The sequence below is a fragment of the Bradyrhizobium sp. CCGUVB4N genome, assembly GCF_024199945.1.
Lineage (GTDB): Bacteria > Pseudomonadota > Alphaproteobacteria > Rhizobiales > Xanthobacteraceae > Bradyrhizobium.
Genome location: NZ_JANADP010000001.1, coordinates 9,140,346 through 9,197,577 on the forward strand (window position 1 = coordinate 9,140,346; position 57,232 = coordinate 9,197,577).

Consider the following 57,232-nt stretch of genomic DNA (forward strand, 5'->3'; position numbering starts at 1 on the left):
GAGCGCGCGAGATCGGCGATGGTGGCAAAGACCCTCGACGGGGGCGGCACCAGACGGCCGTTGGACCAGCCGAACCAGACGATGAGTTCCCAGCCGACCGCCAGGATCAGCGGCAACAGCAGCCCCAGCATCGGCCGCGCATAACGCGATAGCCGCGAGGGCGCGGCGGCGCTGTCGGCCGTATCCGAGGATTGCTGCAATACTGGCGCGTCGGAGATCATGGCCGGTAGGAAGCGCGTCTGGGGCGGGAATGCAACAGTGTCGCTACATCCACAGCCGTCGTCCCGGCGAAGGCCGGGACCCATAACCACAGGGAGATGTGGTTAAGGGGGCTCGGAGTGACCGTCTTCGCGCCAAACCACGCCCTGGGATTATGGGTCCCGGCCTTCGCCGGGACGACACCTGAATTTGCCGCTCACGCCTGCCGCCCGTCAATTCGTCGGCAGCGGGACCTGGTCGTCGATCAAAGCATCCAGCGTCGCCTTCACATCGACCTTGGCGTCGACGACGCCGGCCTGTTGCAGGGCAAGACCGGCGGCGAGGATCGACTCGCGCTGGGGCGCGCCGATACGGCTGTGGGTGAGCTCGGTGCGCTCCTTGAGCTGCTTGTCGACGACGGCGTCGGGCAGCTTGGTCACAGCGATGAAGGTCTTCTTGAGGTCGTCGTAATTGGCGAGCGAATATTTGCGCGCCTCCTCGTACACCGCGAGCACGCGGCGGGCAGCGTCCGGATAGTCCTTCAGGAACTGCTCGCGCACATTGAGGATGCCCCAGGTGTTGGCGTCAGCCTTGCGGTAGAACAGCTTTGCGCCCTCCTCGACCTCGGCCTGCGCCATCATCGGATCGAGACCGGCCCAGGCGTCGACGTCGCCGCGGATCAGCGCGGTCTTGCCGTCGGCGTGCTGCAGCAGCACCGGGGTGATGTCCTTCTCGGTGAGGCCGGCACCCAGCAGCGCGCGCACCAGGAAGATGTGCGGATCGGTGCCGCGCGTCACCGCGACGCGCTTGCCCTTCAGGTCGGCAACGCTTGCGATCTTGGAATCCTTGCCCGTGACCAGTGCGGTCCATTCGGGACGCGAATAGACATAGATCGACTTGATCGGATTGCCGTTGATGCGCGCGACCAGCGCGGCCGAGCCCGCGGTCGAGCCGAAATCGATCGAGCCGGCATTGAGGAATTCGAGCGCCTTGTTCGAGCCGGCCGACTGCACCCAGGTGATGGTGATGCCGTCCTTGGCGAACTCCTTCTCGAGCAGGCCCTTCTGCTTGAGAACCAGCGACACCGGATTGTAGGTCGCCCAATCGATGCGGATTTCCTTGAGCGGATCAGCAGCCTTGGCCGCGGGGGTCACGGCGAGCGCAACGGCTCCCGCCAGCAGAATGCGTCGTGTAATCTTGGTCATACCCAGCCTCCTCAGGAATTTCATTGTTTTTCAATGAGTTATATCTAGAGGTCAACGAGAAAATCCCACCCTTGAAAGCGCAGGGCCTGAGAACAATTTTGCTCGATGCCGGCCTTTTCCAGCATGGAACGACTATTGCCAGAGAATGGCGGGTGACAGCGCCTGTCACCTCTTATATCCGGTGAGACATGGACAGCGTTGCGACCGAGCACAAGCCACAGGTGGATGATCGCTTCGACACCGCGCGGATCACCGCGGCGGTCGATGCGCTTGCGGAAAAGCATCAGGGCCGCGAGGACGCGTTCCGCACCGCGACCGCGCAACTGCTCAAGGCCGAGCTGCTCGCCGCGCGCTCCGCAGCACAAGCGATCCTGCTGAAGGACCGCCACGGTCGTCGCTGCGCCGAGCGGCTGTGTCACGTGCAGGATGAGATCATCCGCATCCTCTATTCGGCTGCGACCCGTCATCTCTACCGCTCGCCAATCCCGAGCGGCGCGGAGCGCATGGCGGTGGTCGCGACCGGCGGCTACGGCCGCGGCCTGATGGCCCCCGAGTCCGACATCGATCTGCTGTTCATCCTGCCCTACAAGCAGACCGCCTGGGGCGAGCAGGTCGCCGAAGCCATTCTCTATTGCCTCTGGGACATGGGGCTGAAGGTCGGTCATGCCACGCGCTCGGTCGATGAATCGATCCGGCAGGCGCGCGGCGACATGACCATCCGCACCGCGATCCTGGAGACGCGCTTCCTTACCGGCGACAAGCCGCTGTATGAGGAACTGGTCGCCCGCTTCGACAAGGAAGTGGTGCAGGGCACTGCATCCGAATTCGTCACCGCAAAGCTCGCCGAGCGTGAGGAGCGGCATCGCCGCGGCGGCCAGTCGCGCTATCTGGTCGAGCCCAACGTCAAGGACGGCAAGGGCGCGCTGCGCGACCTGCACACGCTGTTCTGGATCGCGAAATACGTCTACCGCGTTCGCGATACCGACGAGCTGGTCGAGCGCGGCGTGTTCGACGCGCAGGAATATCGCAGCTTCCGCCGCTGCGCCGACTTCCTCTGGTCGGTGCGCTGCAATCTGCATTTCTACTCCGGCCGTGCCGAGGAGCGCTTGTCCTTCGATCTCCAGCGTGAGATCGCGATCCGGCTCGGCTACACCTCGCATCCCGGCATGCAGGACGTCGAACGCTTCATGAAGCACTACTTCCTGGTCGCCAAGGAAGTCGGCAACCTCACCGCCATCCTCTGCGCCAAGCTCGAGGACCAGCAGGCGAAGCCCGCGCCGGTGCTGAGCCGGATGATGGCACGCTTGCGCCCCACGGCCGTGAAGCGGCGTGTACCTGACAGCGACGACTTCATCGTCGACAACAACCGCATCAACGTCGCCGCGCCCGACGTCTTCAAGCACGATCCGGTCAATCTGATCCGCATCTTCCGTCTGGCGCAGAAGAACAACCTCGCCTTCCATCCGGACGCGATGCGCGACGTGACGCGTTCGCTCGGCCTGATCAACGCGCAAATGCGCGAGAATCCCGAGGCCAACCGCCTCTTCATGGAGATCCTGACCTCCGACAACGCAGAGATCGTGCTGCGCCGGATGAACGAGACCGGCGTGCTCGGCCACTTCATCCGCGCCTTCGGCAAGATCGTCTCGATGATGCAGTTCAACATGTATCATCACTATACCGTCGACGAGCATCTGATCCGCTGCGTCGGCTTCCTGCAGGACATCGAGCGCGGCGGCTTCGAGGAGTTCACGCTCGCCAGCGACCTGATGCGCAAGATCCGGCCCGAGCATCGTTCGGTGATCTACATCACGACGCTGCTGCACGACATCGCCAAGGGACGGCCCGAAGATCATTCGATCGCAGGCGCCAAGGTCGCGCGCCGGCTCTGCCCGCGGCTCGGCTTCAGCGCAGCCGACACCGAGCTGGTGGCCTGGCTGATCGAGGAGCATCTGACGATGTCCACGGTCGCGCAGTCGCGCGATCTCTCCGACCGCAAGACCATCGAGAACTTCGCCGCCGTGGTGCAGTCGGTCGAGCAGATGAAGCTGCTCACGATCCTGACCACCGCCGACATCCGCGGCGTCGGCCCGGGCGTATGGAACGGCTGGAAGGCGCAGCTGCTGCGGTCGCTCTATTACGAGACCGAACCGGTGCTGACCGGCGGCTTCTCGGAGGTCGACCGGGGAAAACGCCTCACGGCCGCCTACGCCGAATTCCGCCACGCCTTCGCCGAATGGCCGGCGGACGAGCTCGACGCCTATGTCGGCCGGCACTATCCGGCCTATTGGCTCAAGGTCGAGCTGCCGCGCAAGATTCGCCATGCCCGCTTCGTGCGGTCGAGCGAACAGGCGGGCCACAAGCTCGCGATCAATGTCGGCTTCGACGAGGTGCGCGGCGTCACCGAGCTTACCATCTTCGCCGCCGACCATCCCTGGCTGCTGTCGATCATCGCGGGCGCCTGCGCGTCGGCCGGTGCCAACATCGTCGACGCCCAGATCTACACCACGACCGACGGCCGCGCGCTCGACACCATCTCGATCTCCCGGGAATACGACCGCGATGAGGACGAGGGCCGGCGCGCCACCCGCATCGGCGAGATGATCGAGGACGTGCTCGAAGGCAAGCTGCGCCTGCCCGAAGTGGTGGCGCGGCGCACCGTGCGCAGCAAGGCGCGGCCCTTCGTGATCGAGCCGGAAGTGACCATCAACAATCAATGGTCCGACCGCTACACCGTGATCGAGGTCTCCGGCCTCGACCGCCCCGGCCTGCTCTACGAGCTGACCACCGCGATCTCGAAGCTCAACCTCAACATCGCCTCGGCCCATGTCGCGACCTTCGGCGAGCGCGCCCGCGACGTGTTCTACGTCACCGACCTGCTCGGCGCCCAGATCAACGCCCCGACCCGCCAGGCCGCGATCAAGAGCGCGCTGACCCATGTGATGGCCGGCGACAAGGCGGTTGCGGCACCGGCGGCGTGAGCTGAGCCTCAGACCTCCACGCCCTCGTGCCGCAGCAGCCAGCGCTTGCGCTCGAGACCGCCGCCGTATTTCACCAGCGAACCATCCGCGCCGATCAACCTATGGCACGGCAGCACCACGCTGATCGGGTTCGAGCCGTTGGCGTGGCCGACGGCGCGAATTGCCTTCGGCATCTCGATCTTTGCGGCGAGTGCGCCATAGCTCATCGTGGTGCCTGCCGGGATTTTTGCCAGCGCGGACCAGACCTTTTGCTGGAACGGCGTGCCGGCGATGCGCCATTCGACGCGTAAGAGCTGACCGAGATCGCCCTCGAAGTAGGCCGACAGCGAGGTCTTCATCCCGGTCGGTGCGGGCTGATCGACCAGATCCACTGCGCCGTGATGCAGGCGCAGGAGCTCGCGCATGCGATGCTCGTAGTCGTCCCAGTCGAGCGCGCGCAGCGCGCCGTCGGCATCGGTGACGAGCAACGCGATCCCGATGGGCGTCGCCAGCCGATCGAGGCCGAAGCGTTGTGGAATCCTGGTTGATCGAGCGGCCATTGCGACACCATTGCATCGAAACACGGCATCGCACTTTCCATGCCGGCCATGCTACCGTCCACCCGAAAGCTGACGCTTTTGGGGGAGCTCAACTTGATTCTGATCGCCAATATCCTGGTGGCGCTGGTCGCCGCACTGCACGCCTACTTCCTGATCCTGGAGATGTTCCTCTGGGACAAGCCGCAGGGCTTGAAGGTTTTCCGCAATACGCCCGAGAAGGCCGAGATCACGAAAGTGCTGGCCGCCAATCAGGGGCTCTATAACGGCTTCCTCGTCGCCGGCCTGATCTGGGGGCTCGTCCACGGCAACCCGGCCTTCGCGTTCCAGATCAAGGTGTTCTTCCTGCTCTGCGTGATCGTGGCCGGCGCCTATGGCGCGGCGACCGTGAGCACGCGCATCCTGATCGTGCAGGCGCTGCCGGCGGCAATCGCACTGGTCACTTTGTTCCTGGCCTGAGACCATTGAACTTAAGGCTCCGGGCCTGAGACGCTACGGCGCAGCGCCGCGATCCTTGCGCGGCGCCTGCCCTTCCTCCAAACTCTTCGGCAGCGATGGCGACCGTTGCAACCAGCGGGAAAAGACCGTCGACCGGAAAATTCCGTCAGGAGGAACAACCCAACATGAAGACTCGCAGAGCCTATCTAGCTGCCACGGCGGCGCTCGCCTTCGCGTTCTCCGCCAACCAAGCCCTCGCCCAGAAGAAATACGACACCGGCGCGAGCGACACCGAGATCAAGATCGGCCAGACCGTGCCGTTCTCCGGCGCCTATTCCGTCTACGCCAATATCGGCAAGACGCAGGCCGCCTACTTCAAGATGATCAACGATCAGGGCGGCATCAACGGCCGCAAGATCAATCTGATCCAGTATGACGACGCCTATTCGCCGCCGAAGACCGTCGAGCAGGTGCGCAAGCTCGTCGAAGGCGACGAAGTGCTGTTCACCTTCCAGATCATCGGCACCGCCGCCAACGCCGCCGTGCAGAAATATCTCAACGGCAAGAAGGTGCCACAACTGCTCGCCTCGACCGGCGCCGCACGATTCAACGATCCGCAGAACTATCCCTGGACCATCGCGTACAATCCGAACTACATCTCCGAAGGTCGCATCTACGCCAAGTACATTCTCAAGGAGCATCCGAACGCCAAAATCGGGGTGCTCTACCAGAACGACGACATGGGCCGCGACTATCTCGCGGGGCTCAAGAGCGGCCTCGGCGACAAGGCGGCCAGCATGATTATCGGCGAGGTCTCCTACGAGGTCACCGATCCCACAGTGGACTCGCAGGTGGTCAAGCTGAAGTCGATGGGCGCTGATCTCTTCTACGATGCCTCGACACCGAAGTTCGCGGCGCAGGCCATCAAGAAGGTCGCGGAGCTTGGCTGGAACCCGGTGCACATCCTCGACATCAACGCGAGCCCGATCTCGGCGACGCTGAAGCCCGCCGGTCTCGACATCTCCAAGGGCATCATCTCGACGCAGTACGGCAAGGAGCCCGGCGATCCCCAGTGGAAGGACGATCCCGGCGTAAAGGCCTTCTTCGCCTTCATGGACAAGTATTTCCCGGAAGGGGACAAGCTCAACACCGTCAACACCTACGCCTATTCGGTGGCGGAGCTGCTGACGCAGGTGCTGAAGCAATGCGGCGACGACCTGTCGCGTGAGAACGTGATGAAACAGGTCGCCAACATCAAGGACTTCACTCCGAGCTTCGCGCTGCCCGGCATCAAGATCAACACCGGGCCGAACGACTACCGTGTCAACAAGCAGATGCAGATGATGAAGTTCAACGGCGAACGCTGGGAGCTGTTCGGACCGATCATCGAGGATTCCGGCCCGGCGGGTTAGTTCGATCTTGTAGGGTGGGTTAGACCTGCGGCTGCACGAAGCGCAGTCCGCGGGGCGTAACCCACCTCTTCTACGTCCGCGAAGATAAACAGTGGTGGGTTACGCTTCGCTAACCCACCCTGCGAACCAATGCCCCCTACGAACGGCCAGCGCGCCCCGCCTTGCGTTGCAGCAACCACTCCTCCACACTCGCCCTCAGCGATGGCACCGGACGCGTCGTGCGCCCGGTAGACCATCTGCAATAACAGACTGAGGAAATTGCGAATGAGGAATGGAATTCTGCATCTGGCCACGGCAACGGCGCTGACCCTGGCGCTGTCGGTCTCTGCGGCCAATGCCCAGAAGAAATATGATCCGGGCGCCAGCGACACCGAAATCAAGATCGGACAGACCATGCCGTTCTCGGGACCGGCGTCGGCCTATTCGTCGATCGGCAAGACCCAGGCCGCCTATTTCAAGATGATCAACGACCAGGGCGGCATCAATGGCCGCAAGATCAATCTGATCCAGTATGACGACGCCTATTCGCCGCCGAAAGCCGTGGAGCAGATCCGCAAGCTCGTCGAGAGCGACGAGGTGCTGCTGACCTTCCAGATCATCGGCACGCCCGTGAACGCCGCCGTGCAGAAATATCTCAACTCCAAGAAGGTGCCGCAGCTGTTCGCGGCGACCGGTGCCTCGCGGTTCACCGATCCGAAGAACTTCCCGTGGACCATGGGCTTCAATCCCAACTACTTCGTCGAGGGCCGCATCTACGGCCAGTACATTCTGAAGGAGCATCCGAACGCCAAGATCGGCGTGCTCTATCAGAACGACGACCTCGGCAAGGATTATCTGAACGGCCTCAAGGCCGGTCTCGGCGACAAGGCCGCCAAGATGATCGTGACCGAAGCCTCTTACGAGGTCTCCGATCCCACCGTCGATTCGCAGATCCTCAAGATCAAGGACGCCGGCACCGATCTGTTCTTCAGCGCGACGACGCCGAAGCAGGCCGCTCAGGCGATCAAGAAGATCGCCGAGTTGGACTGGCATCCGGTGCAGATCGTCGACATCAATGCCACGTCGGTCGGCGCGGTGCTGAAGCCCGCAGGCTTCGAGGCCGCCAAGGGCCTGATCAGCGTGAACTACGGCAAGGAACCACTTGATCCGACCTGGAAGGACGACGCCGGCCTGAAGAAGTATTTCGACTTCATGGCCAAGTACTATCCTGACGGCGACAAGGACTCGAACTTCAACACCTATGGCTACAGCACCGCGCAGATGCTGGCGCATGTGCTGAAGCAGTGCGGTGACGATCTCACCCGCGAGAATGTCATGAAGCAGGCCACTTCGCTGAAGGACTTTGCGACCGACACCGCGCTGCCCGGCATCAAGGCCAATACCTCGCCGACCGACTACCGCGTCAACAAGCAGCTTCAGATGATGAAGTTCAACGGCGAACGCTGGGAGCTGTTCGGCCCGATCCTGGAGGACGCAGGTCCGGCGGGTTAGCCACCGGGCTCTGAAATCCAATCGGCGGCCTCCGGGCCGCCGATTTTCTTGAGCTATCACCGTCACCCCCGCGCAACGGCACAGCCGTTGTCGCTGGAGGTGGCCGCTCCTTCCGCGGCCCTCGAAGGGCGACGGCCCACTGGTGGCCGTACATCCTTCGAGGCTCGCAAGAGCTCGCACCTCAGGATGACGGAGAGAGAGGCGCCTCAGCGACGGTTACTCGGGTATCTCTCCAAAATTCTTCCCGACCGGCAACACCGCATGGCGGATCAAACGGGAGTCCTCCACGGCGGCCTGGCGATGCTTCACCGCCTCGCGATAGACGGGGTCGCGGATCATCTCGACGAAGGCCGAGACGCTTGGGTATTCGGCGATGAAGCAATGGTCCCAGCGCTCCTCTTGCGGACCGATCAGCATCAGCTCGAACCTGCCTTGCCAGACGATGCGGCCGCCGAGGCGTTCGAACACCGGGCCGCTTTCGCGACCATAGGCCGCATAGGCCTCCGCACCGGAGGCTTTGCGTCCGTCGGGATACGCCGCCTCTTTGCGCAAGCGCACCAGGTTGAGCATGTGGATCGGGCCGGGACGGTCGTTGTCCCGGAATTGCGCGAAGATCTCCTTGGTCGGATCGATGTGGCCCATGCGTGGGGTTCCTTCTTCTTTATAGCGACGATCCTAGCTCCGGCGCCCCGCGAGCGGAACTGTGGCCGACGAATGCCGCACCTCCTAATCACGCGTTAACGTCGGGGTAACCGGGCCTTAAACCCGGACCGCTAGCGTGCAGCGGGCGGGATGACTGGGCGTTTCAAGTATGGGGTCGGGAAAGAAAAAGAGTGGGCGGAAGGAGCCGCTGTTCGGCTTGCCCGCGGCGCTCGCCGATCTGCGCCTGACGGCGGCCGATCGCATTCCCGGTGGCGGCGACGACAAGCCGAAGAAATCCGCCGGCAAGCGCAAGGCCGAACCGTCCGACGACGACGAGCCGCCGCGCGAACGCAAGGCGCAGCCCAAAAGCAGTGGTGCCAAGCGCCGGTCGAAATCATCGTTCAGCGCCGGCCTCGGCCGCCTCGTCTATTGGGGCGCCGTGCTGAGCCTGTGGGGCGTGATCGCCGTGATCGGCGTCGTGATCTGGGTTGGCGCCCATCTGCCGCCGATCCAGTCGCTGGAGATTCCAAAGCGCCCACCGACGATTCAGATCGTCGGCATGGACGGCAGCCTGCTGGCGCAGCGCGGCGAGATGGCCGGCGCCAATGTCGCGCTGAAGGACCTGCCGCCCTATCTGCCAAAGGCCTTCATCGCGATCGAAGACCGCCGCTTCTATTCGCATTTCGGCATCGACCCCGTCGGCATCCTGCGGGCGCTCGTCACCAACGTGCTCCATCGCGGCGTGTCGCAGGGCGGCTCGACGCTGACGCAACAGCTCGCCAAAAACCTGTTCCTGACCCAGGAACGCACCATGGCGCGCAAGCTGCAGGAGGCGGAGCTTGCGATCTGGCTCGAGCGCAAGCACTCCAAGAACGAGATTCTGGAGCTCTATCTCAACCGCGTCTATTTCGGCTCCGGCGCCTACGGCGTCGAAGCCGCCGCGCAGAAATATTTCGGCAAGCCGGCCAGGAATGTGACCATCGCCGAAGCCGCGATGCTGGCGGGCCTGGTCAAATCGCCCTCGCGGCTGGCGCCGAACCGCAATCCGGAAGGCGCGGAGGCGCGCGCGCAGATCGTGCTCGCGGCGATGGCGGACGCCAAGTTCATCACCGAGGCGCAGGCCCAGGCTTCGATCGGCCACCCCTCCTACAATGTGAAGCCGGTCGGCGCCGGCACCGTGAACTATGTCGCCGACTGGATCGGCGAGGTGCTGGACGACCTCGTCGGCCAGATCGACGACAGCATCAAGGTCGAGACCACGATCGATCCGAAACTCCAGGCCGTGGCGGAGGCCGCCATCATCGACGAGCTCGCGGCCAAGAGCGTGAAGTTCAATGTCAGCCAGGGCGCGCTGGTGGCGATGACACCCGACGGCGCCGTGCGCGCCATGGTCGGCGGCCGGAACTATTCCGAGAGCCAGTACAACCGCGCGGTCACTGCAAAACGCCAGCCGGGCTCCTCGTTCAAGCCGTTCGTCTATCTGACCGCGATGGAACAGGGCCTGACGCCCGATACCGTCCGCCAGGACGCGCCGATCGAGGTCAAGGGCTGGAAGCCCGAGAACTACACCCATGAATATTTCGGCGCGGTAACGCTGACGCAGGCGCTGGCGATGTCGCTCAACACCGTCGCCATCCGCCTCGGCCTCGAGGTCGGGCCGAAGAACGTGGTGCGCACCGCGCACCGGCTCGGCATCTCCTCGAAACTCGAGCCCAACGCCTCGATCGCGCTCGGCACCTCGGAAGTCTCGGTGGTCGAGCTGGTCGGCGCCTATGCGCCGTTCGCCAATGGCGGCTTCGCGGCCACGCCGCATGTGGTGACGCGGATCAGGACGCTCGACGGCAAGCTGCTCTACATGCGCCAGCCCGACGAGCATAACCAGGTGATCGAGCCGCGCTATGTCGGCATGATGAACACGATGATGAAGGAGACGCTGATCTCCGGCACCGCGAAGAAGGCCGAGATCCCCGGCTGGCAGGCGGCCGGCAAGACCGGCACCAGCCAGGATTACCGCGACGCCTGGTTCATCGGCTACACGTCGAACCTCGTCACCGGCGTCTGGCTCGGCAACGACGACAACTCGCCGACCAAGAAGGCGACCGGCGGCGGCCTGCCGGTGGAGGTCTGGACCCGCTTCATGCGCGCCGCGCACGAAGGCGTCCAGGTGGCGGCCCTCCCGAACTCGCCAGGCAATTGGGGGCCGGCGAACCTCGTGCAGATCTCATCGCAGGTGTCACCGCCGACACAGGCGGCAGCGCCTGGACCTGCACCGGCGCCGGTCAGCAATGGCGGCTATCGCGCACCGCCACCGACCCGCACCAATGTCAACGCGCGGCCGGAAGCCGCCGCAGGACTTGATGGCTGGCTCATGGACCGGCTGTTTGGCGGAAACCGGTAGCTTCGGCGTGAGGTCCTGGTGACCTCAAAACAAAAACGCGAAAACAACCCCATGCACAGTAGGCGGCGTGATGCGCGGTGGATTGGCTGAAGGCCTTGATGCGATGGAGTAAAACGCACATCGCCCGCATTCGCGGGCGATGACACCTTCCAAGACGCTAGCTGCGCACCCTAATCGTCGACCCCGTACCGGTGCAGATCGTTGCCGTAGGTGTCGAGCCACTTCTTGGCGCGCTCCATGGACGGACAGATCTTGCCGCAGACGCGCCAGAAGCGGGCCGAGTGGTTCATCTCGACGAGATGGGCCACCTCATGCGCGGCGAGGTAGTCGAGCACGTAGGGCGGCGCGAGGATCAGGCGCCAGGAGAACGACAACGAGCCCGCCGAGGTGCAGGAGCCCCAACGGCTGGACTGATCGCGGATCGAGAGCCGCTTCACCTTGACGCCGAGCTCGGCGGCATGGGTCTCCGACGAACGCTGCAGATCGCGGCGCGCCTCGCGCTTGAGAAAGTCGCTGACACGGCGATCGACGTGCTCGAGGCCGCCGGCGACGCAGAGAATGCGTTCACCGCTGTCGCGAATTTCGGTCCACACCGTGCCGCGCGCGCCTGCACGATGCACGATGCGATGGGAAACGCCACGGAGCGGTATCACTGTGCCAGGCTGGAACGGTGCAGCCTTCGGCAAACGACCGAGACGTGCCGCGATCCACGCGCCGTGACGCTGCGCGAAGTCCTTGGCTTCGGCGAGCGTGCCGCGCGGCGGGATCGTGAGGATCGCTTCGCGGTCACTCGGATGGATTCTGAGCGTGTAACGGCGCGCACGACGGTGTCTGCGCAGCCGAATCGCAAAGAATTGCGATCCATGACTGATGACGAGGGTCTTCGGTTCGTGGGGCCGACGGTAGAGGAGCGCGCGAGTGGCCATGTCTGTCAGTCCGGGGAGCAAGAGTTCGCCCGGATTCTGCCATAACCGCCGCCAGGGAAAGCGCTCGGCGCAAAAACAAATCATTTGCCCAATATACAGGGGTCTGGCGTCCGGGAGACCCTACAGACTGGGGTTGGAACCCGCTTTTTTCGCCCCCGCTGGACGCATGTGGCACCCCCAAGGGGTGAGGGATGACTCACTCCTATAAGACTACCTAAATACCTCGAATCTGACGGGAACCAGGCCCTCCCGGAGCGTCCGGCAGGGCCCGAATTTTCGACGGGAAAGCCGAAAAACGCAGTTATTCAGCCGCAAGCGCCTGCAACGAACTCGGATTCGCAGCGGAGACCATGAAATCATGGATGCGCGGCACGATCTCCGACTTGAAGCGTGAGCCGTTGAACACACCGTAATGTCCAACGCCCTTCTGAACGTAATGAACGCGGCGATGATCGGGGATCGCACGACATAATGTGTGCGTTGCTTCGGTCTGACCGAGACCCGAGATGTCGTCGTTCTCGCCTTCGACCGTCATCAATGCGACGCGCGTCACCTTGGAAGGATCGACGCGAGTTCCACGATGCATCATCTCGCCTTTCGGCAGCGAATGCTTCACGAACACGGTGTCGACGGTCTGCAGATAATACTCGGCCGACAGGTCCATGACCGCGAGATATTCGTCATAGAAGTCGCGATGCTTGTCGACGAGGTCGCCGTCGCCCTTCACAAGGTTGGCGAACAGGCGCTTGTGAGCGTCCATGTGGCGGTCGAGGTTCATGCTGATGAACCCGTTCAGCTGCAGGAAGCCCGGATAAACGTCGCGCATCATGCCCGGATGCGGGAACGGCACCTTGGTGATGACGGTGTTGCGGAACCAGTCGATGCCGCGCTCCTGCGCGAGTTGGTTCACCGCGGTCGGATTGCGGCGGGTGTCGATCGGGCCACCCATCAGCGTCATCGAGGTCGGTACGAAGGGATCGCGGCGCGCTTCCATGATCGAGACGGCGGCGACGACGGGCACGGAGGGCTGGCACACCGCCAGCACATGGGTGTTGCCGCCCAGCACGTGCAGCATCTCGATGACGTAATCGATGTAGTCGTCGAGATCGAAACGGCCATCGCTCAAGGGCACCATGCGGGCGTCGGCCCAATCGGTGATGTAGACCTCATGCGCCGGCAGAAAGGCCTCGACCGTGCCACGGAGCAGCGTCGCGTAATGGCCCGACATCGGCGCGACGATCAGCACGCGCGGCTGCGGGCTGCGCAGCGGACGGGCGAACTTGCGATCGAAATAGAGCAGCTTGCAGAACGGCTTTTCCCAGACCGGGCGAACCTCGACGGGGACGCGGATGCCGTTGACCTCGGTGTCGTTGAGACCCCATTCCGGCTTGCCGTAGCGGCGCGTGGTGCGCTCGAACAATTCGCAGGCCGCGGCGACGGACTTGCCGACTTCGGTGCGCGCCCAGGGATTCAGCGGGTTCTGAAACAGCAGCTTGGTCGCATCGGTAACGGCGCGTGCCGGATTAAGAGAGGCCTGCGCCATCTCGTACATCCAGTACATCGGCGTCGTCAGGACCGGGCTGCCTTCATTAGCCTGGAGCGGTACGCCGCCAAACTCACCAATCGGCATGATCAAATTCCTCTTCGCATCGCAGCATACTGCCGAATGCGTAATATTGCGTCAATGCATGGTTCCGTACATCTACGTGGCGCAGACGGTTAAATCGGCGTGAATCCACGGGAAAGTGACGTTATTCGCCGCCCGAGAGCAGCGAGCCGTGCTTCTTGGCGCTGCGCAAAAGGGCAAGGAATGCCCAAAAGGAAGCAACCAGAATCACCGCGTTGATGGCTAACGCACCCAGCATCAGATCGGTCCGGAAGGTGTTTTCGATCAGCAGCGCGCGCATCCCCTCGAACACGTAGGTCGGCGGCAGCGACCAGGCGACGGTTTGCAGCCAGGGCGGCAGGACGCTGACCGGATAATAGATGCAGGCGAGCGGCATAATGCCGAACATCAGGGTCCAGACGATGCTCTCGGCACCAAGGCCGTTCCGCAGCACCAGACCCGAGACGAAGATGCCGACCGCCCAGCTGGTGAAGATCAGGTTGCAGAAGAAGGCGATCAGCGGCAGGCCGAGGCTATAGACATTGAAGTGAAAGAACGCGATCGCGAGCAGCGTCATCGGAATCACGCCGATCGCCAGCCGGATCAGGCTCATCGCCATCAGCGACAGCAGAAACTCGATCGGCTTCAGCGGGCTCATCATGAGGTTGCCGAGGTTGCGCGCCCACATCTCCTCCAGGAAGGAGATGGAGAAGCCGAGCTGACCGCGGAACAGGATGTCCCAGAGGATGACAGCGCCGATCAGCGTGCCGCCCGCCCGCGCGAAGAAATTGGCGTTCTGCGCGATGTAGAGCTGAAGGAAGCCCCAGGTGATGATCTGCAGCGCCGGCCAGTACAACAGCTCCAGCAGCCGCGGCCAGGACGACATCAACAGATACCAGTAGCGCAGGATCATCGCGCCGATGCGTTGGACGGAGATGCCGCGATGGAGGGACATTTCGCTCATCGTTGCGTCCCGTAGCCCGGGTTGAGCCAGTAGCCCGGATGGAGCGAAGCGCAATCCGGGGTGCAGTGCCAGCCACGCCCACCGACGTCATCCTGAGGTGCGCGCCCTTCGCGCGCCTCGAAGGATGGGCCGCAGGCGTGCGCTGCCCATCCTTCGAGGCAAACCTTGCGATGCAAGGTTTGCACCTCAGGATGACGGCTGTGCGCGCGGATAGAACAATCGTGGAGAGGTCCCCTCATTGCGCTCCCTCCTTCGCCCCGTTCGCCCGCCCGCGTGCGACGTCCAGAAACACCTCCTCCAGCGTGGTGCGGTTGTAGCGGGCCATGATGGCGTCGGGCGTGTCGTCGTCCTCGACGCGGCCGCGCTTCATGATGATGACGCGGTCGCAGAGTCGCTCGACCTCGAGCATGTTGTGCGAGGCCAAGAGGATGGTGGCATTATTGTCCTTGCGATAGCGCTCCAGATGCGCACGGACCCAGTCCGCCGTATCAGGGTCGAGCGAGGCGGTCGGCTCGTCCAGCAGCAACAGCTCGGGCTCGTTGATCAGCGCCTTCGCCAGCGCGACGCGGGTCTTCTGCCCGGCGGACAGCTTGCCGTTGGCGCGGTCGATGAAGTCGCTGAGATCGAGATCATGGGCGAGTTTGGCGATGCGGTCCGCGAGGTTCCTGACCGCATAGAGCTTGCCGAAAATGGTGAGGTTCTGCCGCACCGTGAGCCGCATCGGCATGTCGACATAGGGGCTTTCGAAGTTCATCCGCCCGAGCACGGCCGCGCTCTCCTCGGGCATCCGATGCCCGAGCACCTGCACACGGCCCGAGGTGGGCAGCACCAGGCCCATGATCATCGCGATGGTGGTGGTCTTGCCGGCGCCGTTGCCGCCGAGCAGCCCGGTAATGCTGCCGCGGGACAGCGAAAAGGAGATGCCGTCCACCGCACGGGTCTGCTTGTAGAGCTTGACCAGGCGATCGACCTCGATGGCCGCGGACAATGTGCTGTCCGCGACAGTCGGCCGACTTGAAGCCTTGGAGTTCTCAGTCATGCTAAGGGCGTTCTTCCGCCATTGCGCGGTGGAGCGCAAGACTTGTAGCTCAAAGACTTGTAGCTCAAAGACTTGTACCTCAAGGGCTTGTAACTCGTTGGAATCAGTGGGCCAGCGTGTTTGTGATAGGACACGCGCACCGCTAGATTGGCCTGCAATGACCGAGACCACCGCTTCCGACTTCCGCCCGTCGCAACGACACATCCGCCTGGACACCATCCTGCGGCTGCGCTGGCTCGCGGTGCTGGGCCAGCTCGCCGCGATCTTCATCGTGGCGCAGGGGCTGGAGTTCGATGTCGCGATTGTCCCCTGTGTCAGCATCATCGGCCTGTCGGCGGCGCTCAACCTGGCTCTGCAGACCGTGGCCAACCCGATGCAGCGGCTGGCGCCGCTTCACGCGGCCGGATTGCTGGCGCTGAACATCGTGGAACTGGCCGGGCTGCTGTTCTTTACCGGTGGATTGCAGAACCCGTTCTCGTTCCTGTTTCTCGCGCCTGTCCTGATTTCCGCCACCGCGCTGCCGGCCCGGTTGACGTTCGCACTCGGCCTTCTGGCCGTGGCGTGCGCCTCGATCCTGTTCTTCTTTCATTTCCCGCTGCCATGGGATTCCGAAGATCCCGTGGTGTTGCCGCCGATCTATCTGGTCGGCGTCTGGCTATCGATCGTGCTGGCGATCGGCGTCACCAGCCTCTACTCGTTCCAGGTGACCGAGGAGGCGCGCAAGCTCGCCGACGCGTTGGCCGCGACCGAGCTGGTGCTGACGCGCGAGCAGCATCTGACCCAGCTCGACGGCCTGGCCGCGGCCGCCGCGCACGAGCTCGGCACGCCGCTTGCGACCATCTTCCTGATTTCGCGCGAGCTGGAAAAGACCGTGACGGACCCGGTCTTCGCGGCCGACCTGAAGACGTTGCGCGAGCAGACGCAACGCTGCCGCGACATTTTGAGCAAGATCACGCAGCTCTCCTCCAGCGGCGCGCCGTTCGACCGCATGAAGCTGTCGGAGCTGATCGAGGAGGTGGTGGCACCGCACCGCGACTTCGGCGTCGACATCAAGGTGCGGATTGCGGTGGCCGCAACGGCCGAGCCGGTCGGGTCACGCAATCCGGCGGTGCTCTATGGCGTCGGCAACATCATCGAGAACGCCGTCGATTTCGCCAACTCCACGGTCGAGGTCAACGCGTGGTGGAACAATGAGACGATCGAGATCGTGATCTCCGACGACGGCCCCGGCATTCCGCCCGATCTCATGAACCGGATCGGCGAGCCCTATCTGTCGCGGCGGCGCACCCAGGATGCCGGCGGCGGCCTCGGGCTCGGCGTGTTCATCGCCCGCACGCTGCTCGAACGCACCGGCGCCAAGGTCTCGTTTACCAATCGGACGTTTCCGGAACACGGTGCAGTGGTGCAGATCGCGTGGCCCAGGGAGCGTTTTGAGACTATCGAGAGCCTCGAAGAAACAATAGGATAGGGCGCGACCTTGCGTCGCACATGAGGCTTGATCGACTATTGGCGGCCTTGGCACCGCCTGATTGCGACGCCATATGTAGATGTGCAGGAGAGAGGACAAAACCTTGAACGCCATCGCCGAACTGAACGAACAGACCGACCGCTCGCTTCTCATCGTGGAGGACGACAAGCCGTTTCTGGAGCGCCTGTCGCGCGCCATGGAGACACGCGGCTTTGCGGTGACGTCATGTGACACGGTCTCCGATGGTCTCGCGCAGATCGGCAAGTCCGCACCGGCCTTCGCCGTGGTCGATCTTCGCCTCGGTGACGGCAACGGCCTCGACGTCGTCTCCGCGCTGAAGAAGAAGCGTCCCGAAGCCCGCGCCATCGTGCTGACCGGCTATGGCAACATCGCCACCGCCGTCACCGCGGTGAAGATGGGCGCGATCGATTATCTCTCGAAGCCCGCGGATGCCGACGACGTCGTCGCCGCGCTGCTCTCGACCAGCGCTGAAAAGTCCGAGCTGCCGGCGAACCCGATGTCGGCCGACCGCGTCCGCTGGGAACACATCCAGCGCATCTACGAAATGTGCAACCGCAACGTCTCGGAAACGGCGCGGAGGCTGAACATGCACCGCCGTACGCTGCAGCGCATTTTGGCCAAGCGCGCGCCGCGGTAACGGTCTCCGCGGTCACGGTCTCGTAGGGTGGGTAGAGCGAAGCGAAACCCACCGTCTTCGCGGCTTGCATTGAAAGTGATGGGTTTCGCTTCGCTCTACCCATCCTACGAATTCATTCCCAAAAATCCGCGTGCCCCTGCGGATCGACCAGGCGGTTGATCCGCAACGCCGCCGCCATGCCGAAGCGCACCGTCATCTGCTTGCGCGTGGCGGCTGCGATCTTGTGCTCGGGCGCCTCGCACTGCATGTGCGCGCCATAGGCATCCGCGATGATCAGGCCGGTGCCTTCGGGGAAAATCTCGCAGGGCAGATCCTGCGTGAAGGCGAAGAACAGCCGGTCGCAATGGGCACGGTATTCGTGCCATTTCTGATCTGCGCGCAAATCCTCCACCGACGATTTGATCTCGACGATCCAGATCTCACCGCGCTCGTTCAGCGCGACGAGATCAGCGCGCCGACCCGACGGCAGCGGCATTTCGCTGATGCAGGAGAAGCCGAGCGAGCGTAACAGCCGCGCCGTGCCGCGCGCGATCGCGAGCGCCGTCTCGGATTGACGACGGTCCGGCGGCGGCACGAGGGCGATGCGGGCGGGGCTGTCCATGGGGAGAGAGTAGCCGATTCCGTCATCGGTGTCGTCCCCGCGAACGCGGGGACCCATAACCACAGGGCGGAGTTTGGCGAAGATTCGCCGTTCGGTACTTCTACCAACCGCATCGATGGATCACGCGGTATGGGTCCCGGCCTTCGCCGGGACGACGAAGATGCGGAACCTCCCCTCCCGCACGCGCTTATCACGCAGCCGCCGCTCCTCGGCGGAACCACCGAGGCCGCGCGCGCATGATCGACGATCTCTGGTACAAGAACGCCATCATCTATTGCCTCTCCGTCGGCACCTATATGGACGCCGATGGCGACGGTGTCGGCGATTTCAAGGGACTGTTGCGCCGGCTTGATTATCTGCACGGCCTCGGCATCACCACGATCTGGCTGATGCCGTTCCAGACCTCGCCGGGCCGCGATGACGGCTACGACATCGCCGATTATTACAGCGTCGATTCCCGCTACGGCACGCTCGGCGATTTCGTCGCGTTCACCCATGGCTGCAAGCAGCGCGGCATCCGCGTCATCATCGACCTCGTCGTCAACCACACCTCTGACCAGCATCACTGGTTCAAGGAAGCGCGCCGCGACAGGAACTCGCCCTATCGCGACTGGTATGTGTGGTCCGACAAGAAGCCGGCCAACGCCAACAAGGGCATGGTGTTTCCCGGCGTGCAGAAATCGACCTGGACGCGCGACAAGGACGCCGGCGCCTGGTTCTTCCACCGCTTCTACGATTTCCAGCCCGATCTCAACACGTCGAACCCGCATGTGCAGGCGGAGATTTTGAAGATCATGGGCTTCTGGATCCAGCTCGGCGTCTCCGGCTTCCGCATGGACGCCGTGCCGTTCGTGATCTCGACCAAGGGCGCGAAGGTGACGAAGCCGGTCGAGCAGTACGACATGCTGCGCAGCTTCCGCGAATTCCTGCAATGGCGGGAGGGCGACGCGATCATCCTGGCCGAAGCCAATGTGCTGCCGGAAACGGACATGGAGTATTTCGGCCGCGATGCCGACCGCATGCACATGATGTTCAACTTCCACGTCAACCAGCATCTGTTCTATGCGCTGGCTTCCGGCGACTCACGACCGCTGGCCAAGGCGTTGAAAGCGACAAAGCCACGGCCGGCTTCGGCGCAATGGGGCCTGTTCCTGCGCAATCACGACGAGCTCGATCTCGGACGCCTGACCAAGGCGCAGCGCGAGACCGTGTTCAACGCATTTGGTCCCGACAAGGACATGCAGCTTTACGATCGCGGCATCCGCCGCCGGCTTGCGCCGATGCTCGGCGGCGATCGCAGGCGGCTCGAGCTTGCCTACAGCCTGATGTGCACGCTGCCGGGGACGCCCGTGATCCGCTACGGCGACGAGATCGCGATGGGCGACGATCTCGCGCTGCCCGAACGCAACTGCGCGCGCACGCCGATGCAATGGTCGACCGAACCCAATGGCGGCTTCACCAAGAACAGCAAGCCGGCCAATCCCGTCATCGACACGGGGCCTTACGGCTACGAGCACGTCAACGTCGCCAGACAGCGGCGCGATCCGAATTCGATGTTGAACTGGACCGAGCGCATCGTCCGCATGCGCAAGGAGGTACCCGAGATCGGCTGGGGCGACTTTGCGATCATCCCGACCCGCGATCCGGCCGTGTTCATCATCCGCTATGACTGGCGCAGCAATTCGGTGCTGTTCGTGCATAACCTCGACGAGAAGCCGCGCGAGACGGCGTTCTCGGCCGGCCTGCCCGGCGATGCCGGCGAGCACCTGATCAACCTGCTCGCGGAAGATCATAGCCACGCCGACAAGCGCGGCCAGCACCGCATTGTGCTGGAGCCCTATGGCTATCGCTGGTACCGCGTCGGCGGGCTGGATTATTTGCTGAAGCGGAGCGATGTCGACGCGACGACGGTGAGGAAGGGGCGCACACGTTAGCCGCACACACCGTCGTCGTCCCGGCGAAGGCCGGGACCCATAACCACTGGGCGACATTTGGCGAAGACTCGTCGTTCGGTACTCCGACCAATCGCGACAGATGGATCACGCGGTATGGGTCCCGGCCCCCCGTGCGCAATTGCGCACTAGGCCGGGACGACACTGGAGAACGACGCTAACGCCTTACCCTTCCGTTCAGGCCGGCGGCACGACGATCACACCCTCATTGCCCCGCAAATCCAGCACGCCCTCAAGCCGTTCGCCCTCGCGATCCAGGAACGTCGACAGCAGTATCTCGCTGCCGAAACGGATCGCGCTGGTGGTGACCGCGATCGGCTCGGGGCCGAGATTGAGCACGATGATGAGCATCCTGCCCTCGGCCTCGCGGCGATAGACCAGCAGATCGCCTTGCGCGGCGATCGGATGATAGTCGCCGGCGACCAGCGCTGGTGAATTCTTCCGCAACTCGATCAGGCGCTTGTACAGGCTCAGGATCGAGCGCGTGTCGGCCTCGAGGTTGACGACGTTTTCGTGGATGTGATCCTCCGGCAGCGGCAGCCACGGCCTCGTTTCCGAGAAGCCGGAGAAATCGGACGAATCCCATTGCATCGGCGTGCGGCAGCCGTCGCGCCCCACCCCGATGCCGGGCACGTTCTTCTCGAAGGGGTCCTGCGCATCCTCGGGCGCGATCGCGAGCTGATGCATACCGATCTCGTCGCCATAATAGAGCGTGGGCGTGCCGCGCAGGGTCAGCAGCAGCATCGCGGCGACGCGGGCCTGCTCGGGCCCGACGCGGCTGGCCACGCGCGGGCGATCGTGATTGCCGAGCACCCAGTTCGGCCACGCGCCCCTGGGCAACGCCTTCTCGTAGTCGTCGATGATCTTTTCGATCGAGCGCGCACTCCAGAAGGTCGAGAGCAGCGCGAAATTGAACGGCATCTGCGCGCCGGTGAGATCATTGCCGTAATAGGCCATCAGACGATGCAGCGGCAGATAGACCTCGCCGATCAGGACGCGCGCGCTAAAGGCATCGGTGACCCGCCGCATCTCGGCGATGACATCGAACACCTCCGGCTGGTCGGTGGAATATTGGGTGAGGATTTTTTCGTTCGGCGGCCGCCCCTCGACATAATGCGGGTTGGGCGGATTGTCGCGGAACTCGGCATCCTTGATCAGGTGCCAGATCACGTCGACGCGAAAGCCGTCGACGCCCTTCTCCAGCCAGAACCGCATCACGTCGTAGATCGCGGCGCGCACCTCCGGATTGCGCCAGTTGAGGTCGGGCTGCTGCGCGAGGAAGGCGTGGTAGTAGTATTGGCCGGTCTCGGCGTCGACCTGCCATGCGCTGCCGCCGAACTCGGACAGCCAGTTGTTCGGCACGCCCCCATCGGGGGCCGGGTCGCGCCAGATGTACCAGTCGCGCTTCGGATTGTCGCGCGAGGCGCGGCTCTCGACGAACCAGGGATGCTGGTCGGAGGTGTGGTTCGGCACGAGGTCGAGGATCAGCTTCAGACCATGATCATGCGCGGCCGCGAGCAGCGCATCGAAATCGGCCATCGTGCCGAACAGCGGATCGATGCCGGTATAGTCGGAGATGTCATAGCCGAAATCGGCCATCGGCGAGGGGAAGATCGGCGACAGCCAGATCGCGTCGACGCCAAGCGACTTGACATAAGCGAGACGCCGCAAAATGCCGGCGAGATCGCCGACGCCGTCGCCGTCACTGTCCTGAAAGGAGCGCGGATAGATCTGATAGAAGATGCCGTCGCGCCACCAGTTCTCGCCGCCCTGTGCCATCTCGAAAATCCACCCGGAAATCTGCCTGCGCGAGAGAACGCGGCAGCAACGCCCCGGTTCAAACAGCTACGCGAATTGGGACGGCCTTATGACAGCGGGCGCGGCTGTTCCGCCGGCGGACCACGACTATTTTGCTTGGCGGCGCAGCAAAAATCGGCATTGTGGCGCCATGACCGAGCAAAGCGACACCCAACAGGCCAAGGCCGGCGCGATCATCGTCCCCGTGACGCCGTTCGAGCAGAATTGCACCATCATCTGGGACGAGCCCGGCAAGAAGGCCGTGGTGATCGACCCCGGCGGCGACGTGCCGAAGATCCTCGAAGCGATCAAGCAGACCGGCGTCACCGTCGAGAAGATCTGGCTCACCCACGGCCATATCGACCATGTCGGCGGCGCGGCCGAATTGCGCGATGCGCTGAAGGTGCCGATCGACGGCCCGCATGTCGCGGACAAATACCTGCTCGACAACGTGGTCGAGAGCGGCGCGCGCTTCGGCATGACGGGCGGGCGCAATTTCGAGCCGGACCGCTGGCTCGACGAGGGCGACACCGTCTCGATCGGCGCGTTGAAATTCGACATCCTGCATTGCCCCGGCCACTCGCCGGGCAGCGTGGTGTTCTTCAACAAGGATCTGCGCTTTGCCCATGTCGGCGACGTCTTGTTCGCGGGCTCGGTCGGGCGCACCGATCTGCCCGGCGGCAGTCACGCCACGCTGATCAACTCGATCATGACGAAGCTGCTGCCGCTCGGCGACGATGTCGGCTTCATCTGCGGCCACGGCGCCGGCTCGAGCATCGGCCAGGAGCGGATGACCAATCCGTTCATCACCGGCGAGATGTAAGTTTATTCCGCGGCGTCTGCGAGCGCTGCGGTCTCGTCGAGATTGCGCTCGCCCCACTCGCGGATCGCCGCCACCACGGGCACAAAGCTCTTGCCCTTCCGGGTCAGGCGATACTCGACCTTCGGCGGCACCTCGCCAAAATCCTTGCGGTCGATCAGTCCGCTCGCGGTCAGGGCTTTGAGCTCGCGGCTGAGCACGCGCGGGGTGATCTCCGCGCTGCCTGACGTGCCGCGCAGCAAGCCGCTGCGGATCTCGCCATAGCGGCGCGGGCCGTCCTTGAGATCCCAGACGATGCGCAGCTTGTACTTGCCGCTGATCATCTTTTGAAAGGCTGCGACCGGACAGGCGCGCGCGGGAGCTTTTGCCATGTCGTTTCCTCCCCTTTTTGTTCTGACGCGTTTTCTTGACGCGAACCGGGATCCACTTCGCTTGAAAACGCTATGGCAGAGAGGATAGGAGCGACGGCGAAAAAGTCCATACTATCAATTTTGTCCGTACTTGCAGGATGGCTCACAGGCCGCAGATGATGGTGCACAGCGAACAGGGAGCGTCACATGAAGCACTTCATGATCAAGTACGAATTCAAGAACGGCACGACGGAGGCCTGGCACCAGGAGATCGGCCGCTTCATCAAGGCAATCGACAACGATCCGGAGCTGAAAGGGCGGATCGGCTACCGCGTCCTGAAGAACCGCGACGACGGCCATTACTTCCATCTCGCCAGCGTCACTGATGAGGCCGCGCAGAAGACGCTGCAGTCGCGCGACTTCTTCAAGGCCTATGCGGAAATGACGCGGAAGGTGGCGGCCGGCGGCGAGGTGACGGCGACGCCGATCGAGATGATCGACGCGACAGCCTGACCTACTTCATCAATCCCGCGGCCGTCAGCGCGCGCGTGATGATCTGGCCGAGATCGAAACCGCGGGATTGCTCGCGCTTCGGCTCGGCCTGTTCGTCAGCGACCTTCGCACGGATGGTGCGGGCAAGATGTGGCGCGGGCGAACGCGCTGGGGCCGCCCTGGCATCCGCCTTCTTCGCGTCCTGAACCCAGCCGGTGAGACCGAAGAACTTTGCGATGTGATAGGACGACGAAATGCCGGCCTCGATCAGGAACGCACCTTCGACGCCGTAGCGCTGATCGTTGTCGGCAAGGCCAAGCGGCGTGCCGTGCGCCATGCCGGTGATGGCGTAGAATTCGACCAGCGTCTCGCCGTCCTTGTTCCACCAGGCCTGGCGCGGATAGCCGTCGACATTGGTCTCGGCCATCGGCGTCATCGGCAGATCGTGCAAATCGAGCCACTGCTTGACGATCTCGTTGGCATTGCCGGGATTGACGGTGCGATCGGCGCTGCCGTGCCACACCGACACCTTCGGCCAGGGCCCGCTATGATGGGACGCCCGCCGCACGAAATCGCCGAGCTCGCGCTCGGGCCGCGCCGGGGAATGGAACATGCCGTCCAGCGCCTCGCGCAGATTCGACGCGATGCCGTAAGGAAGGCCCGCGATGATCGCGCCGGCCGCGAACACTTCAGGATAGGTCGCGAGCATCACCGAGGCCATGCCGCCGCCGGCGGAGAGACCGGTGATGAAGATACGCCTGGGATCGATCCGGTGCGCCCCGACCATATGCGCGATCATCTCGCGGATCGAACGCGCCTCGCCGCTGTCGCGCGCGGTGTCTTCCGGATTGAACCAGTTGAAGCAGGTGTTGCCGTTGTTGACGCGCTGCTGCTCGGGCATCACCAGCGCAAAGCCGTAATGGCGCGCGAGCGTCGACCATCCTGCGCCGAGATCGTAAGCCGCTGCCGTCTGGCCGCAGCCGTGCAGCACGACGACGAGCGCGCGCGGCTTCTGCAATTGCGCCGGCACGAACGCGAACATGCGCAAGGCGCCGGGATTGTCACCGAAGTCCGTGACTTCCTGCAGCGGGCTGGACGCGTCGGTGCTCGCGCCAAAATCGGGCAAGCGCAGACCATCCATCCTTGGCAGATGTCTCAAGAGGTCGACATTACGGGCTAGCGACACGGCAAATTCCTGGTGGGCGGCTTTCAACGTTTACCCAGACCAGATAGTTGCTGCAGTGCAAAATGAAAAGACCGTGTGCTTTCGGCCCCGCGCGAATCGCGCAAAAACCCGCAGATTTCCGCACGTATTAACCGCAGTGCCTCAACTTCGTGCAGATGCGCGGCGCATCCACGTCAGGAATGCGGCGCAGGTCATGATTAACGCCGCAAACAGCGCGAGTGAGGCGAGAAAACCTGCGCGCGCTGATTGCAACGATTCGATTGCGAAGAACACCGCGCCGATTGCGGCCACTCCGGCCGCATTTCCGATCTGTGCAATGGTGCCGTACATGCCGGACGCCGAGCCTGCCGCGACAGGTTTGACGGTCGACAGCACGGCGCCCGAGAGCGGCGCCATCACGAGGCCCTGGCCATAGCCGAAGATGAGCATGACGAGCGCGAACGCGATCGGCGGTGGCGCCTCGATCAAGTCTGCGAGAAGCGCGAGCGCGGCAAGGCCCGCGATCTGCAACGCGCAGCCCTCGATCAACACCTTGGTGCCGCGATGCTTCGCGCGCGCGCCGCTGTGGCGCGACGCCACGACGAAGGCGAGTGCGAGCGGAACGAAGGCGAGGCCGGCGGCGAGCGGCGCAATCTTCAGGCCGCGCTGCATGAACAGCGTCATCACCAGATAGAACGAGAGATTGGCGACGAAGAAAAAGAAGGCGGCGCCGAGCCCGCGCAGGAAAGCGGTGTCCGCCAGCAGCGTCAAATCAATCAGCGGCATCCCGCCGGCGCGCGCGACCGCGTGCTCGAGCCTTGGGAATGCGAACAGGATCGCACCGCCGATCGCCATCACCCCCCACAACCACGGCGCCCAGCCGAGATCGTGGCCGAACAGCAGCGGGCCGATCAGGCACAACAGCCCGGCGAACAGCACGAGGCTGCCCCTGATGTCGAGCCTGGTGCCGGCCCGGCGCGGCACAGTCGGCATGATCCGCCATGCCGCAACAGCGATGACGAGCCCGCAGGGCACGTTGACGAAGAACACCGCGCGCCAGCCGGTGTGCGCGAGGTCGATCGTGACCAACAATCCGCCGAGCAGAAAGCCCGCAGCGCCCGCGAGCCCGAGCACGATGCCGTAGATGCCGAAGGCGCGACTGCGCGACTCGTCGGTAAACAAGAGATGCAGCGTCGCCAGCACCTGTGGCACCATCAGCGCAGCGGTCGCGCCTTGCGCCAGTCGGGCGAGGATCAGCTCCACGCCCGATTGCGCCAGCCCGCACCACAGCGAGGTCGCCGTGAAGCCGAGCACGCCGGCGAGGAAGACGTTCCTGGTGCCGTGGATATCGCCGAGGCGACCGCCGGTCACCACCAGCGTCGCATAAGCAATCAGATATATCGCGATAACGGATTCGATCTGTGCCGGCGTCGCGTGCAGGTCGACGGCGATGGTGGGAATGGCGACGTTCACGATGAAGGCGTCGACGCCGAACATGAACTGCGCGGCGACGACGATCGACAGCACCCACCAACGACGGGTCGAATCGACGGGCTTTGTGACGGTTTGATGCATTTTCGCTCGCGCCTTCCGCGATTTATTTGCGCGCAAGACTCGCAGATCGGCGTCATCGGCGCGATTACCTCGGAGGTAGGACTTGCCGCTGTGGCCCGATTGCTGCATGTCGGTTCCCGCTGATTTTGCTGGGCTTTGAACGCAGATCCTTTGGAAGCACGTCCGATGTACGACTACGACATGGTGGTGATCGGCTCGGGCCCGTCGGGGCGCCGGGCCGCGGTGCAATGCGCCAAGCTCGGCAAGGCCGTGCTGGTGGTGGAGAAGGGCCGGCGGGTCGGCGGCGTCTCCGTCCATACCGGCACGATCCCGTCCAAGACGCTGCGCGAGACCGTGCTCAATCTCTCCGGCTGGCGCGAGCGCGGCTTCTACGGCCGCTCCTACCGGGTGAAGCAGGACATCGCGGCGAGCGATCTGATGACGCGGCTGCAAAAGACCCTCGACCACGAGGTCGAGGTGCTCGAACATCAGTTCAGCCGCAACCTGGTCCGCACCGCCAATGGCGAAGCGCGCCTGGTCTCGCCGCACGAGGTCGAGATCACGAGCGCGATCGGCGAGACCAAGGTGGTATCCGCCGCGTTCATCCTGATCGCCTGCGGCACGCGCCCGTTCCGGCCGGACTATGTGCCGTTCGACGGCGCGACCGTGCTCGACAGCGACGAGATCATCGAGCTGCCGAAGCTGCCGCGCAGCCTCGCCGTCATCGGCGCCGGCGTGATCGGCGTCGAATACGCCACCATCTTCAGCGCGCTCGACGTGCCCGTGACCCTGATCGAGCCGCGGCCGACCTTCCTCGACTTCATCGACAAGGAATTGATCGACGAGTTCATGCACGAGCTGCGCGACCGCAACGTCGCGCTGCGGCTCGGCTCCAAGGTGACGTCGATCGAGAAGACGGCACAGGGCAGCATCGTCACCAACCTGTCCGACGGGCGGCACGTCACCACCGAGATGCTGCTGTTCGCGGCCGGCCGCGTCGGCGCTACCGACCGGCTCAATCTCGAAGCCGCCGGCATTGTCGTCGACCATCGCGGCCGCATCTCGGTCGATCCCGTGACGCTGCAGACCAGCGTGCCGCACATCTACGCGGCCGGCGACGTGATCGGCTTTCCAAGCCTCGCCTCCACCTCGATGGAGCAGGGCCGCGTCGCGGCCTGCCACGCACTCGGCATGGAGCCGCTGGCACCGCCGGAGTTCTTTCCCTACGGCATTTATTCCGTGCCGGAGATCTCGACCGCGGGCCTCACCGAAGAAGAGGTGCGCACGCGCGGCATTCCCTACGAGGTCGGCATCGCGCGCTTCCGCGAGACCTCGCGCGGCCACATCATGGGTCTGAACAGCGGCATGATGAAGATGATCTTCTCGACCAAGACCCGCCGCCTGCTCGGCGTGCACATCCTGGGCGAAGGCGCCACCGAGCTGATCCATATCGGCCAGGCCGTGCTGAACCTCAAAGGCACGATCGACTATTTCATCCAGAACACGTTCAACTATCCGACGCTGGCGGAAGCGTACAAGATCGCCGGCCTCGATGCGTGGAACAGGATGACGCGGTAGTTCTTACCTCGCCCCGCTTGCGGGGAGAGGTCGGAATTCAAACGCAGTTTGAATTCCGGGTGAGGGGGTACAGGTCTCACGACTATCTCACGCGTGGAGAGAAGCCCCTCACCCCAACCCTCTTCCCGTAAGAACGGGGAGAGGGAGAAGAGACAGCGTCAGCACATAGCTGCATTCCGCTGCGCGGGACATCGCGCGATTGCGTTCGCGGCATCGGGCACGTAGCCTCCGCCCACCTAACAAATAGAAAATAACAGCCGGAGAGAACGCCATGGCGCGCCTGAAGTTTGGAGCCTTTCTTGCCCCGCATCACCCGATCGGGGAGCATCCGATGCTTCAGTTCCGGCGCGATCTCGACCTGGTCGAGCAGCTGGACGCTCTCGGCTATGACGAGTTCTGGTGCGGCGAGCATCACTCCTCCGGCTGGGAGATGATTGCGTCGCCCGAGATGTTCCTGGCCGCGGCCGGCGAACGCACCAAACGCATCAAGCTCGGTACCGGCGTGGTGTCGCTGCCCTATCACCATCCCTTCAACGTCGCCCAGCGCATGGTGCAGCTCGACCATATGACCGGCGGCCGCGCCATCTTCGGCTCCGGCCCGGGCGCGCTGGCCTCCGACGCCCACACGCTCGGCATCGATCCGATGACCCAGCGCGACCGCCAGGATGAAGCGATCGCCGTGATCCGCCGCCTCTTCAACGGCGAGCGCGTCACCGCCAAGACCGACTGGTTCACCATGAACGACGCCGCGCTCCAGCTGCTGCCACTGCAGGAAGAGATGCCGTTCGTGGTGGCCTCGCAGATCTCGCCTTCGGGCATGACGCTCGCCGGCAAATACGGCATCGGCATTATCTCGCTGGGCTCGATGACGACGCAGGGCCTGATGTCGCTGCAGCAGCAATGGCAGTTCGCGGAGGATGCCGCCAAGAAGCACGGCACCACGGTCAGCCGCGCCGACTGGCGCGTGCTGCTGACTTTCCACATCGCCGAGAGCCGCGAGCAGGCGCGCAAGGAGGCCGGCGCCGGGCTGATGCGCTGGCACAACGAATATAATGTCGGCACGCTGCAGCGGCCGGGCCTCGAAGCGTTCGCCTCGCCCGACGAGGCCGTGGACAAGACCGCCTTCGTCGAGGGCGCGGCCTCGACCATCGGCACGCCCGACGATCTCGTCAAAACCATCAAGAACGTGATGGAAGTGTCCGGCGGCGTCGGCGCCATTATCGGCTTCGTGCACGACTGGGCCAATCCGGAAGCGACGCGCCGAAGCTGGGACATGGTCGCGCGCTACGTCGTGCCGGAGATCAACGGCTACATCGATGGCCTGCGCAAGTCGCAAAAATTCGTGATCGAGAACCGCGCGATTTTCGAGCGCGCCGGTCAGGCCGTGATGGCCAAGATCATGCAGAACGAGAAAGCCGCCGAGGCGTTGAAGGTCACGGGCCCAGGCCGGGTCGCGATTCCCGCCGTCAACGCGCCGGATTTGCAGAAGGAAGCAGCCAAGCGCTAGGCTCCTGCGCTACGCATGTAACGACGTTCACAAGCAAGACATCCCGGCCTGTGCTATGCTGCCGATGATCGGCCTGGCGCAGGCCGTATTGTTGCCGCGGTCGCGCGATTTCTGTCGGTCAGCCAACCGGAGCATTCGTTATGTCGATGCAGAATGTGGCCTCGCCTGAGCTCGCCTACACCGCGCCCAAGCGGAATCAGCTGACGCATATCCCGGGCGACGAAGGCTGGCCGATCATCGGCAAGACGTTTCAGGTGCTCGCGGACCCGAAGGGGCATATCGAGCGCAACGGCGCCAAATACGGGCTTGTCTATCGCACCCATATTTTCGGCGAAACCAACATCGTGCTGCTTGGACCCGAAGCGAACGAGCTCGTGCTGTTCGACCAGCAGAAGCTGTTCTCGTCGACCCACGGCTGGAACAACGTGCTTGGGTTGCTGTTTCCGCGCGGATTGATGCTGCTCGACTTCGACGAGCACAGGCTGCACCGCAAGGCGCTGTCGGTCGCGTTCAAGTCGGGGCCGATGAAGTCCTATCTCAGCGATCTCGACCGCGGCATTTCGGCACGCGTCGCGCAATGGAAGGCCAGGCCCGGCGAGATGCAGCTTTATCCGGCGATGAAGCAGCTCACGCTCGATCTCGCGGCCGCGTCCTTTCTCGGCGCCGATATCGGGCCGGAGGTCGACGAGATCAACCGCGCCTTCGTCGACATGGTTGCGGCCGCCGTCGCGCCGATCCGCCGCCCCCTCCCCGGCACCCAGATGGCGCGCGGCGTCAACGGGCGCAAGCGCATCATCGCCTATTTCCGCGAGCAGATCCCGCTGCGTCGCGGCAATCACGGCGGCGATGATCTGTTCTCGCATCTCTGCCGCGCCACCCATGAGGACGGCGCACTGCTCTCCGAGCAGGACATCATCGACCACATGAGCTTCCTGATGATGGCGGCGCACGACACGCTGACCTCATCGCTGACGTCCTTCATCGGCGAGCTCGCTGCCAATCCGGACTGGCAGAGCAAGCTGCGCGCGGAGGTTCTCGCGCTTGGGCTCACTCCTGGCGCGCCGAGCAGCTTCGACGATCTCGAAAAGATGCCGCTGACGGAGATGGCCTTCAAGGAAGCGCTGCGGATCAAGCCGCCGGTGCCCTCGATGCCGCGCCGCGCGATGCGCGATGTCACCTTCAAGGGCTATACGATCCCCGCAGGCACGGCCGTCGGCGTCAATCCGCTCTTCACGCACCACATGAAGGACATCTGGCCGGAGCCGGATCGGTTCGATCCCTTGCGCTTCACCGAGGAAGCCCAGCGCAATCGTCACCGCTTCGCCTGGGTGCCGTTCGGCGGCGGCGCGCATATGTGCCTCGGCCTGCACTTCGCCTACATGCAGGCGAAATGTTTCGCCCGGCACTTCCTGCAGAACATCGAGGTGTCGCTGGAGCCCGGCTACAAGCCGGACTGGCAGATGTGGCCGATCCCGAAGCCGAAGGACGGGTTGAAGGTCAGGATGCGGGCGGTTTAGCTGCAGCTTCGTAGGGCGGGTTAGCCGCAGGCGTAACCCGCCGCCTCTGTCTCCACGGGCACCAAAGTGGCGGATTACGCCTTCGGCTAATCCGCCCTACGCAATGACGGAAATCCGGTCTCGTAGGGTGGGCGAAGGCGCGGAGCGCCGTGCCCACGATGTCTTGCGGATAGGAAGTCGTGGGCACGGCGCGCGAAGAGCGCGCCTTTGCCCACCCTACGGCACCGTCGCTGTAGCTTCTACGCGCCCCCATCGAACGCCTTGCGCAGGGCCGACAGGCCTTGCTGCTGCTGGGTCCAGTTGCGGCCGCCGGTAACAGCTCCGTCGACGACGAGATCATGGCCGTTGACGAAGCTGGATTCGTCGCTGGCCAGGAACACCGCGGCATGGGCGATGTCGTCGGGCAGGCCGGCGCGCGGGATCGGCTGCGCGGTCTTGTAGACGTCGCGCAACATGGCGGGCGTCTGCTCGGCAGCATCGGTCGAGAGCCCCAGCGCCTTGCCGAAGATCCCCGTCGCGATCGCGCCGGGCGAGATCGAGTTGACGCGCACGTTGGATTCGCCGAGCTCCATCGCGACGCATTTGGTCAGATGAATCACCGCAGCTTTGGCCGCTCCGTAAACCAGCGAGGACGAATAGCCGGCGAGACGGCCGGCGATGCTGCCATTGTTGATGATGCTGCCGGACCCCTGCTTCTTCATGTGGGGCGCGGCGTGCTTCATGCCGAGCATGACGCTGCGCACCAGCGTGGCCATTGCCGCGTCGAAGCGCTCGACCTCGAGGCCCTCGATGCCGCCGGTCTGCGCCGGGCCGCCGGCATTGTTGAACAGGCAGTCGATCCGACCGAATTTTTCGACCGCGAGCGCGATCAGCGCCTGCATCTGCGCCTCGACGGTCACATCCGTCTGGCGGAAGACACAGGAAGCGCCGAGTTGCTTCGCCAGCGCCTCGCCTTCCGGTATACGGCGGCCCGCGATCACAATTTTGGCACCTTCGGCAACGAAGACTTCAGCGGTACGCAATCCAATCCCGCTCGTTGCACCCGTGATCACCGCAACCTTGCCGTCAAGCCTGCCCATGGAATGTCCCTGTTTTCGAATGATTTGAAGCCAAATGGCGGGCACCGATCGATGACGTCTCCACGACAATCGGCGCCGCAACAATCACTATTCCTGCCGGCTCCCGACAAGGCAAGCTTTGCTTGCGCATGCGAGATGCGTAACATCATGGCCCGTCTGTCGATTTTCGGACGTCTTTCGCAACCGGGCTGCGCATGGGGAAGCTGATCGACGAATTCCGCAAGGGCTGGAAGGGCGAGGCACCGCCATCGCTCGGCCTGAGTATTGCGTTTGCGGTGGCCTGCGTGCTGGTCGCGACCGTGGCGCGCTGGGGGCTCTCGCATGTGCGGCCCGACGTCTTCTTCACGCCCTATTTCCCCGCCGTGTTCTTTGCAGCGGCCTTTGGCGGCTTGCGGGTCGGCGTAGTGACGGCGCTGGTCGGCGGCGTGCTCGGTGTCGTCGTGAATTTCGGCGATGCCTTTGCCGATCGCGCGCGGTTCGCCCTGCTGACACTTTATTGGGGCGTCTCTGCGCTCACCATCTGGGGCGTCGAACATTATCGTACGATGCTGGCGGAGCAGCGCCGGATCTCCAAGCGCCTGATCGAGGAAGAAGACTATCGCAAAGTTCTGGTCGACGAGCTCCAGCACCGGCTGAAGAACAAGCTGTCGACCGTGCACGCCGTGCTGCACCAGGTGCTGCATGACCAGCCGCAGGTCTGGGCCCGGATCGATCCGCGGCTGCGCTCGCTGGCCGCGACCGACGACCTGATCTCGCGGATCGACAAGGCCGGCTGCGACATCCGCGATCTCCTGATCTCCGAGCTCGGCCCTTATGGCCACGTTCGCTTCACGCTCAACGGCGACCGGCTGTTCCTGCCGCCGAAACTCGCGGTGACGCTGTCACTGATGTTTCACGAACTTGCCACCAACGCCGGCAAATACGGCGCGTTCTCCTCGCCTCGCGGATTGCTGCAGGTGTCATGGACCGTCAGCGACGATCGCCTGAACATCACGTGGGACGAAACCGAAGGACCGAGCATCGACAAGATCTCGGAGCCCGGTTTCGGCACCAAGCTGCTGAAGTCGGCGCTGTCAGCCTTCGACGGCAAGACCGAGGTCTCGTATTTGAAGACCGGGCTGCATTGCACCATGCAATGTCGCATTCCGAAGAGTGAATAGCCGCGAGGGAAGCGTCTCGATCGGCCTGGTTTACCTCTCCCCAACGGGGAGAGGTCGAATTGCGCAGCAATTCGGGTGAGGGGCCGCGGCACCCAGTGAGACTAGATCCCCTCACCCGGACCGCATCTTCGATGCGATCCGACCTCTCCCTACGGGAGAGGTGGACTGACCCCGGAGCTCACATCGATTCAATCGATCAACATGATGCCGTTAGCTTCGCCGCAAACGAAAGAGACCGCACTCTTCGCTCGCGCTTTCGCAAGCGCTGTTGACCTTCTGTTAATGACGATCGGCGGCGCACCTCGCAACGCCACAAGTTTCTTCCAAAACACACCCGTATTTCTGCGGACCCCTTAACCAAACCTAAGAGGGAACTGCGCATGATCGCGTGCATTGCAAAGGCGCGCTGAAACAACAAGATTCATGAATTCTATGAACGACAACGCATATAACGGCGCGAGTGAAGCCGAACTCGGATTCCTCAAGGAAATCGTTAGAATGCTGCCTGCCGGCCTGACGGTGCAGGACGCGCAAGGCAAACTTCTCCTGGTTAACGATGTCGCGGCCGCCCAGCTCGGAATGGACGGAAGCCGTCCGTCACCCGATCTCGCACAGCGCCGCGAGGCCTGTGAGCGCGCGCTGAGGGCCGGACAGCCGGTCACCTCCGAAGAAGCGTTGCAAGACGGCGCCGCACGGCAGGTGCTACTGACCACCCATCGACCGGTCCAGCTCGCCGGGCGCGAGCTCTTGATCTCGGCCTCCGCCGACATCACCGAGCAGAAGAATTTCGAGGACCAGCTGTTTCGCTCGGCCTATTTCGACGAGCTGACCGGCCTGCCCTCGCGGCGCGTGATCGAGCATCGCGCCAACGGCCTGCTGGCACGCAATGGCAGCGGCGAACGCTTTGCGCTGGCCTTCCTCGACGTCGACAATTTCAAGCACATCAACGACTATTACGGCCACGCCGTCGGCGACGCGCTGCTGGTCGAGCTCTCGAAGCGGCTCGGCCGCGACCTGCGCGATTCCGACATGTTGTCGCGCATCTCCGGTGATGAATTCCTGTTGCTGCTCTCCCCGATCCAGAGCCAGGAGGAAGTCGCCGAATTCATGCAATCGACGCTGGAGCGGCTGACCGCGCCGTTCTTCATCGACAATTCGGAACTCTTCGCCTCCACCTCGGTCGGCATCAGCCTCTATCCCGACCACGGCCGCAGCTTCGAGACACTGCGCCAGAACGCCGACATCGCGATGTACCGCATCAAGAACGACGGCAAGGGAATGGCCGCGTTCTTCGACGCCGGCATGGAGCGCGAAGCCCTGGCGCGAATGAAGATCGAACAGTCGCTGCGGCTCGCCATTCTCGAAAAGCGCTTCTGCTGCGCTTTCCAGTCCAAGGTCGACATCCGCACGCAAGCCGTGAAGGGCATCGAGGCGCTGGTGCGCCTGCGCGACGACGAGGGCGTGATCCAGGCGCCGGGCTCGTTCATCAACCTCGCCAGCGAGCTCGGGTTGATCGACGAGCTGACCCATCTCGTGCTGGCCGAGATCGTCAAGTCGATCGACCTGATCAACGACACCTTTGGCGCGGAAGCGACCATCAGCATCAACGTCGCCGCCAAGCAGGCCGGCAATCCCGAGTTCATGCGGACTTTCGCCCAAGCGCTCGAAGATACCGGCTTTCCCCAGCGCTTCATGATCGAGGTGACCGAAGAGGCCTTCGTCGCCGGGAATCATTTCCAGAACGAAATCCTGCCGATGTTCCGCAAGCTCGGCGTCGGCATCTCGATCGACGATTTCGGCACCGGCTATTCGTCGCTGTCGGCGCTGGCCGACATCACCGCCGACGAGATCAAGATCGACCGCTCCTTCATCACCGACATCCATAAGCGCCCGCGCAGCCAGGGCATTTTGCGCGCGATCGAGTCCTTGAGCGAAGCGCTCGGCATGACCGTCATCGCCGAGGGCCTCGAATCCTACGAGGAACTCGCCTATCTCCAGGCCGCGACCAAGATCCGCTACGCGCAGGGCTATTATTTCGCCCGGCCGATCTTCCTCGAGGAACTCAAGCTCGCCACGCCTGCGTCGAGCGAGTCCCGCGCCAGCGTCTCCGCCCGCCCGATGCAGCACAACCGCCAGGGCTATTCGCGGGCAAGCGGGTATCGGCGGTAAGCCGACAGCGCGGGAACGCAAAGGCGGCGCGACACACACCGCTTGTCCGGGACAACGGCTGAGCCCGACCGCGTTAACCCCGTCACACCGATTCCCCTTTGAAATTGCTGCGCTTTTGGTAGTAATCAGGCGGACCTCCCCGAGGCACGCCATGTCACCTTCCTCCTCCGACGCCAGCGATCCCGCCTATGTCCGCGCGCGGGCGATGGTGACGCTGTTCGAGCGGCTGGAGCATCTGTGCGAGGGCGCGATCGCGATCGATCGCAGCGGACGGGTCATCTACGTCAATGAGAAGTATTTGGCGTCGCTCGGTCTCAAGCAGACCGCGGAGGCGATCGGCCGGCCGATCGAGGAGATCATCCCGAACAGCCTGATGCGGAACGTCGCCGAGAGCGGCGAGCCGATCCTGCTCGACATCATGGAGCTCGGCGGCGAGCAGCTCGTGGTGACGCGCATGCCGATCGAGGACGAGGAGCGCAATGTCATCGGCGCGATCGGCTTCGTGCTCTATGACCACATCGAAAGCCTGAAGCCACTGCTCGCGCGCGTCACCCAGCTCGAGGCCGATCTGAGGCTGGCGCGGCGTCAACTGTCCAACGCCCGCGCGGCGCGCTTCACATTGGCGGATTTCGTCGGCACCACGCCGGCAATCGCGCAGGCCAAGGAATTCGCAAAACGCGCGGCACGGCAAAGCGTGACCGTGCTGCTCACCGGCGAGACCGGCACCGGCAAGGAACTGTTGGCGCAGGCCATTCACAACGCGTCCTCGCGCGCCGACAAGCCGTTCGTGAGCGTCAACGTCGCGGCGATACCGGAGACCTTGATCGAGTCCGAATTCTTCGGCACCGCGCCCGGCGCCTATACCGGCGCCGATCGCAGGGGACGCGAGGGCAAATTCCGCATCGCCGACGGCGGCACGCTGTTCCTCGACGAGATCGGCGAGATGCCGCTGCAATTGCAGGCGAAGCTGCTGCGCGTGTTGCAGGAGCGGGAGATCGAGCCGCTCGGCTCGGACAAGATCACCAAGGTGGATGTGCGCGTCATTGCCGCGACCAATGTGGATCTACGCAAGCGCGTCAGCGACGGCGCCTTCCGCGCCGATCTGTATTACCGCCTCAACGTGCTCTCGATCGACCTGCCGCCGCTTCGCAAATGCCTCGACGATCTACCTGAGATCTGCGCGCGCCTGATCGAGGACATCGGTGCCTCCGGCGACTTCGTCAATGCGAGGATCACGCCGAGCGGATTGTCGGCGCTCGCGCGCTACGATTGGCCGGGCAACGTCCGCGAGCTCCGCAACATCCTGGAACGCGCACTCATCTTGAGCGATTCCGGGCGCCTGACCGGCGACGATTTCGCGCACATCCTGCCGGTCAGCGCGGACGCACAATCCGCGCCGGCGCAGCGCATGACCGGCTCGGTCGTGCCCTATGCCGAAGCCGAGGCGGAGTTCGAGAAGCAGACGCTCGAACACGCGCTGGCCGCCAGCAACGGGCAGATCACGGAGGCCGCGCGCATGCTGCGGATCTCGCGCGCGACGTTCTACAAGAAGCTCGCCAAGTTCGGACTGGCCTCGGGATCGCCGCCCGTCTGAGTTTCGAGACGGGAGATGTCTGGAGTCTCGGACTCCTGACATTCCGACTCCGGCTCTCGCCTGCGGCCTTGTCGGCGTTTCCGCCGCATTTTCAGCCGCTCGCGCACAAAGCTCCGCGTCTGGCGCGGGGCTTGCTCTGGGCCTGCGAGAGGAAACGCATGGGCTGATGCAAAACGCGGCATCGCGACTTCGCGCGCGCCGCGTCTGCACCACGCGCACGTCAACAGACTGTCACATGCACCTCATGCAAGCTCCGCCGGAAGGTGGAATTGCAATGTCTGCACATGTGTGCAAATCGCTGTGACCAAGGCAGTTCATTCAGGGAGGACCCACCGTGCGTCGATCGCTCATTCTCACAGCAGCCATCATGGGCTTGGCCGCGAGCAGCTCCGCGCGAGCCGATGACCTCAAGGTCGCGCTGATCTACGGCAAGACCGGTCCGTTGGAAGCCTATGCCAAGCAGACCGAGACCGGCCTGCAGATGGGCTTTGAATACGCCACCAAGGGCACGATGATGCTCGACGGTCGCAAGATCGTCATCATCACCAAGGACGACCAGGGCAAGCCGGACCTGTCGAAGGCCGCGCTCGCCGAAGCCTATCAGGACGACAAGGCCGACATCGCGATCGGCACGACCTCGTCGGCAGCGGCGCTCGCCATTCTCCCCGTCGCCGAGGAGAACAAGAAGATTCTGATCGTCGAGCCCGCGGTCGCGGACCAGATTACCGGCGAGAAGTGGAATCGCTACATCTTCCGCACGGCGCGCAACTCGTCGCAGGACGCGATCTCGAACGCGGTTGCGATCGGCAAGCAGGGCGTCACCGTCGCGACGCTGGCGCAGGACAACGCCTTCGGCCGCGACGGCGTCGCCGCTTTCCGGGATGCGCTCGCCAAGACCGGCGCGACACTCGCGGCCGAGGAATATGCCCCCGCCAACACGACCGACTTCACTGCCATCGGGCAGCGGCTGTTCGACGCGCTGAAGGACAAGCCGGGCCGCAAGATCATCTGGATGATCTGGGCCGGCGCTGGCAACCCGCCGTCCAAGCTTCAGGACATGGACCCGAAGCGCTACGGCATCGAGCTCTCGACCGGCGGCAACATCCTGCCGGCGCTCGCGGCCTATAAGGGCATGCCGGGCATGGAAGGCGCGACCTATTACTACTACGACATCCCGAAGAACCCGGTGAACGACTGGCTCGTCGCCGAGCACCAGAAGCGCTTCAACGCGCCGCCGGACTTCTTCACCGCGGGCGGCTTTGCGGCTGCGATGTCCGTCGTCGCCGCCGTCACCAAGGCGAAGTCGACCGATACCGAGAAGCTGATCACGGCGATGGAAGGCCTGGAGTTCGACACGCCGAAGGGCAAGATGGTGTTCCGGAAAGAAGACCATCAGGCGCTGCAGAGCATGTATCACTTCAAGGTCAAGGTCGATCCGAACGTGGCCTGGGCTGTGCTCGAGCCGGTGCGCGAGCTGAAGATCGAGGACATGGACGTTCCGGTCAAGAACAAGCGCTGAGTTGCCACCTCTCCCATAGGGAGAGGTCGCGCCGAAGGCGCGGGTGAGGGGTTTCGTCCTCTCGTGGGACCTGAGCCCCCTCACCCGATTTGCTGCGCAAATCGACCTCTCCCCTCCGGGGAGAGGTGAACCGAGAGACCAACCCGGCTTGCAAGAATGACGCTGACCCTCGAGACCCGCGATCTCACCATCCGCTTCGGCGGCCATGTCGCAGTCAACAACGTCACCTGCACGTTCCGCCCCGGCGAGCTCACCGCGATCGTCGGACCGAACGGCGCCGGCAAGACCACCTACTTCAACCTGATCTCGGGCCAGCTCCGCGCCTCCGCTGGCCACATCCTGTTCGACGGCACCGACATCACGGGCCACTCCGCGCCACTGCGGACCCGCGCGGGTCTCGGGCGCGCGTTCCAGCTCACCAATCTCTTCCCGAACCTGACGGTCGAAGAGAACGTCCGCCTCGCGGTGCAGGCCGCCTCGGGCACCCATTACGACATGCTGCGGCCCTGGATGGTCCGCCGCGACCTGATCGCGCGCGCCGATGCCATTCTCGACCAGGTCGCGCTCGGCAACCGCCGCGGCGTCGCCGCGACGGTGCTGTCGCACGGCGACCAGCGCAAGCTCGAGGTCGCGCTGATGATCGCGCTCGAGCCGAAAGTGTTCATGTTCGACGAGCCGACCGCCGGCATGAGCATCGACGAGGTGCCGGTCGTGCTGAACCTGATCGCGCAGCTCAAGCAGGACAAGAGCAAGATCATCCTGCTCGTCGAGCACAAGATGGACGTGGTGCGCTCGCTCGCCGACCGCATCATCGTGTTGCATAACGGCCAGCTGGTCGCCGACGGGCCGCCGGCCGAAGTGATCGCCTCGCCGATCGTGCAGGAAGCCTATCTCGGCGTGTCACCCAAGAAAGCGTCAGAGGGCGCAGCATGACCGACCTCCTCAAACTCTCCGGCGTGCACACCCATATCGGCCGCTACCACATCCTGCAGGGCATCGATCTCACGGTGCCGCAAGGACAAGTCACGATGCTGCTCGGCCGCAACGGCGCCGGCAAGACCACGACGCTGCGCACCATCATGGGTCTGTGGCAGGCCTCCTCCGGCGAGATCAGCCTCAGCGGTGAGCGTATCGAAAGCCGCGCCACGCCCAACATTGCCCGTCTCGGCGTCGGCTATGTGCCGGAGAGCATGGCGGTGTTCGCCGATCTCACGGTGAAGGAGAATCTCGTCCTCGCCGCCCGCGACGCGCCGATGGACGACAGGCAGCTGGAACGGATCTTCGGCTTCTTTCCGGCGCTGCGCCGGTTCTGGCTGTCACGGGCGGGCAGCCTCTCGGGCGGGCAGAAGCAGATGCTGTCGATCGCGCGCGCGATCATCGAGCCGCGCAAGCTGTTGTTGATCGACGAGCCGACCAAGGGGCTGGCGCCCGCCATCGTCATGGCGCTGATCGAGTGCCTGAAGGAGATCAAGCGCAAGGGCGCGACGATCCTGCTGGTCGAGCAGAATTTCTTTGCCGCCCGCGAGCTCGGCGACAATGTGCTGGTGATGGACAACGGCACCATCGTCCACCGCGGCGAGATGGCGGCCTTGGCCTCCGACGTACCATTGCAAGAGCGGCTGCTCGGCCTGAGCCTGGAGGCACATCAGTGACTGACCTCGCCGCCACCGATCCGCTACCCAAGCCGAAGCGCGACATCGCGCCGATCCTGCTGCCGATCGCGCTCGCGCTTCTCGTGATTCCGCTGATCGGCTCGCCCTCAACCTGGCTGACGTTGACCGCGGCAAGTCTCGCCATGGGCATGATGATCTTCATCATGGCCTCGGGGTTGACGCTGGTGTTCGGCCTGATGGACGTATTGAATTTCGGCCACGGCGCCTTCATCGCGGTCGGCGCCTACATTGCGACGCTGGTGTTCGCACCGTTCGCCGCCTCCGTGCAGGCGGATTCGCTGTGGGTGAACCTCGCGGTGCTGGCGCCAGCGGCACTGCTGTCGATGGCGGTCTCCGGCGCGCTCGGCCTGGTCGTCGAGCGCGTGCTGATCCTTCCCGTGTACGGCCAGCACCTGAAGCAGATCCTGATGACGACGGGCGGCTTGATCGTCGCAGAGCAGACGCTCTATGCGCTGTGGGGGCCGCAGATCATCCCGATGCCGCTACCGACTTCGCTGCGCGGCTCCTTCATCCTCGGCGACGTTGCGATCGCCAAATACCGCGTGCTGGCGACGCTGATCGGGCTTGCCGTTTTCATCGCGATCCAGCTCGTGCTCAACCGCACCAAGCTCGGCCTTCTGATCCGCGCCGGCGTCGAGAACCGCGAGATGGTCGAAGCGCTCGGCTATCGCATCCGCCGCCTGTTCCTCGGCGTGTTCATGACGGGCTCGGCGCTCGCCGGCCTCGGCGGCGTGATGTGGGCGCTCTATCGCGAGCAGGTCCACGCTTCGATGAGCGACGAGCTCACCGTCCTGATTTTCGTCGTCGTCATCATCGGCGGCCTTGGCTCGATCGGCGGCTGCTTCATCGGCGCGATCCTGGTGGCGATGGTTGCCAATTACGGCGGCTTCCTGGTGCCGAAACTCGCTCTCGTCTCCAACATCCTGCTGATGGTCGCCATTCTGATGTGGCGGCCGCGCGGCCTCTATGCGGTGACCAGCCGATGATGATCCTGTCGGGCGATCCACCGCGGAGCCGCGTGCTCACGCTCGTTCTCGTCGTCATCATCCTGGCGCTGGCGGCGACGCCGTTCCTGTTCCCCGGCGCGAAAGCGCTGAACGTCGCGGCCAAGATCTGCGTCTTTGCCGCGCTGGTCGCCTCCTACGATCTACTACTCGGCTATACCGGCTCGGTGTCGTTCGCCCACACCATGTTCTACGGCATCGGCAGTTACGCCATCGCGATCGCGCTCTATGGCATGGGTCCGAACTGGGCCGCGGTCGCCACCGGCGTCGTCGTCGGCCTGCCGCTCGCCGCGCTGTTGGCGCTGGCCATCGGCCTGTTCTCGCTGCGGGTCGCCGCGATCTTCTTTGCCATGATCACGCTCGCCGTCGCCTCCGCCTTCCAGGTACTGGCCTCGCAACTGTCCTGGCTCACCGGCGGCGAGGACGGGCGCAGCTTCCAGCTGCCCGAGCTATTGCGCCCCGGCACGGTGCTGATCTCGAAAAACCTGTTCGGCTTCGAGATCAACGGCCGCATCCTCACCTTCTATCTGGTGTTCGCCATCTCGGCGCTGATGATCCTCGCGCTGCTGCGCGTGGTGAACTCGCCGTTCGGCCGCGTGCTGCAGGCGATCCGCGAGAACCGTTTTCGCGCCGAGGCGCTCGGCTTCCGCACCGTCTTCCACCTCACCTACGCCAACTGCCTTGCGGCCCTGGTTGCCGCCAGCGCCGGCATCCTGAACGCGCTATGGCTCCGCTATGCCGGCCCGGACACCTCGCTGAGCTTCTCCATCATGCTGGACATTCTCCTGATGGTGGTGATCGGCGGCATGGGCACGATCTACGGCGCGATCATCGGCGCCACCATCTTCATCCTCGCCCAGAACTATCTGCAATCGCTGATGGGCGTCGCCTCGAAGGCAGCGTCGGAGGCCGGGCTGCCACTGCTGCCGGGATTGCTCCATCCCGACCGCTGGCTGCTCTGGCTCGGGCTTCTGTTCATTGCCAGCGTCTATTTCTTCCCGACCGGCGTTGTTGGGCGGCTGCGCCATGGCGGAGGCGACAAGAGCGCGGGCGCCTCGCATTAAGCTTCGATTAACGATGCAGCGCAGCGCGTCGTGCAGCCGACGCACAACCGTGGCGTGACACAACACGGTTCCCGCGGGAGTGGATATCCGTAGTATTCCGCAACCGGTTTAAGCCATGGGTAACCGGCTTTCCTAAGCATTGCGCCATCTGTCCGTAGTATTTCTGCTCCTCCAGGGGAGTGGGATGCGCCAGGTTTTTCGACAGATGGCAGCTGCAATGTTCCTGGCCGCAAAGGGCGGCTGGGACGCTGCCATGCGGCGCGGCCCCGTGCTGTGGCTGACACTCTCGGGCGCGTTGCTGGTCGCCGGCATTTTCGCAGTGACCGCGATGGCGGTTGGCGAATTTCGCGAGAAGACGCTCGTCAACCGCGAGCGCGAGCTGGAAAACACCGTGCAGCTGATCGCACGGCACTTCGATCAGCAGTTTGAAGATTCCGATGTCGTCGCCGCCGATCTGATCGGGCAGATGCACTTGCCGGACATCACATCGCCGCAGATGTTCCGCGAGCGCATGTCGGGGCCCGAAGCCCGCCGGATGCTGCGAGGCAAGATCAGCGCGGTGTCCTATCTCGGCGACATCGCGATCTACGATGCCGACGGCGAGATCATCAACTGGTCGCGGGCCCAGCCGCTGCCCAAGATCAATGTCTCCTCGCGAACCTATTTCCAGACCTTCAAATCGAATCCCATGTCGGAGCCGGTGCTGCTGGAATCCGTGCGCAGCTACCTGATCGGCAAATGGACCACGATCGTGGCGCGGCGGCTGACCCTGCCGGACGGCACTTTCGTCGGAGCGATGGTGCGGCGGATCGATCCCGACAGCTATCAGCGTTATTTCGCCTCGGTCGCTCTGGCCGACGGCGCCGCCATCACGCTGTTCGACCGCGAGGGCACGATGCTGGCCCGCTACCCGCATGTCGAGGAGATGATCGGGACCAACTACAAAAATGCTCCGCTGATGCGACAGGTGCTGGCCAGGGGCGGCCATCAGACACTTCGGGTCAAGAGCCCGGTCGACGGCGAGGACCGTTTGGGTTCAGCCGTCCCGCTGACTCATTTCCCGCTGGTCATCGTGGCGACCAACACCATGTCGGCAGCGCTCGCCGACTGGCGGCAGCAAACCGGCTTCATGGTCACCACCGCAACGCTCTCGGCGACCGTGATCGCGCTGATCCTGTTCATGATCATCCGGCAGATCAACCGGCAGAACCGCGAGGCCCAGCAACGGCTGGAGGCGGAGCGACTGCGGCTCGACACCGCCCTCAACAACATGTCGCAGGGGTTGATCCTCTACGACGCCGACGGTTACATCGTCACCTGCAATCGCCGCTATGCCGACATGTTCGGCCTCTCCCACGACGTCATCAAGCCCGGCTGTCACATCCACGAGGCGATGTACCATCGCAAGGAGCGCAACGCGTTCAGCGGCGACGTCGAAGCGTTTTGCGCCGAGGTCATGCGAGGCGTCGCCGAAGGCCAGGTCGCCACCAAACTGCATCAATTACCCAACGGCCGTGCCTTCCAGGTCATCAACACGCCGCTCGCGCAGGGCGGATGGGTCGCCACGATCGAGGAGATCACCGAGCGGCTCAATCTCGAGCAGGAGCGCGACCGCAACTACACGTTCCTCCGCGAGATCATCGACCACATCCCGTCGCAGATCACGGTGAAGGATGCCCGGACGCGGCAGTATCTGCTGATCAACAGCACCGCCGCAGAACAATTCGGCCAATCGCGCGAAGCCATCGTCGGCAAGACCCCCTTCGACATCTACCCGGTCGACACCGCCAGGGTCGTCACCGACGACGACAGCAAGGCGCTGCAGACAATCGATGGATTGTCCAAGGACGAGCATGCCTGGCCGAGCCAGACCATGGGATTGCGCTACATCACCTCGACCCGGATCGGCATCCGCGACAAGTCCGGCGAGCCGCGCTACCTCATCAATGTCGTCGATGACGTGACCGAGCGGCGGCGCGCCGATGAGAAGATCGCGCATATGGCGCATTACGATGCGCTGACCGACCTGCCGAACCGCACGCTGTTTCGCGAGCAGATCGAGCGCGAGCTGGGGAAGGTCGCGGACGGCGCGCAGTTCGCGCTGCTCTATATCGACGTCGACGAGTTCAAGGGCATCAACGATTCGCTCGGCCACCATGTCGGCGACGAGCTGTTGAAGGCGATCGCCGGCCGCATCCGCACCTGCCTCAAGCCGGGCGATCTGATCGCGCGGCTCGGCGGTGACGAGTTTGCCGTGATCCAGACCGGAATCGAATCGTCCGCCGACGTGCTCGCCTTCGTCACGCGGCTCCATGAAGCGATCCGCCGCCCCTATCACTGCCTCGGTCACCAGCTCTCCACCGACGCCAGCATCGGCATCGCGATGGCGCCGCAGGACGGCGCCGATCTCGACCAGCTGATCAAGAACGCCGACCTCGCGATGTACGGCGCCAAGGCGGAAGGGCGGCGCACCTACCGCTTCTTCGTTCCGGCGATGGATGCGAGCGCCAAGGCCCGCCTCACCCTGGAGCAGGATCTGCGCCAGGCGCTGATCGACGGCGGCTTCGAGATTCACTACCAGCCGCTGGTCAATCTGCACTCGGGCGAAGTCTCCGGCTGCGAGGCACTGCTGCGCTGGCGCCATCCGGAGCGCGGCATGGTCTCGCCGGCAGAATTCATTCCGATCGCCGAGGACACCGGCCTGATCAACGAGATCGGCGACTGGGTGCTGCGCACGGCCTGCAACGAGGCTGCGACCTGGCCCGCCCATGTGCGCGTCGCCGTCAACGTCTCGCCGGTGCAGCTCAAATGCGACACGCTGGCGCTGCGGATCGCTGGTGCCCTGGCCGCCTCCGGCCTGGAGCCGCGGCGGCTCGAGCTCGAGATCACCGAGGCCGTGCTGATTCGCGATGACGAAGCGGCTCTTTCGATCCTGCACCAGCTTCGCTCGATCGGCGTGCGCATCGCGCTCGACGATTTCGGCACCGGGTATTCCTCGCTGAGCTATCTGAAGCGCTTCCCGTTCGACAAGATCAAGATCGACCGCTGCTTCGTCGCCGATATCGCCGATTCCGGCGGATCGCCGGTGATCGTGCAGGCGGTGGTGAACATCGCCTCCGCCAGCAAAATGACGACGGTCGCCGAAGGCGTCGAGACCGAGGCCCAGCGCGAGATGCTGCGCGCGCTCGGCTGCACGGAGATGCAGGGCTATCTGTTCAGCAAGCCGAAGCCGGCGGCGGACGTGCGCGGGATGTTCGGCCCGGGCGACGCCATGCCTGTGGCGGCGGTGGCCTGAGATGGCAAAGCTCATCACGCCTCCAGCCAAGACCGTGGACGTGGCGGATTCCTACGCGGTGCGGCTGATGCAGCACCTGGTGGTGCCGACCTTCGTGATCGACCCGAAGCGCCGCGTCGTGATCTGGAACCGCGCCTGCGAGCGGCTGACCGGCGTTGCCGCGGCCGAGGTGATCGGCACGACGAAACACTGGCAGGCCTTCTACGAGACCAAGCGCCCTTGCCTTGCCGATCTCGTTGCGCAGGACCGACCCGAACAGCTGCCTGAGTTCTATTCGGAGTACGCTGCGCGCGGCCACAACGGGCTCGGCTTCAGCGCGGAGAACTGGTGCGTGATGCCGAAGCTCGGCAGCCAGCTCTATCTCGCGATCGACGCAGGTCCCATCCATGACGAGGCCGGCAATCTGATCGCGGTGGTGGAGACGCTGCGCGACCTCACTGACCAGAAGCGCGCCGAGATGGCGCTGAAGGAGCTCGCCACCAAGGACGGCCTGACCGGACTGTCGAACCGCCGCTCCTTCGACCAGATGCTGATGACCGAATGGGCGCGCGCGCAGCGGACGCAGAAGCCGCTGGCGCTGCTGTTCGTCGACGTCGATCATTTCAAGCTGTTCAACGACGAGCACGGCCATCAGTCCGGCGACGAATGCCTGCGCGAGGTCGCGCGCGTCGTCAGCCGCCACGCCGTGCGCCCGCTCGACCTCGCCAGCCGCTATGGCGGCGAGGAATTCGCGCTGATCCTGCCCGACCTGAATTGCGATGATGCCTGCGTGATCGCCGAAGAGATCCGCGGCGCCGTCATGGCGTTGCGGATTGCCCATGGCGCCCACGGGGCCGGCAACCACGTCACCCTCAGTGTCGGCGTCGCCAGCCACATCCCCGGCGAGGCCGACGGAGCCCCCGACCGGCTGCTGGGCGCGGCCGACCAGGCGCTCTATGCCGCCAAGCGGCTCGGCCGCAACCGTGTCGTCTGCTCCGAACGGATCCTGGCCGAATTCGCAGGCCTCGGCTGGGACAATGTACCGGTCAGCGGTCCGGTTCCTGGCCTGGCCCCGCGCAAATCGGCCTAAAGCGCTGATATTGCCGCGGCGAGACCGGTTGCTCACTTCTCGCCAATCGGCTACATGATCCCTCGCTGCACCCGTAGCTCAGCTGGATAGAGCGTTGCCCTCCGAAGGCAAAGGTCACACGTTCGAATCGTGTCGGGTGCGCCACTAGCGATGGCCGGCTATCCGATGCGTGTTTTCGATCGTCTGGTCTCCTGCCTCGTTCTATTCCTTGCCATCGCAGCCGTCCCGGTGCCTGCCGCACGCGCTGCCGAAACCTGCCCGTTCATCAGCGCGCAGGAGCTCGCCGCCGCGATGCCGGCGCTCAAATGGTCTCTGATTTCAAATCAGGACGGCCGCGGCTGCATCTACCAGGCGGGGCGCGGCGACACGATGATGCTGACCGTATTCAGCAATCCCGACAAGGACCGCGCCAACGAATTGTACGCGACCTTCGTCAAGACGCTTGGCGAGCGCATGCCGCTGAACGCCGTGTCCGGGATCGGTGAAGAAGGCCAGGGCGGAGCCAGCGCTGCCGACGCGCAGCGCCAGGAGGCCTCGGTCGTCGCCTTGTCCGGCGACTACATTCTGCAGATCAGCGTCTATCCGATCGGCCGGCGTGCCGACAACACGCTGCTCGGACCGATCACCGCAGCCGCGCGCGTTGCCATCGGCAATGCGGGCAAGACCAGCGAGCGGTTCGGCAATTGCGAATGGCTCACGGCCGCGGATGCCGACGGCTTTCTCGACAAGAGCACGCTGACGGTCCAGCGGACCGGCGCGGGCAGCTGCATGATGTTCGATCGCGAGGCCAACACCATGACCGTCGCGGTGATTGCGATCTCGCGCGACACGGTCATCAGCATGATGAAACGCGCAGGTCCCTGCAAACACGTGGCGATACCCGAGCTCGGCAGTGAAGCGTTCGGCGAGTATTCGTGCACCAAGGGCAACGGCAACGCCGTCAACATCTTTGTCTGGAAGAACGGCAGGCAGGCTTCGGTCCTGTTCGCGCCGGTCAAGCCGCATCCGGAGTCCGGCTCGGTCGAGCGCCTGAAAGCGGTTGCCGGGCGGGTCTACGGAAAACTGTAACGACGCCGCTGGGGCGCTCTTGAGCGGTAAAGCGTCCGCTTCGCAAGGCGCCCGCGATTGCAGTATAGGCGACCACCGTCAGGTCGGACGGGCTGAATACGTCAATCACCGTCGAACCTCCGGCCTGAATGGCCGCCTGCCGCATTTTTGTTTCCGGATATTTCTAGTTGCTCAACGGCAACATTGAGCAACCGGCGGATCGCGGCTCCAACGGCTCCGCGCCAGCTCCCGTGCCTACCACCGCCCGACCGGGCAAATCCAACCGCCAAGGTGAACTCAGGACTGCGAACACAGGACTGGATGTGACTTCGGCGATATCGGCCCAAGTCCACCAAAAGCACGGAAAGCAACCATGACCTCGATTTCGGCGCTCTCCACCCATCACCACCAGCACACGTCACCATTGCAGCGGCTGCAGGACGAGCTGCAATCGGAAGTCAGTTCCGGCACGATCAGTGCGTCCGATCAGTCGGCGCTGTCCTCCGCGCTCAGCGATATCGACTCCTCGCTGCAATCGGACGGGACAGGCGATCAATCCAGCGACAGCGGCCCCGGCGGAATCAAATCGAAGATCGATGATCTGATCCAGCAGGAAGTGTCGTCCGGCAAGCTCACCGACCAGCAGGCCACCGAGCTGCAAGGCATCTTCAAATCTGCGTTCTCGCATGGACCGGGCGGAGCAGGCGGACCGCCCCCTGGCCCGCCGCCGGTCGGCGGCACCGACAGCGCGTCCAGCGGCAGTTCGGTGGTCGACCTGCTGCAGCAATTCGTTCAGGCGCTGAAGAGCTCGCTGACGGATTCGAGCTCGTCCAGCACGACGGACTCGACCACCAGTTCGACGTCGACCAGCAGCACAGACAGCTCCTCCAGCGGCAATTCGACGACGGAGGTGCTCGAAAAATTCCTGGAGACGCTGAAGGCCTCGCTTGCGGATTCGACCTACAGCGGCACGGGATCGAACGGCACGTCCAATCCCTCCGACCCCGCGCTGTCCGGCGTCCTGCTCAACGACCGGATCTGATAGCCGCGACGCAGCAGACGCCTAATCCAGTCACCCTTCGGCTTCCCCAAGGGGTGACTGGAAGGGTGGCTGTTCTCTTCTGTGTCCCGCGTCACGGCGGGACGGGCCGGTCCGCGACATTCTCCTGGCATCGCGCGGAATAGTCCGCGCGATCTGAAATGAGGAGACTGTCATGCAGAACATGGCTCGCGAATTGACGGAGACGGAGCTCGAGACGATCGCCGGTGGCGGCTTCTGGGGCAGCGTTGCCAATTTCTTCCGTGGCCTGTTCGGCGGTCCCGGCGACCTTCGCCGTCCGCTCGACCGCCCCTGATCCCAACTGCGATCCGGACGGGGGCCGTACGCGGCCCTCGTCCTCGCGGTCTCAGTGCCTGACATGCTCGAAGACCACGATCACGCCGGTCGGCTCGGGTTCGTGCGCCATCAAGCGCGTCAGATCAGCATCGCTCCAGTCGGCGAGGCTGACGACTTCGCCGGTCTCGCGATCCGCGCCGAGCGAGGGCGTCGGCTCGAGGACTTTCAATCCCATCTCGTCGACGAAGAAGGTGTGCTCCCCGAACATGCTGTTGAGCTGGGCCATGGCGGGGTGTTCGTCGGGCAGCACCTGCGCACCGAGCTGGTTGACGGTCTGCTTCACCTGTTCGGATGTGAGCTTCATGAGCTGCTCCGTTCTGTCATTCGAGTTTCATGCGAGTTTCATGACTTGAACCAGGGTTTAGCCGAAGCGCGTGTTCCCTGCGCCTGTGTTCGCCTGGCTCAATCTCCCGAACGGGTGCTGCGCACAAATGTTCCGGCGAAATGAATTTCGTGATCGCGTGTTGCAGACGCCGCGCGGACGGCACGAGATCGCCACACGATGTCCACGATCTCTTCGATGAGCGCTAATGCTCGCTGCGGTTCTCACCGACGGAGAGCGCGCAGATCCGTGACAGATAGGTGTAGGGCAGACCGGTCTCCTCGGCCCAGGCATTGAACTGCGCCTGCACCTTGGCGAGATCGCCCTTCGACTTGACCTCTTCGGCGATGTCCAGGCCGGCATCGCGCAGGCAGGCGACGACGTCCTTCGAGGTGACGAACCCGTCCCAACCGACGAAGCGCAGCAGCATCTGCCCGGTGTTGCCGCCGAGCCGGCTGCCGCGCTTGGTGAGGAGATCGAGCAGGCCGATCTCGTTGGACGGCGGCCACGTCGCCAAAAACTTGCCGAAGCTGCCGTGCTCTTTCGCGATCTCCTGCACGAAGGTGGCATTGTCGCGCACCGACATGATCTTGGCGCCGTTGCGCACGATCCGCGCATCGCGCAGCAGCGCTTCCCAGTAATCTTCGGGCTGGAAGCTGAGCTTGGCCGGCTGGAAGCGCAGGAAGGCGTCTTCAAAGCCGTCCCATTTCGTGTCGATCACGCTCCAGGCAAAGCCCGCGCAAAACACACGCTTCGTCATCTCGGCAAGGATGCGATCATCGCCGAGTTTTGCCAGACCCTTGAGGTCGGGCTTCTCGGGCATCAGCCTGTCGAGCGCCTTGGGTCCGCCCTTGCGCTTCTCGGCGCGGGCACGAATGGTCTTGAAGGAGGTCATGCGGACACCCGCGTTGAAAGCGCGCCACGACACCAGAATTCGACCATCCGGTCCAGCCCTGCGACGCTGCCGGCACTTGCGCGCTCCCGCGCAGCACAGCATGCTTCGCTCGACCGATTGATGTGCGGCCGTTCTGGTCCGCTTCTTGCGTTATGACGTTTTGGAATTCCCAGACATTTTCGCACCCTCTCCGACGGATTCCCGATGCGCTGCCTGGTCGTGGCCGACCTGCATTACTCGTTGCCGCAGCTCGACTGGCTGGTCAGCGCTGCGCCGCAATTCGACCTTGTGATCTTTGCCGGCGATGCGCTCGACATCGGATCGATGGTGGATTTCCGCGCCCAGATCGTGGTGGTGAAGAAGTACCTCGCGCTGATCGCGGCGCAGACCAGGGTCATTCTCTGCTCCGGCAATCACGATCTCGACGAGCGCAATGCGGAGGGCGAGAAGATCTCGCGCTGGATCTCGGAGGTGCGGGAGCTCGGCATCGCCTGCGACGGCGACAATCTCAGCATCGGCGACACGCTGTTCACGGTGTGCCCGTGGTGGGACGGGCCGCTGGTCAAGCAGCGCATCGCCGACCAGCTGCGCGATGCCGCGCTCGAGCGTCCGCAGCGGTGGATCTGGGCACATCACGCGCCGCCGGCGAATTCGCCGACGAGCTGGGGCGGCAAGCGGTTCTTCGGCGATGTCGAGCTGGTGCAGTGGATCATGCAGTATCAGCCGTCGATGGTGATCTCGGGCCATGTGCATCAATCCCCCTTTATCACGGACGGCTCGTGGTTCGACCGGCTGGGCCAGACCTGGGTATTCAATGCGGGCCTGCAGCCCGGCCGGCCGCCGACGCACATCGTGCTCGACCTCGATGAGAACAAGGCGTTCTGGCTGGCGGCAGGCGAAGCACAGTGGATCGATCTTGCGGCGCCGCTGAAGCGGCCGGCGTCTGATATCGCCGAGCCGCCGGACTGGCTTACATCCTTGGATCGGATTGCCGATCCGAGCCTGGCGAGACCTCGAGCGGCGGCAGGTTGATCATGCTCTGCAGCACCTCGCCGACCATGGCGAGATGCGTGCCGTGACCGGCATATTGCCGCTTGAGATCGGCGAGATAGGTGTTGGCGGCATTGAGCCGCTGCGCCAGCATGCGCGCGATCAGCAGCGCGACCTCCGGCTCCCGCTTCAGGAGCGAGGCAGCATCGGCGAATTCGTAGACGACCGTGTCGGAGCAGGCCCGCACCGTCGCGGTGTGCGGCAGCCCAAGCAACACGGACATCTCGCCCAGCACCGCGCCGGGCTCGGCGATGGTGGCGACCACCATCTCGCCCTTGAGCACCTCGAGCTTGCCGCTCATCAGCACATAGAGATGGCCGGAGGCGCCGCCTTCGGTCACCAGATCCGTGCCGGCCGCAATCTGACGCTCAGTTCCACCGGTGCAATAGTCCAGAACCGCACGCATCGCCGTAAGCTCCCGTCCTGGGAGGCAGTAGAGCACGATCCGCGGCGGGATGCAGCGGTTTTTGAGCGGGCCGCACGGCCGCTTTCGGCAAGTCTGGTCAGCGCGACAGCCGTTTTGCGAGATGAATCGACTGCCAGTCGCCAAGGCCGGTATCCGCAAACCCCGCCTTCTTCGCAAGGCCGCGCATCTCGGCATTGGCTCGTGCGGTCTCGGCCGCGATCATCTCGTGACCGAGATCGCTCGCGCGTCGCTCCATCGCGGCCATCATCTGCAGGCCGACGCCCTTGCGCTGAAAGACATCGGCAACGGAGATGGCGAAATCGCCGTGCCGAGCGACCGCGTCATAGGCGTATCGGGTTTCTCCGATGATCGTGCTCTGCCCTTCATCCAGCCTGAGCTCCGCAAGCAAGGTGAAATAATCGGGATGGCTGACCTTGGCGACGCATTCGGCCGCGACGACGGCCAGGTCCGCCCGCGCGCCCATAAAGCGTTTGTTGCGCGTCGTCGCGGACAGGCCGGTGAAATAGAGCGAGAGGCTCTCCACGTCGGCGGCATCGGCAGCCCTGATCCGGACTGCGCGGTTCGTTTCGGTCTCGTCAACGACAGCATCCAGAGACAATCGTGACATGCGCGAAGCCCTCGGCAGGTTGCGTGGACCGCACACCTAGCCGAGGTCGCGTATTTGCCGCTTGGACAGAGCTGCCAATCTTGCGGTCAGAAACGAACAGCGCGTTGTCCTCGGCCGGACATCACACAGGGTTTGCACTCATGCCGCTTCGCGCGTGCCGACACGCCGCTCCGGCCGTGCGGCCGTCATCGACTGTTCCTCGGCGTCCTGCGGAGCGCCCCAGAATTCGCGCACTGTGGGCCCCCATCTCAGCCGTCGCGCACGCAAGAATTCGAGGATCTCGTGCGGCCAGACCCTGCGGCCCATCTGCGTGTACCAACGCATGGCGTGTCGCAGGCCCTCGTCGCGCTGGAACAGCACGCGCCAGATCGCCTTGGGGCGACACTGCAGCACCATCTCGGTAAACTTGAACCAGACCAGCACGCGCCACGGCGCCATGTAGCGCGTGGCCAACACTTGATGCTTGTAATCCCAGCGGCGGCGATCCGGCTGGATCACGCGGCGGTCGGCGGCGAGCCGGAAGTATGGCGTCCAGCGATGCGGCGTGACGTAGAGCAGTTGTACCTGATCGGGATCGTAGGCGAGCAGCTGCTTCAAGCCACGCCAGTGATCCCGATCGGTCTCTTCCTCGAACCCGACCACCCAGGTCGCCATCGACAAGATGCCATGCTGCCGCAAGAGGCGAATGGCCTCGCGATCGGTTGCGGTGGTTGCCCCCTTGCGGATCAGCTCCAGCGTCTTCTCATCGGTGTTCTCCAGTCCGAGCAGGAAGCGCTGCCAACCTGCCTTCTTGTAGAGGTGCAGGATGTCGGCATCGCGCACGATGTCGTCGGCCCGGGTCGAGCCCACCAGGATGAGATCGACATTCTCGGCGATCAGCGCTTCGAGGAAGGCCCGCCACGCCTTCTTGGACACAGTCGGATTTTCGTCCGCGAAGTTGATGACCTTCACACCGTGCTCGCGATACAGGCGCGCCAGCTCTTTGGCGAAACGGACGGGATCCCGATGACGCCAACGCGTCCAGAAGCCGCGCTGGCCGCAATAATTGCACAGATGCGGGCAACCGCGCGAGAACTGCACGACCACGGCACGCAGGCCACCCCAATAGCTGTACCGCGCGTGATCGATGAGCTCCCAACCGATCCGATAGGCATCGAGATCCGCGATGACCGGCGCAGGCTGCGTCGCACGGGGGCCTGCGACGTCGCGGAGCGCGATGCCGGCAACGCCGCTGAGATCGTGGCCATATTCCAGCGCGCGTATCAGGCGCCGCGCGGTCTCCTCGCCTTCACCACGAACGATGGCGCTGACATAGGGCTCGTCGCGCAGGATGTCGCGCCAATGATAGGTCGGGAAGACGCCGCCATAGACGATCAGCACGCCCGGCATGGCTTTCACCAGCGCCTGCGCGATCTCCGTAATCACGGGATGTCCGGAGGTCGAGCCGGAATGACCGAACAACACGGCGTCCGGCGCGAAGCGGCTCGCTTCGCTGATGATATCCGCGACCGGCATCGGGCCGAACTCGGCATCGATCAGCCTTACGGCGTGACCGTCGTCGATCAGCGGGCCGCCGATCGCGAGCAGGCCGAGCGGCGGCAGATGATCGTCCGGAATACGGCTTCCGATCGAGGGATGAGGCACGTTGACGAGAAGAACACGCATGGACTTTCGCTCCCGCTTTGGTTGGCGTGATCGTCCGTCCCGCTCCTATGAAGAAGCCCAATCCCCCGACTGAACCCGAAGACATCGTACTTGGCTGCTGCGGAGACTCTTGCTCTGCTCCGCTTTTTTGACGCGTTTTCTTCACGCGAACCGGTATCCACTTCGCTCGAAAACGCTTTGCAGCATCACGCCCGAGAAAGCGAGGGCACCTCCTCCGGCATGATCGCCTGAAGACCGCCGAAGCGTCGCTCGCGGCCATGGAAGGAAGCCAGTGCGGCGGCAAGATCGGCCGCATCGAATTCCGGCCACATCCGCTCGGTGAAATGCAGCTCGGCATAGGCGCCTTCCCAGAGCAGGAAGTCCGACAGCCGCTTTTCGCCCGACGTGCGGATGATGAGATCGACGTCGCGCAAGCCGGCCTCGCCGGTGACCAGTTGCGAGAAGGCCTCGCGGGTGAGGCTGGTCAGCGCGGCCGCCTTCGCCGCGGCATTGAGAATGGCGTCGCGTGCGGAATAGTCGACGGCGATGCGCAGATGCAGCGTCGTGCCGTGGGCCGTGGCGGCCTCCGCACGCGTGATGGCGGTGGCAATGCCGTCCGGCAAGCGGTCGCGACGGCCGATCACGTTGAGCCGCACGCCGTTCTTCACCAGGCTCTGCACCTCGTTGGCGAGGTAGAAGCGCAGCAGCGTCATCAGGGCTGCGACCTCGGCCTTCGGCCGGCGCCAATTGTCGGTCGAGAATGCGTAGAGCGTCAGCGTGCCGATGCCCTGCTTGGGCGCGGCCTCGACGATGCGGCGGATGGTCTCGACGCCGGCCTCGTGGCCGCGCACGCGCGACAGGCCGCGCCGCGTCGCCCATCGTCCGTTGCCGTCCATGATGATGCCGACGTGAAGCTTGTCGTTGGGGGACGTGACGTCACTTTGCATTGCAAAGTCTCCGGTCAAAAAGGGGGACGATCAGGTCGAGAGAATGCCGAGGCGGCCAAGCGGCGGTGCCTCGCGGCCGGCGGCCTTGGCGGCATCGCGCACGAGACGCTCGAGCACGGCGAGATAATCGAGGAAACGGCGGCGGCCGGTCTTGGTCAGGCGGCAGGTGGTGTGCGGGCGATTGCCCTCATAGCCTTTGGTCACCTCGACCAGGCCCGCCTCCTGCAGCACCGCGAGGTGTCGGCTAAGATTGCCGTCGGTGAGGCCGCAGAGTTGCTTGAGATCGGCGAAGGCGAGCCCCTTCGGATGCGCCATCAGCGAGGTCAGAAGCCCGAGCCTCGCCTTCTCGTGGATCACACGGTCGAGCCCTTCATAGGAGAAAGGCGCGCTGTCAGTCTTCGACATCATTCTCTCCGGACGCAACATACAGAATGGCCGCCATCATCGACTGGCCGATCACGAAAGGCAGCCCCATGGTCCACGGCGACAACATGTGAGTCCGGCTCGCCAGCACCACTACGGCAAAACCCGAGATGAAGTACCAGGACCCGGCGAACGCCACGCTGCGCGGCAGCGAGCGGACGGAGGCGAAAATGCCGAGCGATACCAGGATCTGCCACAGCCCCGGCAGAAGCCACAGCGTCTCGGCCGCGAACTTCCACATCACCACCGCGAGCAGGATTCCGGCGACGCCCGCGGGCAAGAACTGCTCGACCGCCTGGTGGATCATGGCGTCGGCAAGGCCCGAATGATGGCGGCGCGAGCGCGCCCGCATCTCGACCCAGATGATCAGGCCGGACAGCGCAGCCGCAACGAACCAGCCGAGAAAGAAGCCGAGCGGCTCGCTGTTGGGGTCGCCGAGCAGCCAGAATTGCAGGATTGCGGTGACAAGCGCGACCACGCCTGTCGCGGCCATCGTCGCCGGGCCGTAACCGCGGAATGCCGTGCCGGCCGCGATCTGGCTGCGGATTGCCACGATGTCGGCCAGTGCCTTGTCGAGATCGCGCATCGGCAACGCCAAAACCCCGCTCCACCCAGTTCACGAACCAGTCCGCCCGGTCACTTTGTGATGCAAAGTATACCGCAGTACAAAGTAAAGGCAAGCCTGAAAGTCGTCCGCGAGGGACGCCGCCCGATCAGACAACTGTCGGTTGCGCGAAGTGGGCCCACGCAGATAAGATGGCGCCAAAGCGTTCCGGGGGGAAGTCATGTGGTTGAAGTCGTTTGCCGTCGCTGCTCTGTTGCAGATGTGCCTTTCTGGATCAGCACATGCGAAGGGGCCATTCGGAAGCGTCAATGTCGGCAACTGGATCGGCGGCGCCTTCAGCAACGACGAAACAGGCGCCTTCTCCCATTGCGCCGCGACGGCGCCTTACGCGAGCGGCGTCATCCTGGTCGTGAGCCAGAATGCAGCCGGCACATGGTCGCTCGCCTTTGCGAGCCCCGGCTACCACCTCAACAAGGGCGAGAACGCCGCGATCGACGTGACCTTTGACGGGCAGGAGCAGGCCAGGCTTTACGCTACGGCGTATCAATCCAACATGCTCACCGCCATTATGCCGCTCAATGTCGTGCGCACGTTTCAGAAGGCGAGCCTGATGGTCGCAACGGCGGGCCGCGCCGTCCTGAATTTTGACCTGACCTCGACCGGGCCGCTGATCGCGGCGTTGGCCAATTGCGTGACCAAAGTAAAGGCCGACGGACTCGACAAGGCCGGCGACTTCACCAAGGGTGCCGCGAAGCCCGCAGCCACGGCCGACAAGCAAGGCTCGCCGCCGGCCGGCAAACCCGCCAAAGGCGCCAAGAGTGGTTTTGGCACCGGCTTCGTGGTCAGCGCCAACGGACACATCGTCACCAACAACCACGTGATCGATGGTTGCAGCGAGCTCAAGGGCAATCTCACCGGCGAAGCCGCGATGGTGTTGCGCGTGGTATCGAGCGATGCGAACAACGATCTGGCCTTGTTGCAGCCGTCA

At 64.1% G+C, this 57,232-nt stretch carries 50 protein-coding genes and 1 tRNA gene (2 of these 51 only partly in view); 29 read left to right on the top strand and 22 right to left on the bottom strand.

Going from position 1 to position 57,232, the window contains the following annotated elements; all coding sequences use genetic code 11:
- A protein-coding gene (locus tag NLM31_RS42585; protein ID WP_254196074.1) for an ABC transporter permease crosses the window boundary here: on the bottom strand, positions 1-221 show its 5' end (the start). It extends 625 nt beyond the left edge of the window; only the first 221 of its 846 coding nucleotides appear in the window; its start codon is at positions 219-221; its stop codon lies off the left edge, out of view.
- Positions 222-431: 210 nt separating this feature from the next.
- The gene (locus NLM31_RS42590) at positions 432-1,403 is read right to left on the bottom strand and encodes an aliphatic sulfonate ABC transporter substrate-binding protein (RefSeq protein WP_254135112.1); all 972 of its coding nucleotides are present in this window, start codon (positions 1,401-1,403) and stop codon (positions 432-434) included.
- A 188-nt stretch (positions 1,404-1,591) separates the two neighbouring features.
- On the opposite strand from NLM31_RS42590, the gene NLM31_RS42595 reads away from it, so the two are divergent.
- The gene (locus NLM31_RS42595; RefSeq protein WP_254135113.1) at positions 1,592-4,384 is read left to right on the top strand and encodes a [protein-PII] uridylyltransferase; all 2,793 of its coding nucleotides are present in this window, start codon (positions 1,592-1,594) and stop codon (positions 4,382-4,384) included.
- An 8-nt stretch (positions 4,385-4,392) separates the two neighbouring features.
- Here NLM31_RS42595 and NLM31_RS42600 read toward each other — a convergent pair whose 3' ends face one another.
- Entirely contained in the window at positions 4,393-4,923 is a 531-nt protein-coding gene (locus tag NLM31_RS42600) for a methylated-DNA--[protein]-cysteine S-methyltransferase (protein ID WP_254196075.1), read from the bottom strand.
- Positions 4,924-5,022: 99 nt separating this feature from the next.
- On the opposite strand from NLM31_RS42600, the gene NLM31_RS42605 reads away from it, so the two are divergent.
- The 3 genes from NLM31_RS42605 to NLM31_RS42615 all read left to right on the top strand — a co-directional run bounded on the left by NLM31_RS42605 (position 5,023) and on the right by NLM31_RS42615 (position 8,261).
- The gene (locus tag NLM31_RS42605; RefSeq protein WP_254196357.1) at positions 5,023-5,379 is read left to right on the top strand and encodes a DUF1304 domain-containing protein; all 357 of its coding nucleotides are present in this window, start codon (positions 5,023-5,025) and stop codon (positions 5,377-5,379) included.
- A 164-nt stretch (positions 5,380-5,543) separates the two neighbouring features.
- Positions 5,544-6,770: an ABC transporter substrate-binding protein gene (locus NLM31_RS42610; protein WP_254135115.1), complete on the top strand. Its 1,227-nt coding sequence runs from the start codon at positions 5,544-5,546 to the stop codon at positions 6,768-6,770.
- A 264-nt stretch (positions 6,771-7,034) separates the two neighbouring features.
- A complete protein-coding gene (locus NLM31_RS42615) occupies positions 7,035-8,261 on the top strand; it encodes an ABC transporter substrate-binding protein (RefSeq protein WP_254196076.1) in 1,227 nt (408 codons plus the stop codon).
- 216 nt (positions 8,262-8,477) lie between these two features.
- Here the strand turns inward: NLM31_RS42615 and NLM31_RS42620 are convergent, their stop codons facing one another.
- Positions 8,478-8,903: a DUF1330 domain-containing protein gene (locus tag NLM31_RS42620; protein WP_254196077.1), complete on the bottom strand. Its 426-nt coding sequence runs from the start codon at positions 8,901-8,903 to the stop codon at positions 8,478-8,480.
- A 169-nt stretch (positions 8,904-9,072) separates the two neighbouring features.
- On the opposite strand from NLM31_RS42620, the gene NLM31_RS42625 reads away from it, so the two are divergent.
- Positions 9,073-11,301: a transglycosylase domain-containing protein gene (locus NLM31_RS42625; RefSeq protein WP_254196078.1), complete on the top strand. Its 2,229-nt coding sequence runs from the start codon at positions 9,073-9,075 to the stop codon at positions 11,299-11,301.
- Between the two features lie 170 nt (positions 11,302-11,471).
- Here the strand turns inward: NLM31_RS42625 and NLM31_RS42630 are convergent, their stop codons facing one another.
- From NLM31_RS42630 to NLM31_RS42645, 4 genes are all read right to left on the bottom strand, one after another.
- The gene (locus NLM31_RS42630) at positions 11,472-12,311 is read right to left on the bottom strand and encodes a M48 family metallopeptidase (protein ID WP_254196079.1); all 840 of its coding nucleotides are present in this window, start codon (positions 12,309-12,311) and stop codon (positions 11,472-11,474) included.
- Between the two features lie 217 nt (positions 12,312-12,528).
- Positions 12,529-13,857 (bottom strand): polyhydroxyalkanoate depolymerase, encoded by a 1,329-nt coding sequence (locus tag NLM31_RS42635; RefSeq protein WP_254135120.1) that lies wholly within the window; start codon positions 13,855-13,857, stop codon positions 12,529-12,531.
- 121 nt (positions 13,858-13,978) lie between these two features.
- Complete coding sequence (locus NLM31_RS42640; protein ID WP_254135121.1) at positions 13,979-14,797, bottom strand: ABC transporter permease; 819 nt, start codon at positions 14,795-14,797, stop codon at positions 13,979-13,981.
- A 235-nt stretch (positions 14,798-15,032) separates the two neighbouring features.
- A complete protein-coding gene (locus NLM31_RS42645; RefSeq protein ID WP_254196080.1) occupies positions 15,033-15,836 on the bottom strand; it encodes an ABC transporter ATP-binding protein in 804 nt (267 codons plus the stop codon).
- 157 nt (positions 15,837-15,993) lie between these two features.
- On the opposite strand from NLM31_RS42645, the gene NLM31_RS42650 reads away from it, so the two are divergent.
- Both NLM31_RS42650 and NLM31_RS42655 read left to right on the top strand, forming a co-directional pair.
- A complete protein-coding gene (locus tag NLM31_RS42650) occupies positions 15,994-17,304 on the top strand; it encodes an ActS/PrrB/RegB family redox-sensitive histidine kinase (protein WP_254196081.1) in 1,311 nt (436 codons plus the stop codon).
- A 103-nt stretch (positions 17,305-17,407) separates the two neighbouring features.
- Positions 17,408-17,962, top strand: a complete 555-nt coding sequence (locus NLM31_RS42655) for an ActR/PrrA/RegA family redox response regulator transcription factor (protein WP_271607750.1) — start codon at positions 17,408-17,410, stop codon at positions 17,960-17,962.
- 112 nt (positions 17,963-18,074) lie between these two features.
- Here the strand turns inward: NLM31_RS42655 and NLM31_RS42660 are convergent, their stop codons facing one another.
- Positions 18,075-18,563, bottom strand: a complete 489-nt coding sequence (locus tag NLM31_RS42660; protein WP_254135124.1) for an MmcB family DNA repair protein — start codon at positions 18,561-18,563, stop codon at positions 18,075-18,077.
- Positions 18,564-18,799: 236 nt separating this feature from the next.
- On the opposite strand from NLM31_RS42660, the gene NLM31_RS42665 reads away from it, so the two are divergent.
- The gene (locus NLM31_RS42665) at positions 18,800-20,497 is read left to right on the top strand and encodes an alpha-amylase family protein (protein WP_254196082.1); all 1,698 of its coding nucleotides are present in this window, start codon (positions 18,800-18,802) and stop codon (positions 20,495-20,497) included.
- Between the two features lie 195 nt (positions 20,498-20,692).
- On the opposite strand, the gene NLM31_RS42670 is transcribed toward NLM31_RS42665, so the two are convergent.
- The gene (locus NLM31_RS42670; protein ID WP_254196083.1) at positions 20,693-22,294 is read right to left on the bottom strand and encodes an alpha-amylase family glycosyl hydrolase; all 1,602 of its coding nucleotides are present in this window, start codon (positions 22,292-22,294) and stop codon (positions 20,693-20,695) included.
- Positions 22,295-22,463: 169 nt separating this feature from the next.
- Between NLM31_RS42670 and NLM31_RS42675 the strand changes: the two genes are divergently transcribed.
- On the top strand, positions 22,464-23,135 hold the full coding sequence (locus NLM31_RS42675; RefSeq protein ID WP_254196084.1) for an MBL fold metallo-hydrolase: 672 nt from the start codon (positions 22,464-22,466) through the stop codon (positions 23,133-23,135).
- A 2-nt stretch (positions 23,136-23,137) separates the two neighbouring features.
- Here NLM31_RS42675 and NLM31_RS42680 read toward each other — a convergent pair whose 3' ends face one another.
- Entirely contained in the window at positions 23,138-23,503 is a 366-nt protein-coding gene (locus tag NLM31_RS42680; protein WP_254196085.1) for a helix-turn-helix domain-containing protein, read from the bottom strand.
- 186 nt (positions 23,504-23,689) lie between these two features.
- Between NLM31_RS42680 and NLM31_RS42685 the strand changes: the two genes are divergently transcribed.
- Positions 23,690-23,995, top strand: coding sequence for a hypothetical protein (locus tag NLM31_RS42685; protein WP_254196086.1), 306 nt, complete (start codon positions 23,690-23,692; stop codon positions 23,993-23,995).
- A 1-nt stretch (position 23,996) separates the two neighbouring features.
- Here NLM31_RS42685 and NLM31_RS42690 read toward each other — a convergent pair whose 3' ends face one another.
- Together NLM31_RS42690 and NLM31_RS42695 are read right to left on the bottom strand one after the other, a co-directional pair.
- Complete coding sequence (locus NLM31_RS42690) at positions 23,997-25,160, bottom strand: PHB depolymerase family esterase (protein ID WP_254196087.1); 1,164 nt, start codon at positions 25,158-25,160, stop codon at positions 23,997-23,999.
- Between the two features lie 141 nt (positions 25,161-25,301).
- Entirely contained in the window at positions 25,302-26,714 is a 1,413-nt protein-coding gene (locus tag NLM31_RS42695; RefSeq protein WP_254196088.1) for an MFS transporter, read from the bottom strand.
- 165 nt (positions 26,715-26,879) lie between these two features.
- Here NLM31_RS42695 and sthA point away from each other — a divergent pair, with 165 nt between their 5' ends.
- The 3 genes from sthA (at position 26,880) to NLM31_RS42710 (ending at position 31,295) form a co-directional block, all read left to right on the top strand.
- The gene (gene sthA, locus NLM31_RS42700) at positions 26,880-28,271 is read left to right on the top strand and encodes a Si-specific NAD(P)(+) transhydrogenase (protein WP_254196089.1); all 1,392 of its coding nucleotides are present in this window, start codon (positions 26,880-26,882) and stop codon (positions 28,269-28,271) included.
- A gap of 271 nt (positions 28,272-28,542) precedes the next feature.
- On the top strand, positions 28,543-29,778 hold the full coding sequence (locus NLM31_RS42705) for an LLM class flavin-dependent oxidoreductase (RefSeq protein ID WP_254196090.1): 1,236 nt from the start codon (positions 28,543-28,545) through the stop codon (positions 29,776-29,778).
- A gap of 140 nt (positions 29,779-29,918) precedes the next feature.
- Positions 29,919-31,295 (top strand): cytochrome P450, encoded by a 1,377-nt coding sequence (locus NLM31_RS42710; protein ID WP_254196091.1) that lies wholly within the window; start codon positions 29,919-29,921, stop codon positions 31,293-31,295.
- Positions 31,296-31,534: 239 nt separating this feature from the next.
- On the opposite strand, the gene NLM31_RS42715 is transcribed toward NLM31_RS42710, so the two are convergent.
- Positions 31,535-32,374 carry an SDR family NAD(P)-dependent oxidoreductase gene (locus NLM31_RS42715; protein ID WP_254196092.1) on the bottom strand — a complete coding sequence of 280 codons (840 nt, stop codon included), beginning with the start codon at positions 32,372-32,374 and terminating at the stop codon, positions 31,535-31,537.
- Positions 32,375-32,568: 194 nt separating this feature from the next.
- Here NLM31_RS42715 and NLM31_RS42720 point away from each other — a divergent pair, with 194 nt between their 5' ends.
- The 14 genes from NLM31_RS42720 (at position 32,569) to NLM31_RS42785 (ending at position 49,323) form a co-directional block, all read left to right on the top strand.
- Positions 32,569-33,534, top strand: coding sequence for a sensor histidine kinase (locus tag NLM31_RS42720; protein ID WP_254196093.1), 966 nt, complete (start codon positions 32,569-32,571; stop codon positions 33,532-33,534).
- Between the two features lie 432 nt (positions 33,535-33,966).
- Positions 33,967-35,703 (top strand): bifunctional diguanylate cyclase/phosphodiesterase, encoded by a 1,737-nt coding sequence (locus NLM31_RS42725; RefSeq protein ID WP_254196094.1) that lies wholly within the window; start codon positions 33,967-33,969, stop codon positions 35,701-35,703.
- A 151-nt stretch (positions 35,704-35,854) separates the two neighbouring features.
- Positions 35,855-37,297 carry a sigma-54-dependent Fis family transcriptional regulator gene (locus tag NLM31_RS42730; RefSeq protein ID WP_254135138.1) on the top strand — a complete coding sequence of 481 codons (1,443 nt, stop codon included), beginning with the start codon at positions 35,855-35,857 and terminating at the stop codon, positions 37,295-37,297.
- 334 nt (positions 37,298-37,631) lie between these two features.
- Complete coding sequence (locus NLM31_RS42735) at positions 37,632-38,816, top strand: substrate-binding domain-containing protein (RefSeq protein WP_254135139.1); 1,185 nt, start codon at positions 37,632-37,634, stop codon at positions 38,814-38,816.
- Positions 38,817-38,972: 156 nt separating this feature from the next.
- On the top strand, positions 38,973-39,749 hold the full coding sequence (locus NLM31_RS42740; RefSeq protein ID WP_254196095.1) for an ABC transporter ATP-binding protein: 777 nt from the start codon (positions 38,973-38,975) through the stop codon (positions 39,747-39,749).
- Positions 39,746-40,468, top strand: coding sequence for an ABC transporter ATP-binding protein (locus tag NLM31_RS42745; RefSeq protein WP_254196096.1), 723 nt, complete (start codon positions 39,746-39,748; stop codon positions 40,466-40,468). The genes NLM31_RS42740 and NLM31_RS42745 overlap by 4 nt, the downstream gene beginning before the upstream one ends.
- The gene (locus NLM31_RS42750; RefSeq protein WP_254196097.1) at positions 40,465-41,475 is read left to right on the top strand and encodes a branched-chain amino acid ABC transporter permease; all 1,011 of its coding nucleotides are present in this window, start codon (positions 40,465-40,467) and stop codon (positions 41,473-41,475) included. Before NLM31_RS42745 ends, NLM31_RS42750 begins: the two co-directional genes overlap by 4 nt.
- Entirely contained in the window at positions 41,472-42,557 is a 1,086-nt protein-coding gene (locus tag NLM31_RS42755) for a branched-chain amino acid ABC transporter permease (protein WP_254196098.1), read from the top strand. Before NLM31_RS42750 ends, NLM31_RS42755 begins: the two co-directional genes overlap by 4 nt.
- A gap of 184 nt (positions 42,558-42,741) precedes the next feature.
- On the top strand, positions 42,742-45,852 hold the full coding sequence (locus NLM31_RS42760; protein ID WP_254196099.1) for an EAL domain-containing protein: 3,111 nt from the start codon (positions 42,742-42,744) through the stop codon (positions 45,850-45,852).
- A 1-nt stretch (position 45,853) separates the two neighbouring features.
- The gene (locus NLM31_RS42765) at positions 45,854-46,921 is read left to right on the top strand and encodes a diguanylate cyclase (RefSeq protein ID WP_254135145.1); all 1,068 of its coding nucleotides are present in this window, start codon (positions 45,854-45,856) and stop codon (positions 46,919-46,921) included.
- 67 nt (positions 46,922-46,988) lie between these two features.
- Positions 46,989-47,065, top strand: a tRNA-Arg gene (locus NLM31_RS42770).
- Positions 47,066-47,086: 21 nt separating this feature from the next.
- A complete protein-coding gene (locus tag NLM31_RS42775; protein WP_254196100.1) occupies positions 47,087-47,989 on the top strand; it encodes a hypothetical protein in 903 nt (300 codons plus the stop codon).
- Positions 47,990-48,341: 352 nt separating this feature from the next.
- Positions 48,342-49,010: a hypothetical protein gene (locus tag NLM31_RS42780; protein ID WP_254196101.1), complete on the top strand. Its 669-nt coding sequence runs from the start codon at positions 48,342-48,344 to the stop codon at positions 49,008-49,010.
- A gap of 172 nt (positions 49,011-49,182) precedes the next feature.
- Entirely contained in the window at positions 49,183-49,323 is a 141-nt protein-coding gene (locus NLM31_RS42785) for a ComC/BlpC family leader-containing pheromone/bacteriocin (RefSeq protein WP_254135148.1), read from the top strand.
- A 51-nt stretch (positions 49,324-49,374) separates the two neighbouring features.
- Here NLM31_RS42785 and NLM31_RS42790 read toward each other — a convergent pair whose 3' ends face one another.
- Both NLM31_RS42790 and NLM31_RS42795 read right to left on the bottom strand, forming a co-directional pair.
- Positions 49,375-49,668 carry a hypothetical protein gene (locus NLM31_RS42790; protein WP_254196102.1) on the bottom strand — a complete coding sequence of 98 codons (294 nt, stop codon included), beginning with the start codon at positions 49,666-49,668 and terminating at the stop codon, positions 49,375-49,377.
- A gap of 223 nt (positions 49,669-49,891) precedes the next feature.
- A complete protein-coding gene (locus NLM31_RS42795) occupies positions 49,892-50,581 on the bottom strand; it encodes a DNA-3-methyladenine glycosylase I (protein ID WP_254196103.1) in 690 nt (229 codons plus the stop codon).
- Between the two features lie 204 nt (positions 50,582-50,785).
- On the opposite strand from NLM31_RS42795, the gene NLM31_RS42800 reads away from it, so the two are divergent.
- On the top strand, positions 50,786-51,613 hold the full coding sequence (locus NLM31_RS42800) for a metallophosphoesterase (RefSeq protein ID WP_254196104.1): 828 nt from the start codon (positions 50,786-50,788) through the stop codon (positions 51,611-51,613).
- On the opposite strand, the gene NLM31_RS42805 is transcribed toward NLM31_RS42800, so the two are convergent.
- The 6 genes from NLM31_RS42805 to NLM31_RS42830 all read right to left on the bottom strand — a co-directional run bounded on the left by NLM31_RS42805 (position 51,552) and on the right by NLM31_RS42830 (position 56,265).
- Positions 51,552-52,037: a Crp/Fnr family transcriptional regulator gene (locus tag NLM31_RS42805; protein WP_254135152.1), complete on the bottom strand. Its 486-nt coding sequence runs from the start codon at positions 52,035-52,037 to the stop codon at positions 51,552-51,554. The two genes, NLM31_RS42800 and NLM31_RS42805, sit on opposite strands and share 62 nt — an antisense overlap.
- A 97-nt stretch (positions 52,038-52,134) precedes the next feature.
- Entirely contained in the window at positions 52,135-52,665 is a 531-nt protein-coding gene (locus NLM31_RS42810) for a GNAT family N-acetyltransferase (RefSeq protein ID WP_254196105.1), read from the bottom strand.
- A 138-nt stretch (positions 52,666-52,803) separates the two neighbouring features.
- Positions 52,804-54,330, bottom strand: a complete 1,527-nt coding sequence (gene bchE / locus NLM31_RS42815; RefSeq protein ID WP_254196106.1) for a magnesium-protoporphyrin IX monomethyl ester anaerobic oxidative cyclase — start codon at positions 54,328-54,330, stop codon at positions 52,804-52,806.
- 185 nt (positions 54,331-54,515) lie between these two features.
- Positions 54,516-55,256, bottom strand: a complete 741-nt coding sequence (locus NLM31_RS42820; RefSeq protein WP_254135155.1) for a di-trans,poly-cis-decaprenylcistransferase — start codon at positions 55,254-55,256, stop codon at positions 54,516-54,518.
- A 30-nt stretch (positions 55,257-55,286) separates the two neighbouring features.
- The gene (locus NLM31_RS42825) at positions 55,287-55,661 is read right to left on the bottom strand and encodes a transcriptional regulator (protein WP_212424295.1); all 375 of its coding nucleotides are present in this window, start codon (positions 55,659-55,661) and stop codon (positions 55,287-55,289) included.
- Positions 55,648-56,265 (bottom strand): hypothetical protein, encoded by a 618-nt coding sequence (locus NLM31_RS42830; RefSeq protein WP_254196107.1) that lies wholly within the window; start codon positions 56,263-56,265, stop codon positions 55,648-55,650. Before NLM31_RS42830 ends, NLM31_RS42825 begins: the two co-directional genes overlap by 14 nt.
- A 199-nt stretch (positions 56,266-56,464) precedes the next feature.
- Between NLM31_RS42830 and NLM31_RS42835 the strand changes: the two genes are divergently transcribed.
- Positions 56,465-57,232: the 5' portion of a S1C family serine protease gene (locus NLM31_RS42835; RefSeq protein ID WP_254135157.1), read on the top strand. 483 nt of this gene lie beyond the right edge of the window; the window shows 768 of its 1,251 coding nt (coding positions 1-768); the start codon lies at positions 56,465-56,467; the stop codon falls past the right edge of the window.

Excerpts from the sequence above, each read along its gene's own strand:
- NLM31_RS42590 (WP_254135112.1), bottom strand. The coding sequence starts at position 1,403 with ATGACCAAGATTACACGACGCATTCTGCTGGCGGGAGCCGTTGCGCTC.
- NLM31_RS42595 (WP_254135113.1), top strand. The coding sequence starts at position 1,592 with ATGGACAGCGTTGCGACCGAGCACAAGCCACAGGTGGATGATCGCTTC.
- NLM31_RS42600 (WP_254196075.1), bottom strand. The coding sequence starts at position 4,923 with ATGGCCGCTCGATCAACCAGGATTCCACAACGCTTCGGCCTCGATCGG.
- NLM31_RS42610 (WP_254135115.1), top strand. The coding sequence starts at position 5,544 with ATGAAGACTCGCAGAGCCTATCTAGCTGCCACGGCGGCGCTCGCCTTC.
- NLM31_RS42615 (WP_254196076.1), top strand. The coding sequence starts at position 7,035 with ATGAGGAATGGAATTCTGCATCTGGCCACGGCAACGGCGCTGACCCTG.
- NLM31_RS42620 (WP_254196077.1), bottom strand. The coding sequence starts at position 8,903 with ATGGGCCACATCGATCCGACCAAGGAGATCTTCGCGCAATTCCGGGAC.
- NLM31_RS42625 (WP_254196078.1), top strand. The coding sequence starts at position 9,073 with ATGGGGTCGGGAAAGAAAAAGAGTGGGCGGAAGGAGCCGCTGTTCGGC.
- NLM31_RS42630 (WP_254196079.1), bottom strand. The coding sequence starts at position 12,311 with ATGATTTGTTTTTGCGCCGAGCGCTTTCCCTGGCGGCGGTTATGGCAG.
- NLM31_RS42635 (WP_254135120.1), bottom strand. The coding sequence starts at position 13,857 with ATGCCGATTGGTGAGTTTGGCGGCGTACCGCTCCAGGCTAATGAAGGC.
- NLM31_RS42640 (WP_254135121.1), bottom strand. The coding sequence starts at position 14,797 with ATGAGCGAAATGTCCCTCCATCGCGGCATCTCCGTCCAACGCATCGGC.
- NLM31_RS42645 (WP_254196080.1), bottom strand. The coding sequence starts at position 15,836 with ATGACTGAGAACTCCAAGGCTTCAAGTCGGCCGACTGTCGCGGACAGC.
- NLM31_RS42650 (WP_254196081.1), top strand. The coding sequence starts at position 15,994 with ATGACCGAGACCACCGCTTCCGACTTCCGCCCGTCGCAACGACACATC.
- NLM31_RS42660 (WP_254135124.1), bottom strand. The coding sequence starts at position 18,563 with ATGGACAGCCCCGCCCGCATCGCCCTCGTGCCGCCGCCGGACCGTCGT.
- NLM31_RS42665 (WP_254196082.1), top strand. The coding sequence starts at position 18,800 with ATGATCGACGATCTCTGGTACAAGAACGCCATCATCTATTGCCTCTCC.
- NLM31_RS42670 (WP_254196083.1), bottom strand. The coding sequence starts at position 22,294 with ATGGCACAGGGCGGCGAGAACTGGTGGCGCGACGGCATCTTCTATCAG.
- NLM31_RS42675 (WP_254196084.1), top strand. The coding sequence starts at position 22,464 with ATGACCGAGCAAAGCGACACCCAACAGGCCAAGGCCGGCGCGATCATC.
- NLM31_RS42680 (WP_254196085.1), bottom strand. The coding sequence starts at position 23,503 with ATGGCAAAAGCTCCCGCGCGCGCCTGTCCGGTCGCAGCCTTTCAAAAG.
- NLM31_RS42685 (WP_254196086.1), top strand. The coding sequence starts at position 23,690 with ATGAAGCACTTCATGATCAAGTACGAATTCAAGAACGGCACGACGGAG.
- NLM31_RS42695 (WP_254196088.1), bottom strand. The coding sequence starts at position 26,714 with ATGCATCAAACCGTCACAAAGCCCGTCGATTCGACCCGTCGTTGGTGG.
- sthA (WP_254196089.1), top strand. The coding sequence starts at position 26,880 with ATGTACGACTACGACATGGTGGTGATCGGCTCGGGCCCGTCGGGGCGC.
- NLM31_RS42705 (WP_254196090.1), top strand. The coding sequence starts at position 28,543 with ATGGCGCGCCTGAAGTTTGGAGCCTTTCTTGCCCCGCATCACCCGATC.
- NLM31_RS42710 (WP_254196091.1), top strand. The coding sequence starts at position 29,919 with ATGTCGATGCAGAATGTGGCCTCGCCTGAGCTCGCCTACACCGCGCCC.
- NLM31_RS42715 (WP_254196092.1), bottom strand. The coding sequence starts at position 32,374 with ATGGGCAGGCTTGACGGCAAGGTTGCGGTGATCACGGGTGCAACGAGC.
- NLM31_RS42720 (WP_254196093.1), top strand. The coding sequence starts at position 32,569 with ATGGGGAAGCTGATCGACGAATTCCGCAAGGGCTGGAAGGGCGAGGCA.
- NLM31_RS42725 (WP_254196094.1), top strand. The coding sequence starts at position 33,967 with ATGAACGACAACGCATATAACGGCGCGAGTGAAGCCGAACTCGGATTC.
- NLM31_RS42730 (WP_254135138.1), top strand. The coding sequence starts at position 35,855 with ATGTCACCTTCCTCCTCCGACGCCAGCGATCCCGCCTATGTCCGCGCG.
- NLM31_RS42740 (WP_254196095.1), top strand. The coding sequence starts at position 38,973 with ATGACGCTGACCCTCGAGACCCGCGATCTCACCATCCGCTTCGGCGGC.
- NLM31_RS42745 (WP_254196096.1), top strand. The coding sequence starts at position 39,746 with ATGACCGACCTCCTCAAACTCTCCGGCGTGCACACCCATATCGGCCGC.
- NLM31_RS42755 (WP_254196098.1), top strand. The coding sequence starts at position 41,472 with ATGATGATCCTGTCGGGCGATCCACCGCGGAGCCGCGTGCTCACGCTC.
- NLM31_RS42760 (WP_254196099.1), top strand. The coding sequence starts at position 42,742 with ATGCGCCAGGTTTTTCGACAGATGGCAGCTGCAATGTTCCTGGCCGCA.
- NLM31_RS42765 (WP_254135145.1), top strand. The coding sequence starts at position 45,854 with ATGGCAAAGCTCATCACGCCTCCAGCCAAGACCGTGGACGTGGCGGAT.
- NLM31_RS42775 (WP_254196100.1), top strand. The coding sequence starts at position 47,087 with ATGCGTGTTTTCGATCGTCTGGTCTCCTGCCTCGTTCTATTCCTTGCC.
- NLM31_RS42780 (WP_254196101.1), top strand. The coding sequence starts at position 48,342 with ATGACCTCGATTTCGGCGCTCTCCACCCATCACCACCAGCACACGTCA.
- NLM31_RS42785 (WP_254135148.1), top strand. The coding sequence starts at position 49,183 with ATGCAGAACATGGCTCGCGAATTGACGGAGACGGAGCTCGAGACGATC.
- NLM31_RS42790 (WP_254196102.1), bottom strand. The coding sequence starts at position 49,668 with ATGAAGCTCACATCCGAACAGGTGAAGCAGACCGTCAACCAGCTCGGT.
- NLM31_RS42795 (WP_254196103.1), bottom strand. The coding sequence starts at position 50,581 with ATGACCTCCTTCAAGACCATTCGTGCCCGCGCCGAGAAGCGCAAGGGC.
- NLM31_RS42800 (WP_254196104.1), top strand. The coding sequence starts at position 50,786 with ATGCGCTGCCTGGTCGTGGCCGACCTGCATTACTCGTTGCCGCAGCTC.
- NLM31_RS42805 (WP_254135152.1), bottom strand. The coding sequence starts at position 52,037 with ATGCGTGCGGTTCTGGACTATTGCACCGGTGGAACTGAGCGTCAGATT.
- NLM31_RS42810 (WP_254196105.1), bottom strand. The coding sequence starts at position 52,665 with ATGTCACGATTGTCTCTGGATGCTGTCGTTGACGAGACCGAAACGAAC.
- bchE (WP_254196106.1), bottom strand. The coding sequence starts at position 54,330 with ATGCGTGTTCTTCTCGTCAACGTGCCTCATCCCTCGATCGGAAGCCGT.
- NLM31_RS42820 (WP_254135155.1), bottom strand. The coding sequence starts at position 55,256 with ATGCAAAGTGACGTCACGTCCCCCAACGACAAGCTTCACGTCGGCATC.
- NLM31_RS42825 (WP_212424295.1), bottom strand. The coding sequence starts at position 55,661 with ATGTCGAAGACTGACAGCGCGCCTTTCTCCTATGAAGGGCTCGACCGT.
- NLM31_RS42830 (WP_254196107.1), bottom strand. The coding sequence starts at position 56,265 with ATGCGCGATCTCGACAAGGCACTGGCCGACATCGTGGCAATCCGCAGC.